This window comes from Sphingomonas sp. GW821-FHT09E03, from assembly GCF_059416225.1.
Genome location: NZ_JBWKOS010000001.1, coordinates 493,508 through 549,696, shown reverse-complemented (window position 1 = coordinate 549,696; position 56,189 = coordinate 493,508). Strand labels below are relative to the sequence as shown.

General features: G+C 67.6%; 53 protein-coding genes and 3 tRNA genes (2 of these 56 running past the window's edge). 19 read left to right on the top strand and 37 right to left on the bottom strand.

The features are described from left to right. Positions 1-1,338, top strand: the 3' portion of a protein-coding gene (locus tag AC07M8_RS02960; RefSeq protein ID WP_495172911.1) for a cation:proton antiporter. 195 nt of this gene lie to the left of the window's left edge; the window shows 1,338 of its 1,533 coding nt (coding positions 196-1,533); its start codon lies off the left edge, out of view; the stop codon is at positions 1,336-1,338. 92 nt (positions 1,339-1,430) lie between these two features. On the opposite strand, the gene AC07M8_RS02955 is transcribed toward AC07M8_RS02960, so the two are convergent. The 3 genes from AC07M8_RS02955 to lon all read right to left on the bottom strand — a co-directional run bounded on the left by AC07M8_RS02955 (position 1,431) and on the right by lon (position 4,378). Next, positions 1,431-1,505: transfer RNA gene (locus AC07M8_RS02955), tRNA-Val, on the bottom strand. A 66-nt stretch (positions 1,506-1,571) separates the two neighbouring features. After that, a complete protein-coding gene (locus tag AC07M8_RS02950; protein ID WP_267396917.1) occupies positions 1,572-1,844 on the bottom strand; it encodes an HU family DNA-binding protein in 273 nt (90 codons plus the stop codon). 137 nt (positions 1,845-1,981) lie between these two features. Continuing rightward, positions 1,982-4,378, bottom strand: a complete 2,397-nt coding sequence (lon, locus tag AC07M8_RS02945) for an endopeptidase La (protein ID WP_495172910.1) — start codon at positions 4,376-4,378, stop codon at positions 1,982-1,984. Between the two features lie 175 nt (positions 4,379-4,553). Between lon and AC07M8_RS02940 the strand changes: the two genes are divergently transcribed. Together AC07M8_RS02940 and AC07M8_RS02935 are read left to right on the top strand one after the other, a co-directional pair. Beyond that, entirely contained in the window at positions 4,554-6,266 is a 1,713-nt protein-coding gene (locus tag AC07M8_RS02940; protein ID WP_495172909.1) for a M1 family metallopeptidase, read from the top strand. Between the two features lie 8 nt (positions 6,267-6,274). Further along, positions 6,275-8,017: a M1 family metallopeptidase gene (locus AC07M8_RS02935; protein WP_495173135.1), complete on the top strand. Its 1,743-nt coding sequence runs from the start codon at positions 6,275-6,277 to the stop codon at positions 8,015-8,017. 185 nt (positions 8,018-8,202) lie between these two features. Here the strand turns inward: AC07M8_RS02935 and AC07M8_RS02930 are convergent, their stop codons facing one another. From AC07M8_RS02930 to AC07M8_RS02905, 6 genes are all read right to left on the bottom strand, one after another. Beyond that, on the bottom strand, positions 8,203-8,709 hold the full coding sequence (locus AC07M8_RS02930) for a hypothetical protein (RefSeq protein ID WP_495172908.1): 507 nt from the start codon (positions 8,707-8,709) through the stop codon (positions 8,203-8,205). A 138-nt stretch (positions 8,710-8,847) separates the two neighbouring features. Continuing rightward, positions 8,848-10,113 (bottom strand): ATP-dependent Clp protease ATP-binding subunit ClpX, encoded by a 1,266-nt coding sequence (gene clpX / locus AC07M8_RS02925; RefSeq protein ID WP_267396912.1) that lies wholly within the window; start codon positions 10,111-10,113, stop codon positions 8,848-8,850. Between the two features lie 121 nt (positions 10,114-10,234). Further along, positions 10,235-10,924 (bottom strand): ATP-dependent Clp protease proteolytic subunit, encoded by a 690-nt coding sequence (locus AC07M8_RS02920; RefSeq protein WP_495172907.1) that lies wholly within the window; start codon positions 10,922-10,924, stop codon positions 10,235-10,237. A 118-nt stretch (positions 10,925-11,042) separates the two neighbouring features. Then, positions 11,043-11,975: a glycosyltransferase family 2 protein gene (locus tag AC07M8_RS02915; RefSeq protein WP_495172906.1), complete on the bottom strand. Its 933-nt coding sequence runs from the start codon at positions 11,973-11,975 to the stop codon at positions 11,043-11,045. 140 nt (positions 11,976-12,115) lie between these two features. Next, positions 12,116-13,783, bottom strand: coding sequence for a trigger factor (tig, locus tag AC07M8_RS02910; RefSeq protein WP_495172905.1), 1,668 nt, complete (start codon positions 13,781-13,783; stop codon positions 12,116-12,118). A gap of 62 nt (positions 13,784-13,845) precedes the next feature. Beyond that, positions 13,846-13,930 (bottom strand) — tRNA-Leu (locus AC07M8_RS02905). 107 nt (positions 13,931-14,037) lie between these two features. Between AC07M8_RS02905 and AC07M8_RS02900 the strand changes: the two genes are divergently transcribed. Together AC07M8_RS02900 and AC07M8_RS02895 are read left to right on the top strand one after the other, a co-directional pair. After that, on the top strand, positions 14,038-14,196 hold the full coding sequence (locus AC07M8_RS02900; RefSeq protein ID WP_267396909.1) for a hypothetical protein: 159 nt from the start codon (positions 14,038-14,040) through the stop codon (positions 14,194-14,196). Between the two features lie 21 nt (positions 14,197-14,217). Next, a complete protein-coding gene (locus tag AC07M8_RS02895; RefSeq protein ID WP_495172904.1) occupies positions 14,218-14,463 on the top strand; it encodes a hypothetical protein in 246 nt (81 codons plus the stop codon). Between the two features lie 82 nt (positions 14,464-14,545). Here the strand turns inward: AC07M8_RS02895 and AC07M8_RS02890 are convergent, their stop codons facing one another. From AC07M8_RS02890 to gatC, 6 genes are read right to left on the bottom strand one after another with little or no spacing between them, the layout of a single operon-like run. Continuing rightward, on the bottom strand, positions 14,546-15,154 hold the full coding sequence (locus tag AC07M8_RS02890) for a peptidylprolyl isomerase (protein ID WP_495172903.1): 609 nt from the start codon (positions 15,152-15,154) through the stop codon (positions 14,546-14,548). A gap of 35 nt (positions 15,155-15,189) precedes the next feature. Then, positions 15,190-16,662, bottom strand: coding sequence for an Asp-tRNA(Asn)/Glu-tRNA(Gln) amidotransferase subunit GatB (gene gatB, locus AC07M8_RS02885; RefSeq protein ID WP_495172902.1), 1,473 nt, complete (start codon positions 16,660-16,662; stop codon positions 15,190-15,192). Continuing rightward, positions 16,659-17,072, bottom strand: a complete 414-nt coding sequence (locus AC07M8_RS02880; protein WP_495172901.1) for a type II toxin-antitoxin system VapC family toxin — start codon at positions 17,070-17,072, stop codon at positions 16,659-16,661. Before AC07M8_RS02880 ends, gatB begins: the two co-directional genes overlap by 4 nt. Beyond that, the gene (locus tag AC07M8_RS02875) at positions 17,069-17,371 is read right to left on the bottom strand and encodes an AbrB/MazE/SpoVT family DNA-binding domain-containing protein (protein ID WP_495172900.1); all 303 of its coding nucleotides are present in this window, start codon (positions 17,369-17,371) and stop codon (positions 17,069-17,071) included. The genes AC07M8_RS02880 and AC07M8_RS02875 overlap by 4 nt, the downstream gene beginning before the upstream one ends. Before the next feature lie 49 nt (positions 17,372-17,420). Further along, positions 17,421-18,905: an Asp-tRNA(Asn)/Glu-tRNA(Gln) amidotransferase subunit GatA gene (gatA, locus tag AC07M8_RS02870; RefSeq protein WP_495172899.1), complete on the bottom strand. Its 1,485-nt coding sequence runs from the start codon at positions 18,903-18,905 to the stop codon at positions 17,421-17,423. Beyond that, positions 18,905-19,192 carry an Asp-tRNA(Asn)/Glu-tRNA(Gln) amidotransferase subunit GatC gene (gene gatC / locus AC07M8_RS02865; protein ID WP_267396902.1) on the bottom strand — a complete coding sequence of 96 codons (288 nt, stop codon included), beginning with the start codon at positions 19,190-19,192 and terminating at the stop codon, positions 18,905-18,907. Before gatC ends, gatA begins: the two co-directional genes overlap by 1 nt. Positions 19,193-19,272: 80 nt before the next feature. Here gatC and AC07M8_RS02860 point away from each other — a divergent pair, with 80 nt between their 5' ends. The 4 genes from AC07M8_RS02860 (at position 19,273) to AC07M8_RS02845 (ending at position 23,163) form a co-directional block, all read left to right on the top strand. Further along, positions 19,273-20,397, top strand: coding sequence for a DUF3089 domain-containing protein (locus AC07M8_RS02860; protein WP_495172898.1), 1,125 nt, complete (start codon positions 19,273-19,275; stop codon positions 20,395-20,397). Next, on the top strand, positions 20,394-20,855 hold the full coding sequence (gene ruvX / locus AC07M8_RS02855; RefSeq protein ID WP_495172897.1) for a Holliday junction resolvase RuvX: 462 nt from the start codon (positions 20,394-20,396) through the stop codon (positions 20,853-20,855). Before AC07M8_RS02860 ends, ruvX begins: the two co-directional genes overlap by 4 nt. 110 nt (positions 20,856-20,965) lie before the next feature. Continuing rightward, complete coding sequence (locus AC07M8_RS02850; RefSeq protein ID WP_495172896.1) at positions 20,966-21,949, top strand: aspartate carbamoyltransferase catalytic subunit; 984 nt, start codon at positions 20,966-20,968, stop codon at positions 21,947-21,949. Then, positions 21,946-23,163, top strand: coding sequence for a dihydroorotase (locus AC07M8_RS02845; protein ID WP_495172895.1), 1,218 nt, complete (start codon positions 21,946-21,948; stop codon positions 23,161-23,163). Before AC07M8_RS02850 ends, AC07M8_RS02845 begins: the two co-directional genes overlap by 4 nt. A gap of 107 nt (positions 23,164-23,270) precedes the next feature. Here the strand turns inward: AC07M8_RS02845 and AC07M8_RS02840 are convergent, their stop codons facing one another. From AC07M8_RS02840 to AC07M8_RS02830, 3 genes are read right to left on the bottom strand one after another with little or no spacing between them, the layout of a single operon-like run. Beyond that, on the bottom strand, positions 23,271-24,584 hold the full coding sequence (locus tag AC07M8_RS02840) for an SPOR domain-containing protein (RefSeq protein WP_495172894.1): 1,314 nt from the start codon (positions 24,582-24,584) through the stop codon (positions 23,271-23,273). 10 nt (positions 24,585-24,594) lie between these two features. Further along, positions 24,595-25,194: a hypothetical protein gene (locus tag AC07M8_RS02835; protein WP_495172893.1), complete on the bottom strand. Its 600-nt coding sequence runs from the start codon at positions 25,192-25,194 to the stop codon at positions 24,595-24,597. A 2-nt stretch (positions 25,195-25,196) separates the two neighbouring features. Further along, a complete protein-coding gene (locus AC07M8_RS02830; RefSeq protein WP_267396895.1) occupies positions 25,197-25,913 on the bottom strand; it encodes an AAA family ATPase in 717 nt (238 codons plus the stop codon). A gap of 172 nt (positions 25,914-26,085) precedes the next feature. On the opposite strand from AC07M8_RS02830, the gene AC07M8_RS02825 reads away from it, so the two are divergent. Further along, entirely contained in the window at positions 26,086-27,132 is a 1,047-nt protein-coding gene (locus AC07M8_RS02825) for an SPOR domain-containing protein (RefSeq protein WP_495172892.1), read from the top strand. Positions 27,133-27,199: 67 nt separating this feature from the next. Here the strand turns inward: AC07M8_RS02825 and serB are convergent, their stop codons facing one another. Next, the gene (gene serB / locus AC07M8_RS02820) at positions 27,200-28,078 is read right to left on the bottom strand and encodes a phosphoserine phosphatase SerB (protein WP_495173134.1); all 879 of its coding nucleotides are present in this window, start codon (positions 28,076-28,078) and stop codon (positions 27,200-27,202) included. Between the two features lie 10 nt (positions 28,079-28,088). Between serB and miaA the strand changes: the two genes are divergently transcribed. The 5 genes from miaA (at position 28,089) to AC07M8_RS02795 (ending at position 33,472) form a co-directional block, all read left to right on the top strand. Continuing rightward, on the top strand, positions 28,089-28,994 hold the full coding sequence (gene miaA, locus AC07M8_RS02815) for a tRNA (adenosine(37)-N6)-dimethylallyltransferase MiaA (protein ID WP_495172891.1): 906 nt from the start codon (positions 28,089-28,091) through the stop codon (positions 28,992-28,994). Positions 28,995-29,074: 80 nt separating this feature from the next. Continuing rightward, positions 29,075-30,820, top strand: a complete 1,746-nt coding sequence (locus AC07M8_RS02810) for an acetolactate synthase 3 large subunit (protein ID WP_495172890.1) — start codon at positions 29,075-29,077, stop codon at positions 30,818-30,820. An 89-nt stretch (positions 30,821-30,909) separates the two neighbouring features. Further along, on the top strand, positions 30,910-31,425 hold the full coding sequence (gene ilvN / locus AC07M8_RS02805; protein ID WP_495172889.1) for an acetolactate synthase small subunit: 516 nt from the start codon (positions 30,910-30,912) through the stop codon (positions 31,423-31,425). Between the two features lie 161 nt (positions 31,426-31,586). After that, positions 31,587-32,606 (top strand): ketol-acid reductoisomerase, encoded by a 1,020-nt coding sequence (gene ilvC / locus AC07M8_RS02800; RefSeq protein ID WP_267396890.1) that lies wholly within the window; start codon positions 31,587-31,589, stop codon positions 32,604-32,606. Between the two features lie 242 nt (positions 32,607-32,848). After that, positions 32,849-33,472, top strand: a complete 624-nt coding sequence (locus AC07M8_RS02795) for a YceI family protein (protein ID WP_495172888.1) — start codon at positions 32,849-32,851, stop codon at positions 33,470-33,472. 49 nt (positions 33,473-33,521) lie between these two features. On the opposite strand, the gene AC07M8_RS02790 is transcribed toward AC07M8_RS02795, so the two are convergent. Next, positions 33,522-33,917, bottom strand: a complete 396-nt coding sequence (locus tag AC07M8_RS02790) for a BLUF domain-containing protein (RefSeq protein ID WP_495172887.1) — start codon at positions 33,915-33,917, stop codon at positions 33,522-33,524. A 282-nt stretch (positions 33,918-34,199) separates the two neighbouring features. Here AC07M8_RS02790 and leuA point away from each other — a divergent pair, with 282 nt between their 5' ends. Then, entirely contained in the window at positions 34,200-35,855 is a 1,656-nt protein-coding gene (gene leuA, locus AC07M8_RS02785; RefSeq protein WP_495172886.1) for a 2-isopropylmalate synthase, read from the top strand. A 602-nt stretch (positions 35,856-36,457) separates the two neighbouring features. On the opposite strand, the gene AC07M8_RS02780 is transcribed toward leuA, so the two are convergent. The 3 genes from AC07M8_RS02780 to folE are packed head-to-tail and all read right to left on the bottom strand — an operon-like array spanning position 36,458 to position 38,173. Continuing rightward, on the bottom strand, positions 36,458-36,811 hold the full coding sequence (locus AC07M8_RS02780) for a dihydroneopterin aldolase (protein ID WP_495172885.1): 354 nt from the start codon (positions 36,809-36,811) through the stop codon (positions 36,458-36,460). Beyond that, a complete protein-coding gene (locus AC07M8_RS02775; protein ID WP_495172884.1) occupies positions 36,804-37,550 on the bottom strand; it encodes an SDR family oxidoreductase in 747 nt (248 codons plus the stop codon). Before AC07M8_RS02775 ends, AC07M8_RS02780 begins: the two co-directional genes overlap by 8 nt. Next, positions 37,547-38,173 (bottom strand): GTP cyclohydrolase I FolE, encoded by a 627-nt coding sequence (gene folE / locus AC07M8_RS02770; protein ID WP_495172883.1) that lies wholly within the window; start codon positions 38,171-38,173, stop codon positions 37,547-37,549. Before folE ends, AC07M8_RS02775 begins: the two co-directional genes overlap by 4 nt. A gap of 167 nt (positions 38,174-38,340) precedes the next feature. Between folE and AC07M8_RS02765 the strand changes: the two genes are divergently transcribed. Together AC07M8_RS02765 and AC07M8_RS02760 are read left to right on the top strand one after the other, a co-directional pair. Continuing rightward, the gene (locus AC07M8_RS02765; RefSeq protein WP_495172882.1) at positions 38,341-38,544 is read left to right on the top strand and encodes a hypervirulence associated TUDOR domain-containing protein; all 204 of its coding nucleotides are present in this window, start codon (positions 38,341-38,343) and stop codon (positions 38,542-38,544) included. A gap of 45 nt (positions 38,545-38,589) precedes the next feature. Beyond that, entirely contained in the window at positions 38,590-38,850 is a 261-nt protein-coding gene (locus tag AC07M8_RS02760) for an SWIB/MDM2 domain-containing protein (RefSeq protein WP_267396882.1), read from the top strand. A gap of 124 nt (positions 38,851-38,974) precedes the next feature. Here AC07M8_RS02760 and AC07M8_RS02755 read toward each other — a convergent pair whose 3' ends face one another. The 7 genes from AC07M8_RS02755 to AC07M8_RS02725 form a co-directional block, all read right to left on the bottom strand. Further along, positions 38,975-39,100, bottom strand: coding sequence for a hypothetical protein (locus AC07M8_RS02755; RefSeq protein WP_495172881.1), 126 nt, complete (start codon positions 39,098-39,100; stop codon positions 38,975-38,977). A gap of 222 nt (positions 39,101-39,322) precedes the next feature. After that, complete coding sequence (locus AC07M8_RS02750) at positions 39,323-39,880, bottom strand: hypothetical protein (RefSeq protein WP_495172880.1); 558 nt, start codon at positions 39,878-39,880, stop codon at positions 39,323-39,325. A gap of 448 nt (positions 39,881-40,328) precedes the next feature. Further along, positions 40,329-40,405: transfer RNA gene (locus AC07M8_RS02745), tRNA-Arg, on the bottom strand. Between the two features lie 64 nt (positions 40,406-40,469). Further along, the gene (locus AC07M8_RS02740) at positions 40,470-40,955 is read right to left on the bottom strand and encodes a DUF1178 family protein (RefSeq protein ID WP_495172879.1); all 486 of its coding nucleotides are present in this window, start codon (positions 40,953-40,955) and stop codon (positions 40,470-40,472) included. Continuing rightward, positions 40,952-41,779: a carbon-nitrogen hydrolase family protein gene (locus AC07M8_RS02735; RefSeq protein WP_495172878.1), complete on the bottom strand. Its 828-nt coding sequence runs from the start codon at positions 41,777-41,779 to the stop codon at positions 40,952-40,954. The genes AC07M8_RS02740 and AC07M8_RS02735 overlap by 4 nt, the downstream gene beginning before the upstream one ends. Continuing rightward, positions 41,776-42,033 (bottom strand): glutaredoxin 3, encoded by a 258-nt coding sequence (gene grxC / locus AC07M8_RS02730; protein ID WP_267396877.1) that lies wholly within the window; start codon positions 42,031-42,033, stop codon positions 41,776-41,778. The genes AC07M8_RS02735 and grxC overlap by 4 nt, the downstream gene beginning before the upstream one ends. Positions 42,034-42,082: 49 nt before the next feature. Next, entirely contained in the window at positions 42,083-42,826 is a 744-nt protein-coding gene (locus AC07M8_RS02725) for a ComF family protein (protein WP_495172877.1), read from the bottom strand. A 42-nt stretch (positions 42,827-42,868) separates the two neighbouring features. On the opposite strand from AC07M8_RS02725, the gene AC07M8_RS02720 reads away from it, so the two are divergent. Next, complete coding sequence (locus AC07M8_RS02720; RefSeq protein WP_495172876.1) at positions 42,869-43,714, top strand: methyltransferase domain-containing protein; 846 nt, start codon at positions 42,869-42,871, stop codon at positions 43,712-43,714. A 39-nt stretch (positions 43,715-43,753) separates the two neighbouring features. Here the strand turns inward: AC07M8_RS02720 and AC07M8_RS02715 are convergent, their stop codons facing one another. The 7 genes from AC07M8_RS02715 to AC07M8_RS02685 form a co-directional block, all read right to left on the bottom strand. Next, positions 43,754-44,140, bottom strand: a complete 387-nt coding sequence (locus AC07M8_RS02715) for a response regulator (RefSeq protein ID WP_495172875.1) — start codon at positions 44,138-44,140, stop codon at positions 43,754-43,756. A 58-nt stretch (positions 44,141-44,198) separates the two neighbouring features. Beyond that, complete coding sequence (locus AC07M8_RS02710; protein ID WP_495172874.1) at positions 44,199-46,643, bottom strand: ATP-binding protein; 2,445 nt, start codon at positions 46,641-46,643, stop codon at positions 44,199-44,201. A gap of 16 nt (positions 46,644-46,659) precedes the next feature. Next, positions 46,660-47,931, bottom strand: a complete 1,272-nt coding sequence (locus AC07M8_RS02705) for an EAL domain-containing protein (RefSeq protein ID WP_495172873.1) — start codon at positions 47,929-47,931, stop codon at positions 46,660-46,662. 813 nt (positions 47,932-48,744) lie between these two features. Then, positions 48,745-53,001: a translocation/assembly module TamB domain-containing protein gene (locus AC07M8_RS02700; RefSeq protein WP_495172872.1), complete on the bottom strand. Its 4,257-nt coding sequence runs from the start codon at positions 52,999-53,001 to the stop codon at positions 48,745-48,747. After that, positions 53,001-55,163 carry an autotransporter assembly complex protein TamA gene (locus tag AC07M8_RS02695; RefSeq protein WP_495172871.1) on the bottom strand — a complete coding sequence of 721 codons (2,163 nt, stop codon included), beginning with the start codon at positions 55,161-55,163 and terminating at the stop codon, positions 53,001-53,003. The genes AC07M8_RS02700 and AC07M8_RS02695 overlap by 1 nt, the downstream gene beginning before the upstream one ends. Before the next feature lie 171 nt (positions 55,164-55,334). After that, positions 55,335-55,793: a hypothetical protein gene (locus AC07M8_RS02690; protein WP_495172870.1), complete on the bottom strand. Its 459-nt coding sequence runs from the start codon at positions 55,791-55,793 to the stop codon at positions 55,335-55,337. Beyond that, positions 55,790-56,189, bottom strand: partial view of a prepilin peptidase gene (locus tag AC07M8_RS02685; protein WP_495172869.1) — the 3' portion only. Its footprint extends 377 nt past the window's final position; only the last 400 of its 777 coding nucleotides appear in the window; the start codon falls outside the window, past its right edge — the gene reads right to left on this strand; its stop codon occupies positions 55,790-55,792. The genes AC07M8_RS02690 and AC07M8_RS02685 overlap by 4 nt, the downstream gene beginning before the upstream one ends.

Genomic DNA, 56,189 nt, shown 5'->3' with positions numbered 1-56,189 from the left:
GATACCGCCTACGACACCTCGCCGCGCGACCTGAAGGCGAACTGGCGGCCGGTGCTGGGGCTGGTGGTGATCGCGGTGGGGCTGACCACCGCGACGGTCGCCGGCATCGTCCACTGGCTGGTGCCGGGGATACCCTGGGCCGCCGCGATCGCGCTCGGCGCCATCGTCGCCCCGCCCGATGCCGCGGCGGCGGCGGCGGTGCTCCGCCAGGTCAATCCGCCGCACCGGATCAACGTGATCCTGCAGGGCGAATCGTTGCTCAACGACGCCTCGTCATTGCTGATCTATCGGCTGGCGCTCGGCGCGGTGGCGTCGGGCGGCACGATCAGCGCCGCGGTGGTGGCGCCGGCGTTCCTGCTGTCGGTGGGCGGCAGCCTGGTCGCCGGGCCGGTGCTGGCGTTGCTCTGGCAGCGGCTCTCCCGCCAGTTCGACGACGCGCCGAGCAGCATCATCCTGCAGTTCGTCGGCACCTTCGGCGTGTGGGTGCTCGCCGAGGCGATCGGTCTGTCGGCGATCCTGACGGTGGTCGCCTATGCGATGACCATCGCCCATTATGCGCCCGCGACCACGCCGGCACGGCTGCGGGTTCCCTCCTATGCGGTATGGGAAACAGTGGTGGTGGTGCTCACCGCGCTCGCCTTCGTGCTGATCGGGCTGCAGCTGGGGCCGGTGATCGCGGGCGCCAGCGCCGGTGAACTCGCGCGCTGGAGCGGGATCGCCGCCGCCGTGCTCGCCGCCGTCATCGCGATCCGGCTGTTGTGGGTGATGGGCTACAATCGCTGGCTGTGGTGGCGCGGCCAGCGCGTGGCCGACGGCACCGCGCCCGACTGGCGCGGCGGGCTGATCATCGGCTGGTCCGGCATGCGCGGGATCGTCACCGTCGCCACTGCGCTGGCGCTGCCGGCGGGTTTTCCCGAGCACGACCTGCTGCTGTTCACCGCCTTTGCGGTGACGCTCGGCACGCTGGTGATCCAGGGGCTCAGCCTCAAGCCGCTAGTGCAATGGCTCGGCGCGCGTGACGACGACCCGGTGGCGCGCGAGGTGCGGCTGGCACGGGTGGCGCTGGCCGAGGCGGGGATCGCCTGCCTCGAGGGTGACGAGGGGCGCGCGGCGGTCGAGTTGCGCGCCGAACTGGAGACCGAGCGCGACGCCGCCGACACCGACGAGGGCGACGGCCGCGCGGAGTTGCCGGCGCTCGAGCTGCGCGCACGGGTGCTGGAGACGCGCCGCAAGCGGCTGCTGGCGCTACGCGAGGATGGCACGATCGGCGACGATGCCTTTCACCAGATCGAGGAGGAACTGGATTTCGCCGATCTGGCGGCGGCGCAGCGGGCGTGAGGGATGGGCCGGCATGACGAATGGCGCCAGACGCTAGGCTCCCCGATCAACCAAAAAAGCCCGCCGGTCGCAAGGACCTGGCGGGCTTATAATGGTGGGCGCGACAGGGATTGAACCTGTGACCCCACCCGTGTGAAGGGTGTGCTCTACCGCTGAGCTACGCGCCCGAAACTGATCGGAAGCGGGCCTTTAGAGGGGCCCGCGGGGCCTGTCCAGCCCCGTTTGGCCGACTATTAGTTGACCGAATCCTTGAGGCCCTTGCCGGCCTTGAACTTGGGCTGGCTGGATGCCTTGATCGTCATCGGCTCGCCGGTGCGCGGGTTGCGGCCGGTGGACGCCTTGCGCTTGGACACGGAGAAGGTGCCGAAGCCGACCAGGCGCACTTCGTCACCCTTCTTGAGGCTGGCCGAGATCGCGTCGAACACCGCTTCGACGGCCTTGATCGCGTCGTTCTTGGCAAGGCCGGAGGTATCGGCAACGGTCGCAATCAGCTCTTGCTTGTTCATGGAAAAGAAGCCCCCTTCGAAGAAAAAATGAGTCGTGGCCTGAGCCGAACCTTCAGTAAGGCGCGGGCCCCGGCCTGAGTCAAACGAAACCGCCGCGCCTGATGACAGGCACGGCGGTTCCAAAACGTTAACGCAGATCAGTGGTGACGCTCGCCCCCGACCGCGGCGACCGCCGCCGGCGGCAGTGCCGCCAGCTCATCGGCATCGGTCCAGTCGATCGCCTCGAGCGGCTCGGTGAGCGCCAGGCGCAGCACCTCGTCGACATGGGCGACCGGCACGATGGTCAGGCCGTCTTTGATATTCTGGGGAATATCAGCGAGATCCTTCTCATTGTCCGCCGGGATCAGCACCGTGGTGATGCCGCCGCGGAGCGCCGCGAGCAGCTTCTCCTTGAGCCCGCCGATCGGCAGCACGCGGCCGCGCAAGGTGACCTCGCCGGTCATTGCGACGTCCTTCTTCACCGACACGCCGGTCAGCGTCGAGACGATCGAGGTGACGAGGCCGATGCCTGCCGACGGCCCATCCTTCGGCACCGCGCCTTCGGGAAGGTGGATGTGGATGTCCTTGCGGTGGAACAGCGAGGGCTTGATGCCGTAGCTCGGGCTGCGCGCCTGGACGAAGCTGAAGGCGGCCTGGACCGATTCCTTCATCACGTCGCCAAGCTTGCCGGTGGTCTTGATCCCGCCCTTGCCGGGCACCGTCACGCTCTCGATGGTCAGCAGCTCGCCGCCCACCTCGGTCCAGGCGAGGCCGGTGACCGCGCCGATCTGATGCTCGGTCTCGCCGAGGCCGTGACGGTACTTCTGCACGCCGGCATACTCATGGAGATTGTCGGGCGTGATCGTGACGCTCTGGGTCTTGCCTTCGAGGATCTGGCGCAGCGCCTTGCGCGCCAGCCTGGCGATCTCGCGCTCCAGAGTGCGCACGCCCGCCTCGCGGGTGTACTTCTGGATCAACGCGCGCAGGCCCTCGTCGGTGAGGGTGAACTCGCCGGCTTTCAGGCCATGCGCCTCGATCTGCTTGTCGAGCAGATGGCCCTTGGCGATCTCGACCTTCTCGTCCTCGGTATAGCCCTCGAGCCGGATGATCTCCATCCGGTCCAGCAGTGGCTGCGGCAGGTTGAGCGTGTTGGCGGTGCAGACGAACATCACGTCGGACAGATCGATGTCGATCTCGAGATAATGGTCGTTGAACTTGCCGTTCTGCTCGGGGTCGAGCACCTCGAGCAGCGCCGACGCCGGATCGCCCCGGAAATCCTGGCCGAGCTTGTCGATCTCGTCGAGCAGGAACAGCGGGTTGCCGGTGCCGGCCTTCTTGAGGTTGGTGACGATCTTGCCCGGCAGCGAGCCGATATAGGTACGGCGATGACCGCGGATCTCGGCCTCGTCGCGCACGCCGCCGAGGCTCTGGCGGATGAATTCGCGCCCGGTCGCCTTGGCGATCGACTTGCCGAGGCTGGTCTTGCCGACGCCGGGCGGGCCGACGAGGCACAGGATCGGACCTTTCAGCTTGTTGGTGCGGGCCTGGACGCCGAGATATTCGACAATCCGGTCCTTGACCTTCTCCAGCGCGTAATGATCCTCGTCCAGCACCGCCTGGGCGGCGGCGATGTCCTTCTTGATCTTGCTCTTCTTGCCCCAGGGCAGCCCCAGCAGCACGTCGAGATAGTTGCGCACGACGGTGGCCTCGGCGCTCATCGGCGCCATGGTCTTGAGCTTCTTGAGCTCGCTCGTCGCCTTGGTGCGCGCTTCCTTGGAAAGCTTCAGCGTGGCGATCTTCTGGGTCAGCTCGGCGATCTCGTCGCCGTCGCTCTCGTCGTCGCTGTTGCCGAGCTCGCGCTGGATCGCCTTCAACTGCTCGTTGAGGTAATATTCGCGCTGCGTCTTCTCCATCTGGCGCTTGACGCGGCTCTTGATCTTCTTCTCCACCTGGAGGACGCCGAGCTCGCCTTCCATCAGCGCGAACGCCATCTCCAGCCGCTTGGCGGGATCGGCTTCGACCAGCAGCGCCTGCTTGTCGGCGACCTTGACCTGGACATTGGCCATGATCGCGTCGCTGAGCTTGCCGGCCTCCTCGATCTCGCCGAGCTGGGTCGCGGTCTCGGCGGGGAGCTTGCGGTTGAGCTTGGCGTAATTCTCGAACTGATCGACCACCGAGCGCATCAGCGCCGGCAGCTCGTCGCTCTCGACGGCGAGGTCCTCGACCGGATCGATCGTCGCGGTGAGGAAGTCGCCATCCTCGGCGAGCTCGTTGAGACGGCCGCGCTCCTTGCCCTCGACAAGGACGCGGACGGTGCCGTCGGGAAGCTTGAGCAATTGCAGCACGGTGGCGGTGACGCCGATCTCGTACAGATCCTCGCGCGCGGGATCGTCCTCGGCGGGATCGAGCTGCGCGACCAGGAAAATCTCCTTGTCGGCGGCCATCGCCGCTTCCAACGCCGCGACCGATTTATCGCGGCCGACGAACAGCGGCACGATCATGTGCGGGAAGACGACGATGTCGCGAAGCGGGAGAACGGGGTAGGTCTGGGTCATGGATACTCCGACGGGGCGCCATACGAGCCGCCCCTATGTGTTCCATATATGGGGAGTGCTGACCATCCATCAATCAGCCTCGTTGCTATCCCCGATCAAGATGCCCTGCATCAATCGCGCTTGTCATTGCCGGGGCGAACGGCAAAACCGGTGCGCTACCAAAGGGACACCATAGATGATGCTTCGCCTGCCGCTTGCCGCCATGCTGCTGCTCTCCACCAGCGCATTCGCCGCCGAGCCGGGCAAGCCGCCGCTCACCGCGCAGACCAGCTCGTCGGGCGGCCCGCTCGATCCGGCGCAGAAGAAGCTGCGGTTCGACACCGCCGACCTCGCGCTGTCGGTGGATCCCGAGCGCGAGGTGATCAACGGCATCGCCACCCTCACCTTCACCGCGCTCGACAAGACCGACCGCGTCGTCGTCGACCTCGACAAGAATTACACGGTAACCGCGGTGACCGTGGATGGCGTCGATGCGCTGAGCTTCGCCAATCCCGAAGGGCGGATGACGATCAAGCTGGTCAAGAAGGCCGCCAAGGATGCCAAACTGGTGGTCAAGATCACCTATGGAGGCCGGCCGCACACCGCGGTGCGCGCGCCGTGGGACGGCGGCTTCGTCTGGTCGAAGACGCCCGCCGGCCAGCCCTGGGTGGCGACCGCGGTGCAGATGGAGGGCTGCGACCTGATCTGGCCGTGCATCGACTATCCGACCTACGAGCCCGACAAGATCGATCTCCACATCACCGTGCCCAAGGGGCTAAAGGCGCCGTCCAACGGCAAGCTGGTCGGCGTCGAGACGCTCGACGACGGCCGCAGCGTGTGGAATTGGGAGGCGGCGCATCCGACGCTCTATGGCGTCGCACTCAACGTCGGGCCGTATGACGAGGTCAGCGGCACCTACAAGAGCCGGTTCGGCAACACGATCCCGATGACCTATTGGTATCTGCCCGGCGAAAAGGCGCAGGCCGACAAATTGTTCGCCGAGTTCGCGCCGACGCTCGATTTCTTCGAGAGCGTGATCGGCCCCTATCCGTTCGCGGACCAGAAGGTCGGCGTGGTCGAGACGCCCCACAAGGGCATGGAGCACCAGACGATCAACGGTTACGGCAACAATTACGCCAAGACCCCCTGGGGGTTCGACGACCTGTTCCAGCACGAATTCGCGCATGAATGGTTCGCCAACCAGCTGACCGCGGCGAACTGGGACGATTTTTGGCTCCACGAGGGCTTCGCCGCTTACATGCAGCCGCTCTACGGCAAGTGGCGGTCGGGCGACGGCGTCTATACCGCGATGATGCTGCAGGCGCGCAACGGCATTCAGAACAAATCGCCGCTGGTCACCGGCAAGCCGCAGAGCGCCGAGGACGTGTACGAGAAGCAGCCGGGACGCGGCGGCGACATCTACACCAAGGGCAGCTGGACGCTGCACACGCTGCGCAATCTGATCGGCGACAAGGCGTTCTTCGATGCGGTTAGGCTCGCCGTCTACGGCCGCCCCGATCCGGCACCGGGCAATTTCCAGCCGCTGTTCCGCACCACGCCCGAGTTCATCGCTTATGTGAAGCAGACCTCGGGGCAGGACCTGCAATGGTTCTTCGACGTCTACCTCTACGAAGCCGCGCTTCCGCAGCTGATCCAGGAGCGCAAGGGCGACCAGCTAATCCTCAAGTGGAAGACGCCGAACAACCGCCCCTTCCCGCTGCCGATCGAGGTGCAGGTCGGCGACACCGTGCAGAAGGTGGCGATGGTGGGTGGCACCGGCACAATCACCGTGCCCGCCGACACGCACGTGATCATCGATCCGATGAGCCGGGTGCTGATGCAGTCCGACACGGTGGACGCCTATCAAACGTGGCGCGCCGAACAGGCCGCCAAGGGCGCCGCCAAGTGATGGACCAAATGATCCGCCTGCTCGCCGCCGCCAGCCTGCTCGCGCTCGCCACCGCCGCGACCGCGGCCGGGCCGCTGCCCAAGAAGGGCGAGCCCGCGATCAGCGAGCAGACCCAGAAATCGGGCGGGCCGCGCCCGGCCGAGCAGCGCGCGCTGCGCTTCGACAGCGCCGATCTCGCCTTCGAGGTGCTGCCCGCTACCGAGACGCTGAACGGCGTCGCCACGCTCGGCTTCACCGCCAAGGCGCCGCTCGCGCGACTGCTGATCGATCTCGACAAGAACCTGCCGGTCACCGCGATCACGATCGACGGGCAGCGCCTTGCGCCCGGTGCCTGGTCCAACCCCGATGGCCAACTCGCGATTACCCTGCCCCACCCACTCGCCGCCGGCGCGTCAGTGTCGGCGCGGATCACCTATGGCGGGACGCCGCATGTCGCGGTGAAGGCACCGTGGGACGACGGCATGGTCTGGTCGAAAACGCCCGATGGCCGCACCTGGTTCGCGACCACCGCGGAAGGCTATGGCTGCGACCTGTTCTGGCCATGCCTCGACTTTCCGACCGGCGAGCCCGGCGTGGTGACGCTGCACATCACCGTGCCCAAGGGCCTGAAGGCGCCGTCCAACGGCAAGCTGCTCGGCGTCGACTCCAACGCCGACGGGCGCACCACCTGGAACTGGCGGATCAAGCACCCCAACACCTACGCAATCGCGCTCAACGTCGGACCCTATGAGGAGGTGTCGGGCAGCTACAAGAGCCGCTTCGGCAACACCATCCCGATGTATTACTGGTACCTGCCCGGCGAGAAGGCCAAGGCCGAGAAACTGTTCGCCGAGTTCGCGCCGACGCTCGACTTCTTCGAGAGCACCATCGGCCCCTATCCGTTCGGCGACGAGAAGGTGGGCGTGGTCGAGACCCCGCACATGGGCATGGAGCACCAGACCATCAACGCCTATGGCAATGCCTATGCCAAGGCGCCCGAGGGGTTCGACTGGCTGTTCCAGCACGAATTCAGCCACGAATGGTTCGGCAACCAGCTCACCGCCGCCAATTGGGATGATTACTGGCTGCACGAGGGCTATGGCAGCTACATGCAGCCGCTCTACGGCCAGTGGCGCGAGGGCGACGCACGCTATGCGGTGATGCTCGACCGCCAGCGCGCCGGGATCGCCAACACCGTGCCAATCGTCCGCGGCCGCGAGATCACCGAGGAAGAGGTGTATGAGGCGAGCAAGGGCGGCCCCGGGCTCGACATCTACAACAAGGGATCGTGGATGCTCCACACCCTGCGCTACCTGATCGGCGACGGCCCGTTCTTCGCGGCGACCAGGCTCGAGGTCTATGGCCGCACCGACCCGAGGCCCGGCAATTTCGCGCCGCGCTACGGCTCGAGCCAGGAGTTCGAAGCGTTTGTGGCCCGGGTGACGGGCAAGGACTATCGCTGGTTCTTCGACGTCTACCTGCGCCGCGCAGCACTGCCCGAGCTGTTGCAGAACCGGCGCGGCGACACGCTGTCGCTGGCGTGGAAGGCGCCGGGCGGGATCATCTTCCCGATGCCGGTGGAGGTGAAGGTGGGCGACCGGATGGTGCGGGTGGCGATGCCCGGCGGCAGGGGCAGCCTCAGCGTGCCGGGCGACGCGCATGTGGTAATCGATCCCGACGCGCGGATCCTCAAGCGCAGCATCGCGCTGGAAGAGGTGCAGGCGTGGCGCGCGGAGCAGGCGAAGAAGCCGGCCGCGAAACAGGCGGGGTAGTCGACCCGGCTTGAATGGCACGCTGCGCGGATCGATCGCCACCGATGTACCCCGTCATGCTGCACTCGTTTCAGCATCCATGACCTGCCGCCGCCCGCAGGACGCGCGGTGAAGATCGGCGATGGACCCTGAAACGAGTTCAGGATGACGACGGGTAGTCGCTCGCGCGGCCGTCGCTTAGCGGATCAGCGGTTGAGCACGATCGCGGTGGCGGGGCCGATATTCTGCGCCATGTGAATCACCGCGACCAGCGCGGCCGCGCGCCAGAAGCCGCTCGGCCGCCAGGTGGCGAACACGGTGGAGAAGATCAGGAACGGCCACCAGATCACCAGCCCCCAAGTGGGCGTCGACAGGCTGTGGAGCACGCCCCACAGCGCGGCGCTGACCAGCACCGCCTGCCATGCCGCGATGAAGCGCATCAGCAGCGCCACCACCGCGCCCATCATGATCGTCTCGACCACCGGGCTGAACAGCACGATCAACGTGAAGACGACGCCCGACGAGGCATGGCCGAAATCCGGCTGCTCGGCATGGGGAACCAGCGCGCCGACCGCGGTGCCGAGCAGGATGCTGCCGCCGAGCGCGAGCGCCCAGGCGACGATCAGTTGCAGCCAGATCCGCTCGGTGCGGAACAGCAGGCCGGGAAGCACGCGCAGCGGGCCGCGGCCGGGGAGCCAGGCGGGGCTGATCATGCGTGGTGCCTGGACGAGATCAGAATGCTGCCCTCACCCTTCACCGGCTCTGCCGTCTTTTCCCTCTCCCACGGGGAGAGAGAGGAAGCGGCAAGGCCGCGGCAGGGTGAGGACAGATCTAGATGACGGCCGCCATTATCAGGCAGCGTCGCCGGCCTTTTTCTTCTCGGCGTAGACGCGGATCGGTTCCTTGCGGCCCTCGATCACGTCCTTGTCGATCATCACCTCGTCGACGCCGTCCATGCCAGGCAGGTCGAACATGGTGTCGAGCAGGATCGCCTCGAGGATCGAACGCAGCCCACGTGCGCCGGTCTTGCGCTCGATCGCCTTCTTGGCGACCGTGACCAGCGCATCGTCGGTAAAGCCGAGCTCGACCTCCTCCATCTCGAACAGCTTCTGATACTGTTTGACCAGCGCGTTCTTGGGCTCGCTGAGGATCTTGACCAGCGCGGGGATGTCGAGGTCCTCGAGCGTCGCGATCACCGGCAGGCGGCCGACGAACTCGGGGATCAGGCCGAACTTGAGCAGATCCTCGGGCTCGGTGGCGCGCAGCATCTCGCCGGTGCGGCGCTCGTCCGGCGCGGCGACATGCGCGCCGAAGCCGATCGACTTGCCCTGAAGGCGATCGCCGATGATCTTCTCGAGGCCCGAGAAGGCGCCGCCGCAGATGAACAGGATGTTGGTCGTGTCCACCTGCAGGAATTCCTGCTGCGGATGCTTGCGGCCGCCCTGCGGGGGCACGCTCGCGGTGGTGCCTTCCATCAGCTTGAGCAGTGCCTGCTGCACGCCCTCTCCGCTCACGTCGCGGGTGATCGACGGGTTCTCGGCCTTGCGGCTGATCTTGTCGATCTCGTCGATATAGACGATCCCGCGCTGCGCCCGCTCGACGTTATAGTCGGAGGCCTGGAGCAGCTTGAGGATGATGTTCTCGACATCCTCGCCGACATAGCCGGCCTCGGTCAGCGTCGTCGCATCGGCCATGGTGAACGGCACGTCGAGGATACGCGCGAGCGTCTGCGCGAGCAGCGTCTTGCCGCAGCCAGTGGGGCCGACCAGCAGGATGTTGCTCTTGGCGAGCTCGACGTCGGCACCCTTGGCGCCGTGGTTCAGGCGCTTGTAATGGTTGTGCACCGCCACCGAGAGCACGCGCTTGGCCTGCTTCTGGCCGATCACATAATCGTCGAGGACGTTGCAGATCTCCAGCGGGGTCGGCACGCCGCCGTCCTTCTTGGAGACGAGCGCGGACTTGGTTTCCTCGCGGATGATGTCGTTGCACAGCTCCACGCACTCGTCGCAGATGAAGACGGTGGGGCCGGCAATGAGCTTGCGGACCTCGTGCTGCGACTTGCCGCAGAACGAGCAATAGAGGGTGCTCTTGGAGTCGCCACCGCTCAGTTTCGTCATTCAAACTTCCTTGTCGCAGGCAATCCTGCGGGGTGAGGCCGGGCATGGTAGCCCGGCCGATACGCAAACTACAACGCCCAAACGTCCCTAACGGAATCGGCGGGGCGCGCACCCACGTCGGTTAAGCCGCCTGGGCGGCATCCTCCGCCGGGGTCGGGCGACGATCGAACACCTCGTCGACGAGGCCGAAGGCCTTGGCCTCGTTCGCCTCGAGGAAGGTGTCGCGATCCATCCGGCGCTCGATCTCGTCGATCGGCTGGCCGGTGTACTGGGCGTAGAGCTCGTTCATCCGGGCACGGATACGCAGGATTTCCTTCGCCTGGATCTCGATGTCCGAGGCCATGCCCTGGGCGCCACCCGACGGCTGGTGGATCATGATCCGGGCGTTGGTCAGCGCGACGCGCATCCCGGGCGCGCCGCTGGCGAGCAGGAACGAGCCCATCGAGGCGGCCTGGCCGATGCACACCGTGCCGACGCGCGGGCGGATGTATTGCATCGTGTCATGGATCGCCATGCCCGCCGTGACGACACCGCCCGGCGAGTTGATGTACATGAAGATGTCCTTCTTCGGGTTCTCGGACTCGAGGAAGAGCAGCTGCGCGGTGATCAGCGAGGCCATGCCATCCTCGACACCACCGGTGACGAAGATGATGCGCTCGCGGAGCAGGCGGCTGAAGATGTCGAACGAGCGCTCGCCGCGATTCGACTGCTCGATGACGATCGGCACCAGACCCGCCTGGGTCTGCTGCAAACCGAGGCCGGCATGCGCGATCGGGCTCATGAAGTCGCCGGTCTCGAACGGATTATGCATGAAAATCTCTCTTATGCCCTGGATGGGAACCAACATCGGCGCTTGGCGTGACGAGTTCAAGCCCGGGTTGCGCGAAGCCGCGGCCGGAACGCGACGGCGCGTGACGAACGCGGCGGCGTCAGCGGGCGCCGCCGGGCGCCGGCAGGCCGAGATAGGCGAGCCGCCTCACCTCGCGGCGGCCGCGCACCACGGTGTCGAGGATCAACCCGGCGAAGAAGCATAGCGCCGCGACGATGCCGAGCCCGGTGATCAGGATCGCGGTCGGGAAGCGCGGCACCAGCCCGGTGCGCGCATAGGTCACCGCGAGCGGGATGCCGAGGATCACGCCGATCAGCGCCAGCACCAGGCCGATGGCGCCGAAGAACAGCAACGGCCGCTCGATCCGGTAGAGCGTGACGATGGTGGTGAGGATGCGCCAGCCGTCGCCATAGGTGCTGAGCTTGGACGCCGAGCCTTCGGGCCGCGCATAATAAGGCGTCTCCACCTCGCCGCACGGCATCTTCAGCTCGAGCGCATGGACGCTGATCTCGGTCTCGATCTCGAACCCCGACGACAGCGACGGGAAGCTCTTGACGAAGCGGCGCGAGAAGACTCGATAGCCCGACAGGATGTCGGTGAAGCTGCGGCCGAACAGCCGCGCGAGCATGCCGGTGAGCATCGCATTGCCCAGCCGATGCCCGCGGCGATAGGCGGCGACCGCCTCGCCGATCCGGCTGCCGACGATCATGTCGGCCTGTTCCTCGAGCAGTCGCGCGACCAGCGCCGGCGCGGAATCCGCATCATAGGTGGCATCGCCATCGGCCATCACATAGATGTCGGCATCGACGTCGGCGAACATCCGGCGGACGACATTGCCCTTGCCCTGGATGCGCTCGCGGCGAACGATCGCGCCGGCGGCGGCGGCGACCTCGCGGGTGCCGTCGGTGGAATTGTTGTCGTAGACGTAGATGGCGGCGCCGGGCAGCGCGGTGCGGAACCCGGCCACGGTCTGCGCAATCGCGGCAGCCTCGTTATAGCAGGGCAGAAGGACGGCGATCGTCGGTTCGGTCACGTCTGATCGGGTCCCGTTGTGGTCGGCAGAGGCTGGTTGTGCGGGATCGGTGCCGGCCCGACAAGCCACCCCGGTCACCCGTAACATGGCCGCGGTGCCGGTGGCAGGGAGGCGAGCCCAAGCCCGCCTCCCCGATCCGCTTATGCCTCGGGAGCGGCGGCCTTCTTGGCGCGCGGCTTCTTGGCGGGGGCGTCGGCAGCCTCGGTGCCCTCGGCGGCTTCAGCGGCGACCGGCGACGATTCGGTCACGGCGGCCTCTGCCTCGACCGGCGCGGCCTTCTTCTTGGCGGCAGGCTTCTTGGCGGGAGCGGTCTCGGCCGGCTCTACCTCGGCGCCGGCATTCTGGTCCTGCGCTACCGGCTTCTTGACCGCGACCTTCTTCGGCTTGGCGGCAGCCTCGTCGCCCTCGGCCGCGGCCTTCTTGGCCTTCTTCGGCTTGTGGTTGTCGTGATCGTGGCTGTGGGTACCCGTCGCGAAACCGTCCTCGCTCTCGATCGCGGCTTCCAGTTCCTCGCGGCTGGTCTCGCGATCGGTCACCTCGGCCTTGTCGAACAGGAAGTCGACGACCTTGTCCTCGTACAGCGGCGCGCGCAGCTGGGCAGCCGCCATCGGCTCCTGCTGGACGTACTGGATGAAGCGCTGCTGGTCCTCGCCGCGATACTGCTGCGCGGCCTGCGCGATCAGGCGGTTCATCTCCTGCTGGCTGACCTCGACGCCATTGGCCTGGCCGATCTCCGAGAGGAGCAGGCCGAGGCGGACGCGGCGCTCGGCGATCTTGCGATAGTCGGCGCGCTCGGACTCCATCTCGGCGAGCGCCGCGGCGGGATCCTCCTCATGGGTCGCTTCATGCTCGAGCTGCTGCCAGATCTGCGCGAACTCGGCTTCCACCATCGACGGCGGCACTTCGAAGTCGTGACCCTCGGCGAGCTGGTCGAGCAGCTTGCGCTTCATGTGGGTGCGGGTGAGGCCGTTATGCTCCTGCTCGATCTGGCCCTTCACCAGGCCGCGGAGCTGCTCGAGGCTCTCGAGGCCGAGGTTCTTGGCGAGATCCTCGTCAATCGCGCTCTCCCCGGCGGTCTGGATCTTCTTCACGGTGATGTCGAAGGTCGCGGCCTGACCGGCGAGCTCCTTGGCGCCGTAATCCTCGGGGAAGGTCACATTGAGCACCTTCTCCTCGCCGAGCGTGACGCCGACCAGCTGATCCTCGAAGCCCGGGATCAGGCGGCCCGAACCGAGCTCGACGCCCATGTCGGTGCCGGTGCCGCCGTCGAAGGCGACGCCATCGCTGGTCTTGCCGACGAAATCGACGGTGACGAGATCGCCCATCTCGGCGGCCTTGTCGTCAGCGTCATTCCACTTCTTGGACTGATCGGCGAACTTCTGGAGCTGCTCGTCGACCAGCTCGTCGGCGACCGGCACGGTCAGGCGCTCGAGCTTGAGCGAGTCGATCGCGGGCGCCGGCACGGTCGGGAGCACTTCCAGCTCGACCTTGACCTCGGCATCCTTGCCGGGCGCGTAATCAGGGCCGAGCTCGACCGAGGGCTGCATCGCCGGGCGCAGCTGCTTGTCGGCGATCAGCTGCTGGACGCCCTGCTGGATCGCGCTGTTGAGCGCATCCTGGGTCAGCGCCTCGCCGTGCATCTTGCGCACCAGGTTGATCGGCACCTTGCCGGGGCGGAAACCGGGCATCTTGATCTGCGGCGCGACGCGCTTCACTTCGGCATCCACCTTGGCATCGATGTCCTTGGCGGTGAAGGTCAGCGTATAGGCCCGCTTCAGGCCCTCGTTCAGCGTCTCGACAGTCTGCATGTTCGGCCTTCAATCTTGAGAAAATCGTTTTGGGCTAGCCGTCCCGCTGGCGGCAGCGGGACTGGTGCGGGCGAAGGGACTCGAACCCCCACATCTTGCGATGGCAGGACCTAAACCTGCTGCGTCTACCAATTCCGCCACGCCCGCACAGGACCGCCGTTCGGCGCGCGTCTATACCAGCGTGTAGCGCGGGAGCAAGCGGCGAGGCAACCGCTGCCGATCCGGAACGTTGATAGGGCGAAGGAGAAGACGCCATGGCTACCCAGCCGCCACCGGAGACCCCGGCCCCGAGCCAGCCCGTGCAGCCCGAGGCGCCGCCGCCCGAGCTCAACCCGCCGGCCCCCGACTTCGACCAGCCCTCGCCCGGCACCTTCCCCGGCGACCCGGGCACCGCGCAGCCCGCCGAAATCTAAGGCCAACGTTTAAGGATGACCATGAGCGCTTCAGACCCCCATCCCGACAGCCTCCCCGACGAGGCGCCCGAGAGCAACCCGGACAGCCCCGCCGCCGAGCGCGCCGATCCGCGCAGCGATATCGAGCAGATCGTCGAGGCGCGTGCCGATGCCGTCGCCCGCGGCGAAGGCGGCCCCGAGCCGTCGGGGATGACCGACACCGGCGAATATGACGGCACCGCCGGCAGCGGCGGCGTGGTCAAGAACCAGGACCTCGACGCCCAGTGACCGTGGCGCGGGGCGGTGTACGGCCGCCCCCGTCTTGGCCGATGCGCCCGGATGGCGACCCTCGTAGGTCGATCGCCTTGAATTACGGCACCCGCCGTGCCGACACCACCTTCACCGCCGTCTCGGGCACCTCGCCCTTGAACGAGCCGCGCACGGTCGCGGTCGGCGACACCTGGCCGTCGAGAATGGCGACGATATGGTCCATCCCCTCCACCACATGGCCGAACGCCGCATAGCCGAGGCTGTCGCCCGGCTTGCTCGGATCGGCATCGAGGGCGGCGCTCTGGTCGCCGACGCTGATGGTAAAATCGCCGCGCGCGCTGCCGGGCTCGAACCGCGCCACCGAGATCGTGCCCTCGGTGTGATGCAGGCCGGTCAGCGTCGTCGGCTCGTGCTTGATCGGCGGCAATACCCGCTTGGAATCGCCGTTGGTGCCGAACTGGACGAAGCCGAACCGGTCCTGCACCTTCACCGTGCGGTAGAAGGTGACGCCGTCGAGCCGCTTGCCGTCGACATATTTGAGGAAATTGCCCGCGGTGATCGGCGCGTGCTGCGTATCGGCCTCGATCACGATGCGGCCCGCAGTAGTGTCGAGCGCGACGCGCGGCAGCGGGCTGGCCACCTGCTGCGCGGCGACGGATGTCCCGCTCAGCGCCAGCGCCGCTAGGAGGGTTCGAACAGCCTGGATCATCGTGCGCCTTCTCTCGTCCGTCATCCCGGCGACCATCACCCCGCCAGCGCCTTCTTGAGCAGCGCGTTGACCACCGCGGGATTGGCCTTGCCGCCCATCGCCTTCATCGTCTGGCCGACGAAGAAGCCGAACAACGCCTCCTTGCCGCCGCGATACTGCTCGAGCTGGTTCGGGCTCTTGGCCATCACCTCGGCAATCACCGCCTCGATCGCGCCGGTGTCGCTGGTCTGCTTGAGCCCGCGATCCTCGACGATCTTGCCCGGTGCGTCGCCGGTCTCGAGCATCACCTCGAACACCTGCTTGGCGAGGCTGCCCGACAGCGTGCCGTCGGCGACCAGCGCCAGCAGCTCGGCTGCCTGTTCAGGCGTTACCGGCGAGTTGGCGATGTCGCGCCCGGTGCGGTTGAGCGCGCCGAACAGCTCCGACGTCGTCCAGTTCGCCGCCGCGACCGGCTTGGCGCCGGCATCGAGCAGCGTGTCGAACCAGCGCGCCGCCTCCACCTCGGCGGTCAACACCTCGGCCTGATAGGGCGAGATGCCGAGACCCTCGTAGCGCTTGCGCTTGGCGTCGGGCAGCTCGGGCAGCGACGCGCGGCAGGCCTCGAGGAAATCGTCCTCGAGCACCAGCGGCAGCAGATCGGGATCGGGGAAATAGCGATAGTCGTGCGCGTCTTCCTTGGAGCGCATCGAGCGGGTGGTGCCGCTCTCGACGTTGAACAGGCGCGTTTCCTGGACGATCTTGCCGCCGGCCTCGATCACCTCGACCTGGCGGTTGGCCTCATAGTCGATCGCCGCCATCACGAAGCGCACCGAATTGACGTTCTTGGTCTCGGTCCGCGTGCCAAGCTCCTCGCCCGCCTTGCGCACGCTGACGTTGACGTCGGCGCGCATCGAGCCTTCTTCCATGTTGCCGTCGCAGCTGCCGACGTAGCGCAGGATCGCGCGGAGCTTGCGCAGATACGCCCCCGCTTCGGCGGGCGAGGCCATGTCCGGGCGGCTGACGATCTCCATCAGCGCGACGCCCGAGCGGTTGAGATCGACATAGGAACGCGTCGGATGCTGATCGTGCATCAGCTTGCCCGCGTCCTGCTCGACATGGATGCGCTCGACGCCGATCACCTTGGTGGCATCGGGGTTCTTGTCGTCGGGGCTGATCTCGATCGCGCCCTCGCCCACCAGCGGATGGTAGAGCTGGCTGATCTGATAGCCCTGCGGCAGATCGGCGTAGAAATAGTTCTTGCGATCGAACCGCGACCATTTGTTGATCTTGGCGTCGATCGCCATGCCGGTGCGCACCGCCTGGCGGATGCACTCGCCGTTGGGCACCGGCAGCATGCCGGGCATCGCCGCATCGACCAGGCTGACCTGGGTGTTGGGCTCGGCACCGAATTCGGTCGCCGCGCCCGAGAACAATTTGGCGTTGGAGGTGACCTGCGCGTGAACCTCGAGGCCGATCACGACCTCCCACTCGCCGGTGGCGCCCTGGATGCGATAGCTGGTCTCGGTCATGGCTGGGTCTCGGGTGTGATAAGGGGAAGGTCGGGGAAATAGCGGCGGTAGAGGCTGGGGTCGCGGGTCAGCAGGGTGGCATCAAGCGTCAGCGCGTGAGCGGCGATGAAGAAGTCGGGCAACGGTCGCTTGGGCGCTTGAGGCTTATCTCGCCGTGCCGCAACAAACCGGTGACCGGCAACGAAGCCGGCGGCATCGGACAGCGGCTCGATCGACAGCGCAAAAGGCGTGATCGCACGATGCAACTCAGCCAGTGTGGCATAGTCGCGGCTGAGCTCGGCCACCACCACCGCGTTGACGATGACTGGCCCTCGTTGCCCTGCCTCGCTTAGCTGATCCACCGACCAATCGGCCCAATGCGGGTCATCCTGCAAGACATCAAGGATCACATTGGTGTCGACGAAGATCACCAATCCTCGAGCCGATGCGGTCGGATGAAGTCCATATATTCGTCCGTCGTGGCGAAACCCGTGTCGAGCGTGCCGCGCACCGATTCAAGCGCCGCGCGGATCCGCGCGCGCCGTTGCTCCGGCGTTTCCGCGGCGGCACGGGGCAGCACCATTATCTCATTCTGCGCGTTGAGGCCTACGGTGATCTCACCCCCGGGTGCGATACCGGCCCGGTCCCGCAATGCCTTGGGAATGAGCACCTGCCCCTTGCTGGTCATCTTGCCGTCGGCGGTCTCGGTGATCGGCGAATGCGCGTTCATGAGTAAAAACTCCCGTGTTACCCAAGGTAACACTTGAGCGACGACCAGTCTACCACCACGCCTGCGGCCGCGCCGTGAACCCGGCGCGTTCCTCGATTGCGAGGCCGGCATTGAGCACGCCCTGCTCGTCGAGCGCCTTGCCGATGATCTGCAGCCCGAGCGGCAGCCCCGCCTTGTCGAGCCCGCCCGGCACGCTCATCGCCGGCAGCCCGGCGAGCGAGCTCGGCACGGTGAACACGTCGTTGAGGTACATCGCCAGCGGATCGGCCGATTTCTCGCCGAGCGCGAACGCCGCCGACGGCGCGGTCGGGGTGAGCAGCAGGTCGCAGCTCGCCCAGGCATTGTCGAAGTCGCGCGCGATCAGCGTCCGCACCTTCTGCGCCTGGGTGTAATAGGCGTCGTAAAAGCCCGCCGAGAGCACATAGGTGCCGATCATGATCCGGCGCTTGACCTCGGCCCCGAAGCCGTCGGCGCGGGTCGCGGCATACATGTCCTGCAGCCCGGCGCCATCGGGGAGGTCGCGCAGGCCATAGCGCACGCCGTCATAGCGCGCGAGGTTGGACGAGGCCTCGGCGGGCGCGATGATGTAATAGGCCGGCAGCGCATATTTGGTGTGAGGGAGCGACACCTCGACGATCTCGGCGCCGGCATCCTTGAGCCAGTCGATCCCGGCCTGCCATAGCGCCTCGATCTCCTCGGGCATGCCGTCGACGCGATATTCCCTGGGGATGCCGACGCGCTTGCCGGCCATGCTGCCCGACAGGCCCCGCTCCCACTGCGGCACGTCGAGCTGCAGCGAGGTCGCATCCTTGGCGTCGAACCCGGCCATCGCCTCGAGCATGATCGCGCAGTCGCGCACGTCGCGCGCCATCGGCCCGGCCTGGTCGAGGCTGGAGGCAAACGCGATCGTGCCCCAGCGCGAGCAGCGGCCGTAGGTCGGCTTGATGCCGCTGATCCCGGTGAACGCGGCGGGCTGGCGGATCGAGCCGCCGGTGTCGGTGCCGGTCGCGCCCGGGCACAGCCGTGCCGCGACTGCCGACGAGCTGCCGCCCGACGATCCGCCCGGGGCGAGCGGCGCGTTGCCGCCGTCGGCCCGGCGCCACGGCGAGATGACGTTGCCGAACGCGGATGTCTCGTTCGACGAGCCCATCGCGAACTGGTCCATGTTGAGCTTGCCGAGCATGCCGGCGCCCGCGTCCCACAGATTCTGCGACACCGTCGATTCGTACGGTGGGGTGAAGCCTTCGAGCATGTGGCTCGCCGCGGTGGTGGCGACGCCCTTGGTGCAGAACAGGTCCTTCATCCCGATCGGCACGCCGGCGAGCGGCTTGAGCGTCTCGCCCGCCGCGCGTGCCGTGTCGGCGGCGCGCGCGGCGGCGAGCGCATGCTCGGGGGTCTCGACCAGGAAGGCGTTGAGCGGCTTGGCCTGGGCGACCTTGACGACGAAGGCGTCGGCGACTTCGACCGCGGAGAATTTGCCGAGGCGCACGCCGTCGCGGATCGCGGCGATGCCCAGATCGGTGAGCTGGTTCATTATTCGATCACCTTGGGCACGGTGAAGAAGCCGTGCTCTGCCTGGGGGGCGTTGATCATCAGCGCGTCGCGGATGCCGCCGTCGGTAACGACGTCGTCGCGCAGGCGCAGATGGTTGGGGATGACGGCGGTCATCGGCTCGACGCCGCTGGTGTCGACCTCGCCCAATTGCTCGATCCAGTCGAGGATGCCATTGAGCTCGGGCACGAGATGGGCCGCGTCCTCATCGGTGATCGCGATGCGCGCGAGCGCGGCGACCTTCTTCACGGTGGTGGTGTCTACGGACATGGCCCGCGGCTAGCACCGCGGCTCGTGACCGCGCAACCTCATGTTGCCTCGCGCAGCGGCCTCGTCCACATGATCGGGCGATGGCCCGGCGTTTTCTCTACGTGATCGCGTTGCTGATCGTGCTCGTGATCGGTGGCGCGCTCGCCTATCGACTGTATGGTCCGCAGCTCATGCGGATGGCACTGGTGCCAAGCGAGGCGTTCCGCCCGCAGCCGGGCGTCGCCTCGGCCGCCTATGACGACCCTAGGATGTGGATCGCCCGTCCCGATATCGCCAACAACCCCGCCCGCTGGACGCCGCCGGGCTACCAGCCGGCGGCCAAGCCGGTCGCGGCGGTGTTCTTCATCCACCCGACCTCGTACATCGGCCGCGACCATTGGAACGCCGCGCTCGACGATGCCGAGACCAACGCACGCGCCGCGATCTTCCTGCGCGGCCAGGCGAGCGCGTTCAACGAGGCCGGCGACATCTGGTCGCCGCGCTACCGGCAGGCGACGTTCGGCGCATTCCTGACCAGCGTCGCCGACGCCAATCGCGCGCTCGATCTCGCTTATGGCGACGTCTCGGCGGCGTTCGACGCCTTCCTGCGCGAGATCGGCCCCACCCGCCCGATCATCCTTGCCGGCCACAGCCAGGGCGCGCTCCACCTCACCCGGCTGCTGCGCGAGAAGGTGGCGGGCACGCCGCTCGCCCGGCGGATCGTCGCCGCTTATGTGGTCGGCTGGCCGGTATCCGCCGCGACTGATCTCGCCGCGCTCGGCCTGCCCGCCTGCACCGCGCCCGACCAGCCGGGCTGCCTGCTGTCATGGGAGAGTTTCGCCGAACCCGCCGATCCGTCGCTGATCGTCGATACCTACAACCAGACCCGCGGCTTCGACGGTCGCCCGCGCAAGCACACGGCGATGGTCTGCACCAACCCGTTGACCGGCAGCGCCGGCGCGGCGGCGCCGGCCACCGCCAATCTCGGCACGCTCTACCCGTCCGCCGATCTCGCCACCGCGACGATCCGGCCGGGCACGGTGCCGGCACGGTGCGATTCCCGCGGGCTGCTGCTGATCGGCGCCGCGCCCGATCTCGGCAATTACGTGCTGCCGGGTAACAACTACCACGTCTACGACTACAGCCTGTTCTGGGCGAACGTGCGCGCCGATGCGGGCCGCCGGCTGGCGGCGTTCACCGCTGCGGCGCCGAGGAAAAGACGATGATCACCACCGACCTTGCCGCCTTTCGCGCGGTGCTGCCCGCCGGCGGCCGCCTGATCGGGCTCGATGTCGGCTCCAAGACGATCGGCACCGCGCTGTGCGACGCCGGCTGGAGCTTCGCCAGCCCTGCCGAGCTTGTCCGTCGCAGCAAGTTCACCAAGGACAAGGCGGCGCTGGTCGCGCTGATCGCCGCGCAGCATGTCAAAGGTCTCGTCATCGGCCTGCCGATCAATCTCGACGGTAGCGAAAGCCCGCGCAGCCAGTCGACCCGCGCCTTCGCGCGCAACCTGCTCGATCTTGGCCTGCCGATGCTGCTGTGGGACGAGCGCTGGTCCACGGTGGCGGTGGAGCGGTTCATGATCGAACAGGACATGAGCCGCGCCAAGCGCGCCGAGCGGATCGACAACCTCGCCGCCGCGCACATCCTGCAAGGGGCGATCGACGGGCTGGTGGCGGCCTAGTCACACCTGCCTGTTCGTCACCCCAGCGTCCGCTGGCGTGACACTTCGGTTGGCCGCCCCGTCACGGCGCAGTTGCGTCGCCGCCCGCCCGGCAGTAGGCGAGCGCTTTAATGACAGCCTCGGACCACCGCCCCGCTTCCCTGATTCAGGGTGGCGCCGTTTTCCCGCACCGGCATCTCACCGGGATCGACGGACTCCAACCGCATGAGATCGCCTTCCTACTCGACGAGGCGGAGGGCTGGATCGGCGCCAACCGGACCCATGCCGCGCCCGACAAGCGGCTCGCGGGCCTCACCCAGATCAACGCCTTCTTCGAGAATTCGACGCGGACGCTGCTGAGCTTCGAGATCGCCGGCAAGCGCCTGGGCGCCGACGTCGTCAACATGCACGCCGCGACCTCGAGCGTGAAGAAGGGCGAGACGCTGATCGATACCGCGCAGACGCTCAACGCGATGCGCGCCGACGTGATCGTGATCCGCCACATGTCGTCGGGCGCGGTGCGGCTGATCGCGGGCAAGGTCGATTGCCCGGTGCTCAACGCCGGTGACGGCCGCCATGAGCATCCCACCCAGGCGCTGCTCGACGCGCTCACCATCCGCCGCCGCAAGGGCAGCATCGCCGGCCAGCGCGTGGTGATCTGCGGCGACGTGCTCCACAGCCGCGTTGCCCGCTCCAACATCCTCGCGCTTACCGCGCTCGCCGCAGAGGTCCGCGTCTGCGCGCCCTCGACGCTGATGCCCGCCGCGATCGAGCGGATGGGGGTGACGCCGTTCACCAACTTCGACGAGGCGCTGGTCGGCGCCGACGTGGTGATGATGCTGCGCGTCCAGAACGAGCGGATGGCCGGTGGCTATATTCCTTCCAGCCGCGAATACCGGCTGCGCTACGGCCTCACGCCCGAGCGGCTCGCCAAGCTTCCCAACGCGCTGGTGATGCACCCCGGGCCGATGAACCGCGGTGTCGAGATCGATTCGTCGGTGGCCGACGGGCCGCAGTCCGCGATCACCGAGCAGGTCGAGATGGGCGTCGCGGTGCGCATGGCGTGCCTCGACGTGCTGACCCGACGAGCCCGCGGCGTGGAGGGCTGGGCATGATCCGCGCCTTCGTCAACGCCACGCTGGTCTGCCCGGTCGCCGGCGTTCGCCCCGGCAGCCTGCTCGTCAAGGACGGCGTCGTCGTCGCGGCGGGAACGATCGACCTGCCGTCGGAAGCCGAGGTGATCGACTGCGGCGGCAAGACGCTGGCGCCGGGGATCATCGATTGCGGCGTGGCGAAGATCGACCGCGCCGCGTTCCGCGCCGGCGGCATCGTCCGTGTCGCGCTGATGCCCGATGGCTCGCCGGTGCTCGACGATCCCGGCATCGTCCAGCGCGCCGCGCTGATCGGCAAGCCCGATCTGTGGATCCACCCGATTGCCGCGGCGACCCGGGGGCTCGAGGGCAAGGACATGGCCGAGATGGCGGTCTGCGCCTCGGCGGGTGCCAAGGCGGTCGGCACCGGCAAGCATTGGATCGCCGATTCGGGGGTGATGGCGCGCGTGCTCGCTTATGCCCGCGATCTCGATATCGCGGTGATCAGCCATGCCGAGGACGGCGGGCTCACCGCCGGCGCGGTCGCGACCGATGGCGAGACCGCGACCCGGCTCGGCCTGCCCTCCGCGCCCGCGATCGCCGAGGCGCTCGCGATCGCGCGCGATGTGATGCTCGCCGAGCAGACCGGCGCCCGCCTGCACCTGCGTCAAGTGACCACCGCGGCCGGTTTTGACCTCGTTCGCGCCGCCAAGCGCCGCGGCATCCGCGTCACCTGCGGCATCACCCCCGCCCACCTCCACCTCTCCGAGATCGCCGTCAGCGATTTCCGCACCTTCGCGCATTTGTCGCCGCCATTGCGTGCCGAGAGCGATCGCCAGGCGGCGGTGGCGGCAATCGCCGACGGCACCATCGACGTGCTCGCCTCCGGCCATGATCCGCGCGGGCCCGAGGAGAAGCGCCTGCCCTTCGCCGATTCGACCGCCGGCATGGCCGGCGCCGAGACGCTGCTGCCGCTCGCGCTGATGCTGGTCCGTGACGGCCGGCTGACGCTCGACCGCCTGTTCGCGCTGCTGGCGGCCAATCCCGCCAGGCTGCTCGGGCTCGATGCGGGCACGCTCGAGCCGGGCAAGCCGGCCGACCTGTTGTTGTTCGATCAGGCGGCACCATGGCAGATCGTCGGCGAGGCGTTCCGCGCCTCGGCAGGGAACACGCCGTTCGATGGTTTGCCGGTGCAGGGCAAGGTGCTCAGGCTGTGGAAGGCCGGGCGGGAGATCTAGCGCGAGGCCTCCAGTACCACATGCTGATGTACTCCCTCCAACGAGACAGCGCCGCCGAGGTCTCCCCCGACGGCGCTTCCATCCCTCTCCACGGTAGATCGTAAACCTTAGCGGGCGGCGACCTGCAGCGGTGCCTTGACCCATTGCGCCATCTGGTCGCCGGCCTGGCGGCGGACGAAGCAGGCGCCGCCGGACGCGCGATAGGCGCGGCACAGGCGGTCGGCGTCGGTGCGGGCGAAGCCGCTCACCGACAGGCGATAGACGGCGCCGTCGCGCGACATGAAGCGGGTGCCGGTGGGCTGATGCCCGGCGAGCTGCCCGAAGCGCTTGGTTGCACGATCCCAACCGTCCTTGGCGACGCCGGCGTTGGCGAAGGCGCCGATCTGGACGACCCAGTCGCCCCGCGCTGCCGCCGTCGCGACGGGTGCGGAAACGGGCGCCATCCGCGGCCGCACGGCGGCCATCACTGCCGGACGCGACGGCCGAACCATCATGGTCGGCAGCGGCTGGACTACGGGGCTGGAGGGCGCGAATACGATCTTGGCGAGCATCGGCGGTGCGGCAGGTGCCGCCTCGGCGAGCTGCGGTGCCGCCACGGCAGCGGGCGCGGTGGACGCGGCCGCTGCCGGCTGATCGACCACCGCCAACACCGCCTTGTCGGCGGCAGCCGGCGCGTTGAGCGCCAGCGCCACCGGCTGGCCGCTGTCGGCCGCCGGGGTAACACCGAGCAGCGTCGCGACCTGGTCCGATGCGCCCTTGGGCTGCGCGAACGCCGCCCATTGCTGCAGCCGCGCGTCGACGTCGGCGGCGGACATGTCGGCGGCGGCGACCACGCGGGCGCCGGTCCAGTTGCCCGCCAGCGCGAGGCTGAGCGCGAGGTTCTGGCGGACCTTGGCGTCCGCACCCGGGCTCCGCGCGGCCTGGTTGAGCAACTGCACCGCGGCGGTGGGATCACCGGCGAGCGCCAGCGCGAGCCCACGGTCACTGACCGGAATGGTCGCGGCATGGGCGTCCAGCGTCTGGCGTGCCTGCGTCCAATCACCGAGCGCGACCTCGGCGAGCGCGAGGTTGAGCGCGGCGCGGCCGTCGTCGGGCGTCAGTTCGAGCACGTCGGTGAACGCGGTCCGCGCCGAGGCGAAACGCCCGGCCTTCAGATAGCCATGAGCGAGCAGCAGGCGATAGCCGACGTCGCGCGGGCTGAGCTCGACGGCCGATTCGGCGTAATGGATCACCGCCTGGTCATCCTGGCGCGCCATCGCCTTGCGCGCCTTGTCGGCCTGGCGCGCGGCCTGCTTGGCGGCGGTGGTGGTGTTGCGATTGCTGGCGGAGGCGATGCCGCTGCCTTGGGCGGTGCAGCCCATCATGGTGCCTCCGAACACCAAAGCTGACAGGCCGAGCGAGAAGATCATGCGCGTCTTCATCGAATATTCCTCACTTCGCCGATTTGCGTGGGGCAGCGGCGCGGGGCAGCTGCGAGACCAGCGCCTCGACCTCGGGGATCGCGCCGAGCAGCGCATCCAGTCCCTGGGTCACCAGATCCTGAGCCGAGCGGTTGGTGATCGCGGTGGCGATCCGCAGCCGCAGGTGGCGATCGGCATCCACGCGCAGGGTGAAGGCAGCCTTGCCGGCATGCTGGGTTTCGCGCCGCAGCCGCGCCGCGGTCGGCAGCGATACTGACTTGACCGCGGCGGGCGCCTCGACCTTCGCTTTCAGCGCCTCGCGCTCGACCAGCACGGTCGGGATCGGTTCGTTGGTGGCGTCCGGCACTGCTGCCAGTACCGGCGCTGCCGGTTCGGCCGCGACCACCGGCGCGAGCGCCTCGGGTGCCGGCGCGTCAGCGGCCACGGGCTGGACGATCGGCTCGCCAGCCGCGTCGCGGCCACCCATGTCGTTCCAGCCGAGATCGTCGAGCCCCTGGGTCACCCCGCCGAAGCCGCCGAACCCCTGGGGGCGCATCGCCGGGCGCGCCTGGCCCTTGCGCGCGAGCAGACCCGACGACAGCGAGCCCATCGGTTTGGACGAACCGAACATGCTCACCCTCCCACCACGCGGCGGCCGAAGCCGCCGGCCTGCGGGCGCTGGCCGAAGCCGGCGCCGACGGTGGGCACGCTGAACACGGTGCGGCGGAAGTTCTTTTCGAGGCGATCGGCGATATAGCCCCACAAGGCTGCGACCTCGGCGGCCGACTTGCCCTTGGGATCGCATTCCATCACGGTGCGGCCGTCGATCATCGAGGCCGCGAAATCGGTGCGCTGGTGGAGCGTGATCGGCGCGACGGTGCCATGTTGCGACAGCGCCACCGCGGCATCGGAGGTGATCCGCGCCTTGGGGGTTGCGGCATTGACGACGAAGATCAGCGGCTTGCCGGCGCGCTCGCACAGGTCGACGGTGGCACCGACGGCGCGCAGGTCGTGCGGGCTAGGGCGGGTCGGCACCACCACCAGCTCGGCGACGTTGATCACGCTCTGGATCGCCATGGTGATCGCCGGCGGCGTATCGATCATCGCCAGCTTGAAGCCCTGCTGGCGCAGCACCTCGAGATCGGCGGCGAGCCGCGCCACGGTGGTCTGGGCGAAGGCGGGATATTCCGCGGTGCGCTCGTTCCACCAGTCCGCCAGGCTGCCCTGCGGATCGATGTCGATCAGCACGACCGGGCCGTGGCCCGCCATCTGTGCCTGCACGGCGAGATGCCCGGACAGGGTCGTCTTGCCCGATCCACCTTTTTGCGATGCCATCGCGAGAACGCGCATAAGGCCCCTTAACCCCCACTATCTGGCACCATGACTGCCATGTCGGGGCTAATTTGGGGTTAACGGCCCCACAGGTGCGGGGCGGTGACGCGAAGGATCGCGTCGCCGCCGGGCTTTGCATCGGGGCCGCGCCGGGGCATGATGACCTGAAGCAGTAAACAGGATGGAAACGATGCGGTTGATCGGGCGGGTCGCGGGCACGGCGATGATGGCGGGCGCGGCGCTGACGATGGCAGGGCTGGCGGCGGTTCCGGCCGGTGCGCAGAACGTCAAGGCCGGGGTGGATGCCTGGGCCAAGGGTGACTTCAAGGCGGCGGTGGACCAGTGGCGCGGCCCCGCGGTGGCGGGCGATGCCGATGCACAGTTCAACCTCGGCCAGGCGTATAAGCTCGGTCGCGGCGTGCCGCTCGATCTCGCGCTCGCCGAAAGCTGGTTCCACAAGGCGGCGCTGCAGGGCCATTACCAGGCCGAGGACAATTACGGCCTGGCGCTGTTCCAGGGCGGCAAGAAGGCTGAGGCGCTGCCGTGGCTGGAGAAATCGGTCGCGCGGGGTGAGCCGCGCGGCGAGCTGGTGCTCGGCACCATGTTGTTCAACGGCGACGGCGTGGCGCGCGATTACCCGCGCGCCTATGCGCTGATGACCCTCGCCCAGCAGGCGGGGCTGAAATCGGCATCGGAGACGCTGGCGCAGATGGACCAATATATCACGCCCGCCGATCGCGAGCGCGGCGTCGCCCTGGCCCAGCAGCTGGCGGCGCGCCCACGCCCAGTGGCGCAGGCCGCTGGCGGCAATGTCGGCGAGGCCCGGGTGCTCCCGGCGCAGCGCCCCGGCGGCCCGGAGCGGCTGCCGCCGAGCCACGGCCCGGCCCGCGTGCCGGCGCCGATCGTCGCCGCCAAGCCGACGCCGAAGCCGACGCCAAAGCCGACCCCGGCACCCGTCGCCGTAACGGCGCATGCTGCACCGGCGCCCAAGCCTGCCGCGCCGGCGCCCGAGCGCGCCGCGGGCGGCGGCTGGAAGATCCAGCTCGGCGCGTTCAGCAGCCAGGCCAATGCGCAGAGCCAATGGGCGCAGGTGCGTGGTCGGCTTGCCGGTGCCCAGCCCTCCTATCCGCATGCCGGCAGCGTCGTTCGGCTCCAGGCCGGCGGTTATCCCAACAAGGCAGCGGCGCAGCGCGCCTGCGCCGCGAGCAAGGTCGCCTGCGTGGTCGTCGCGCCCTGATCCGGGGTTCGGTCATCCCGGACGCAGGGTGGGATGACCACGCCATGGCGGCCGGCGTGACGCGGGCCTAGCTGGCCCATTCGGCGCGGGTGTAGCCCTGCGCATAGAGCAGCGTCGTCAGGTCGCCATGATCCACCCGCGCGGCCGCCGCCGCCGCGACCACCGGCTTGGCGTGGTACGCCACCCCCAGCCCGGCGCGTTCGATCATCGCCAGGTCATTGGCGCCATCCCCCACCGCGAGGCTCAGCAGCGGATCGATGCCCTGCGCTGTGATCGTCGCCAGCAGCGTGTCGAGCTTGGTCGCGGCGCCGACGATCGGCTTGGCGACGGTGCCGGTGAGCTTGCCGTCCTCAATCAGCAGCCGATTGGCGATCGCCCGGTCGAAGCCGATCTCGGCGGCGACCGGCTCGGCGAAGCGGGTGAAGCCGCCCGACACCAGCACCGCGTGGCCGCCGTTCGCGCGCATCGTCCGCACCAGTTCGCGCGCGCCGGGCATGATCGCCACCCGCTCGCGCAGGCATTGTGCGATCACTGCCTCGTCCAGTCCGGCGAGCAGCGCCACCCGCGCATCGAGCGCCCCTTCGAAATCCAGCTCGCCGCGCATCGCGCGCTCGGTGATCGCCGCCACCTCGGGCTTGATCCCGGCGTAATCGGCAAGCTCGTCGATGCATTCCACCGTGATCATCGTCGAATCCATGTCCGCGACCAGCAGTGCCTTGCGGCGACCGAGCGAGGGCTGGACGATCACGTCCATGCCCGCCACCGCGCCCTCCAGCGCCGCCCGCGCGGCGGCGGGATCGAGCGCGAACAACAGGTCGGCCGCCTTGCCCTCGTCGAGCCACGCCGCGCTGCCCGGCGCACAGCCCGCCGCGGTGAGTCGATCGGCGGCGGCGGAAAGATCCCCTGCGGCCAGTGATTCTGCTGCTATCAGCGTTGCCGTGAACAAGGGTCCCTCCATGCCAAGGGTCGCGCTCATCGCAGGGCCGACCGCCAGCGGCAAGTCCGCCGCCGCGCTGCAGCTTGCCGCCGACCATGACGGCGTCGTGATCAACGCCGATGCGAGCCAGGTCTATGCCGACTTGCAGCTGCTCAGCGCCCGCCCCTCGGCCGACGAGGAAGCGCGCGTGCCCCACCGCCTGTTCGGCCATGTCGATGGCGCCGACGGCGGCTATTCCGCCGCGCGCTGGGCGGGCGAGGCGCGCGACGCGATTGATGACGCGCATGCGGCGGGCAAGCTGCCGATCCTGGTCGGCGGCACCGGGCTGTACCTGCGCACGCTGATCGACGGCATCGCGCCGGTGCCCGCGATCGATCCCGCGGTCCGCGCCGACGTCCGCGCATTGCCCGTCGCCGATGCGCATCGCCTGCTTGCCGCCGAGGACCCGGCTGCCGCGGCACGGCTCGCGCCGGCGGATACCACCCGCGTCGCCCGTGCGCTCGAGGTGGTGCGGGCGACCGGCCGGCCGCTCGCTGCCTGGCAGACAGAGCGGCTCGGCGGGATCGGCGCGCGTATACGCCTCGCCGCGGCGATCCTGCTCCCGCCGCGCGACCGGCTGATGGCACGGATCGACGGCCGCTGCGCCACGATGATCGAGGGCGGCGCACTCGACGAGGTCGCCCGGCTGGTGGCGCGGACCGACGTGCCCGTCGATGCGCCGATCCGCCGCGCGATCGGCGTCGCACCGCTCGCCGACCACCTCGCGGGCAACCTGTCTCGCGCCGAGGCGCTCGCCCGGCTGCAGCTCGACACCCGCCGCTATGCCAAGCGGCAATTCACCTGGTTTCGCAATCAACCACCCGAACAATGGATCAGAACGACCGAAAGTTGCGAATTAACATCGGCTATTGAAAGCTTGTTATAGTCAGCTGGGTTGACGCGCACTTTATTAACCGCTAGCCGCCGCTTCCGCAAACAGCGTATACACCATCGGGGACGACGAACGTGGCAGAAAAAAGCGGAGCTGACATCCTGGTCGAGGCGCTGTGCGATCTCGGCGTGGAAGTCGTGTTCGGCTATCCGGGCGGTGCCGTCCTGCCGATCTACGATGCGATGTTCCGGTCGGGGCGGCTGAAGCACATCCTGGTCCGCCACGAGCAGGCGGCGACCCATGCCGCCGAGGGCTATGCCCGCTCCACCGGCAAGCCGGGCGTCGTGCTCGTCACCTCGGGCCCGGGCGCGACCAACGCCGTCACCGGGATCACCGACGCGCTGCTCGATTCGATCCCGATGGTGGTGATCACCGGCCAGGTGCCGACCGCGCTGATCGGCACCGATGCCTTTCAGGAGGCGGACACCGTCGGCATCACCCGCCACTGTTCCAAGCACAATTACCTGGTCAAGGACCCGGCGAAGCTCGGCGACGTCATCCATGAGGCGTTCCACATCGCCACCTCGGGTCGCCCCGGACCGGTGGTGGTCGACATTCCCAAGGACGTCCAGGTCGCCTCGGCGCGCTACGTCAGGCCGGGGCCGATCCAGCACAAGACCTATCGCCCGCAGGTCAAGGCGCCGCAGACCCAGATCGAGCAGCTCGTCGACATGATCGCCGCCGCCGAGCGGCCGATCTTCTACACCGGCGGCGGCATCATCAATGCGGGGCCGGCGGCGAGCCAGCTGCTGCGCGAGATGGTTCGCCTCACCGGCGTGCCCGTCACCTCGACGCTGATGGGCCTCGGCGCCTATCCGGCGAGCGGCGAGCAATGGCTGGGCATGCTCGGCATGCACGGCACCTATGAGGCCAATATGGCGATGAACCAGGCCGATCTGGTGGTCGCGATCGGCAGCCGGTTCGACGATCGCGTCACCGGCCGGCTCGACGCGTTCAGCCCCAACAGCCGCAAGGTCCATATCGATATCGATCGGTCGAGCGTGAACAAGAACGTCCGCGTCGACCTCGCGATCATCGCCGATGCCGGCCACGCGCTCGAAGACATGGTGCGGATCTGGAAGAGCCGCCAGCACCCCAAGCCCGACACCGTCGACTGGCAGCGGCGGATCGCCGGCTGGCGCGCGGTGAAGAGCCTCGACTTCCCGGAATCGGCGACCGAGATCATGCCCCAGCGCGCCGTCCGTGCGCTGTGGGAGGCGATCCATGCCCGCTCGCCGATCATCACCACCGAGGTCGGCCAGCACCAGATGTGGGCCGCCCAGCATTTCGGCTTCGAAGGGCCCAACAAGTGGCTCACCAGCGGCGGGCTCGGCACCATGGGCTATGGCCTGCCCGCCGCGATCGGCGCGCAGCTCGGCAACCCCAAGGCGCTGGTGATCGACATCGCCGGCGAGGCCAGCATCCAGATGAACATCCAGGAGCTCGCCACCGCCACGCAATACCGCCTGCCGGTCAAGGTGTTCATCCTCAACAACGAATATATGGGCATGGTGCGCCAGTGGCAGGAGCTGACCTATTCGTCGCGCTACGCGGAAAGCTACAGCGAGAGCCTGCCGGACTTCGTGCGATTGTCCGAAGCCTATGGCTGGAAGGGCATCCGCATCAAGGCGCCGGGCGATCTGGACAATGGCATCCAGGCGATGCTCGATCATGACGGCCCGGTGATGGTCGATTGCCGGGTGGCGAAGCTCGCCAACTGCTTCCCGATGATCCCGAGCGGCGCGGCGCATACCGACATGATTCTCCAGGCGAACGAGGTGTCGGGCGAGATGGACGACGAGGCCAAGGCGCTGGTGTAGCCGCCACCCCGGCGCCGCCCGGGATCGCAGGCCGCAGGCGCACGCTCATCTAACAGGGAGACCCCGGCTGTCGCCGGGGTGACGATCTAGTGCACATCAAGACCGAAACCACCGAGCGCCACACGCTCGCCGTCGTCGTCGACAACGAGCCGGGCATCCTCGCCCGCATCGCCGGCCTGTTCACCGCCCGTGGCTACAATATCGAGAGCCTGACGGTGTCCGAGATCACCGAGGACAAGGCGGTGAGCCGGATCACCATCGTCACCACGGCCTCGCCGCCGGTGATGGAGCAGATCATCGCCCAGCTCGACCGGCTGGTGCCGGTGCATTCGGTGACCGACCTCACCGCGCAGGGCGCGCATGTCGAGCGCGAGCTGGCGCTGGTCAAGGTGCGCGGCACCGGCGACCACCGGATCGAGGCGCTGCGCCTCGCCGACGTCTACCGCGCCCGCGTCGTCGACGCGACCATCGAGAGCTTCGTGTTCGAGGTGACCGGCGGCCGCGAGAAGATCGACAAGTTCATCGAGCTGATGGCGGAGGTCGGCCTGATCGAGGTCGCCCGCACCGGCATCGTCGCCATCGCCCGCGGGCGCGAAGCGGCGTAAGCTTACAGCATCCGCTCTCCTTCTTCGTCACCCTGAACTTGTTTCAGGGTCCATGGCCCAGCCCTCGCCGCCCGATGCGCGGCACCCAATGGGCCATGGATGCTGAAACGAGTTCAGCATGACGACATGCCATCGAAGATCTCATCGAAAGGACCTTTCCCATGCGTGTCTATTACGATCGCGACGCCGATCTCAACCTGATCACCGACAAGAAGATCGCCATCGTCGGCTATGGCAGCCAGGGCCATGCCCACGCCCAGAACCTGCGCGACAGCGGCGTCAAGGATGTCGCGATCGCGCTGCGCGAGGGATCGGCCACGGCCAAGAAGGCGATCGACGCCGGCTTTGCGGTCAAGTCGAACAAGGAAGCCGCGGCCTGGGCCGACATTGTCATGATCCTCGCACCCGACGAGCATCAGGCCGCGATCTACGCCGCCGACCTCCACGACCATATGAAGCAGGGCGCCGCGCTCGCCTTTGCCCATGGCCTCAACGTCCACTTCGGGCTGATCGAGCCGCGCGCCGATCTAGACGTGATCATGATCGCGCCCAAGGGGCCCGGCCATACCGTCCGCTCCGAATATGTCCGCGGCGGCGGCGTACCCTGCCTGATCGCGATCGACCAGGACAAGAGCGGCAACGCCCATGATGTCGCGCTGGCCTATGCCTCGGGCGTCGGCGGTGGCCGGTCAGGCATCATCGAGACCAACTTCCGCGAGGAATGCGAGACCGATCTGTTCGGCGAGCAGGCGGTGCTGTGCGGCGGCATCACCCACCTCATCCAGGCGGGGTTCGAGACGCTGGTCGAGGCCGGCTATGCGCCCGAGATGGCCTATTTCGAATGCCTGCACGAGACCAAGCTGATCGTCGACCTGCTCTATGAGGGCGGCATCGCCAACATGCGCTATTCGATCTCCAACACCGCCGAATACGGCGACATCACCACCGGCCCGCGGATCATCACCGCCGAGACCAAGGCCGAGATGAAGCGCGTCCTCGCCGACATTCAGGGTGGCCGCTTCGTCAAGAACTTCGTGCTCGACAACCGCGCCGGCCAGCCCGAGCTCAAGGCCGCCCGCAAGGCCGCCGCGGCGCATCCGATCGAGAAGATCGGCAGCGAGCTGCGCGCGATGATGCCGTGGATCGGTGCCAACAAGCTGGTCGACAAGGACAAGAACTAAGGGCTTCTCCCCCTCTCCGTCATCCTGAACTTGTTTCAGCATCCATTACCTCCGCCGTCCAGTCGGCAGGCGCTGGCTATGGCTGCTGAACCGAGTTCAGCATGATGGAGAAGGGCTCGTCGTTCGGCGGCACCCGCTTCGGTCATCACCCCCGAAACGATCCGTTGCCGCGGCGGGGGTTTGACCGCACCCAGGCAACGCTCCACCATGGGCTATCACCACTCCGTCGAAAGACCGACCCTATGCGCTACGCCCTCGCCGCTGCCCTTGCCGCCACCCTCGCGGTGCCCGCCGTCGCCCAGATCATCCCCTCGACCGCAAGCCAGCCCGGCGCCGCGACCGCGTCGCGGATCACCGCGGGCACCTATGCCGTCGATCCGGCGCACACCCAGGTGGCGTGGGAAGTGAACCACATGGGCTTCTCGATCCTCGAAGGCCTGTTCGGCCCGTCGACCGGCACGATCACCATCGATCCCGCCAAGCCCGCCGCGACCAAGGTCGACGTCACCTTCGACATGACCAAGCCCGGCGTCAGCTTCCCGCTGTTCGCCGAGCATCTGCAGTCGACCAACTTCTTTGATGCGGCCAAGTATCCGACCGCGCATTTCGTCTCGACCAGCGTCACGCCCCACGCCGGCAACAAGGCGACGATCGTCGGCAACCTGACGATCAAGGACCAGACCAAGCCGGTGACTCTCGAGGCAACCTTCGTCGGCGCAGGGACCAACCCGATGAACAAGCAGCTGAACTTCGGCTTCAGCGCCACGGGTGCGATCAAGCGCAGCGATTTCGGCGTCGGCGCCTATGCGCCGGTCGTCTCGGACGAGGTGAAGCTGCACATCCACGCCGCCTTCGCCGCCAAGTAACCATCGGGTCGCGCGGCGCCCCCGGGGGCCGCGCGACGTGCCGTGCCGGTCAGGCGGCGCGGCGCACCTTGGCGAAGTTCTCGAAGGTCGCGCGTACCGATGGGCTGGCACCCGCCGCCAGCGTCACCACCCGCTCGAATGCCGCATCGGCGGTATCCGCGGGCGCGTTATAGGCCATCGCCCAGTCGCCGAACTCGCGCTGCTCGACAATGCGGTCCGACAGCACCACCACCGCCCGGTGCCGCCCGTCCTTCATGATCCGCGCGAACGTTGCCTCGACCTGGGCCTCGTCACCCTCCAGTGCCTGGAGGAAGCGCTTGCCATCGAAGAACAACAGTCCGGTCACGCAGGCGCGCGCGTTGTTGCGCCGCGAGGCCGCGAGGATGGCCGCCGGATCGACGCTCACCTGCGGGTGGACGCTGCTGATATAGACGAGTTGCCGCATGGTGCATTTCCGACCTAGGTTAGTGGGACAGCATCGGGTCCCTTCTTCCTCTAGCCGGCACCTGGTTAATCAACGGTAATGCACACGGTCATGAGATGGCTGGACAAGCCCCGAGTGCTGCGTCAGAACCCCCGCCGTGACCCGCACTCTCCGCCTGACGCTTCGACTTACGCGCCCTTAGGGGCTGCCGCGCGGCGAGGCCGCGCCTGCCCCTGAGGGGTTACTCGAACATATCAGCGACCCGTGTGGGGCCTTGCCCCGTGCCGACCCGAGAGTTTTTCCATGTTGCGCGATCCTTCCAGCAAATACCGCCCCTTCCCCCAGATCGACCTGCCGAATCGGCAATGGCCCGGGCGCACGATCACCCAGGCACCGCGCTGGCTTTCCACCGACCTGCGCGACGGCAACCAGGCGCTGATCGATCCGATGGACGCGGAGAAGAAGACGCGCTTCTTCGATCTGCTGCTCAAGGTCGGGCTGAAGGAAATCGAAGTCGGCTTCCCTTCGGCGGGCGCCACCGAGTTCGACTTCATCTCGGGGCTGGTCCGCGACGATCGTATCCCCGATGATGTCTTCATCCAGGTGCTCACTCAGTCGCGCCGCGACCTGATCGAGACCACCTTCGCCTCGCTCGACGGCGCCAAGCAGGCGATCGTTCACGTCTACAACGCCGTCAGCCCGGCGTGGCGCAAGATCGTGTTCAACATGGATCGCGCGCAGGTGAAGCAGATCGCGGTCGATGGCGCCAAGGTACTGCGAGACCAGGCCGCGGCGCACCCCAACACCGACTGGCATTTCGAATACAGCCCCGAGACCTTCTCCACCGCCGAGCTCGAATTCTCGGTGGAGGTCTGCGAGGCGGTGATGGATGTGCTCCAGCCGACCCCCGAGCGCCCGCTGATCCTCAACCTTCCCGCCACCGTCGAATGCGCGACGCCGAACGTCTATGCCGACCAGATCGAATGGTTCGGCCGGCACATCCGCAATCGCGACAGCGTGGTGATCAGCCTCCACCCGCACAACGACCGCGGCACCGGCGTCGCCGCGGCCGAACTCGGGCTGATGGCGGGCGCCGACCGTGTCGAGGGCTGCCTGCTCGGCAATGGCGAGCGGACCGGCAATTGCGATCTGGTGACAGTGGCGCTCAACATGTACACGCAGGGCGTGGCGCCGGGGCTCGACCTGTCGGACATTGACGGCATCGTCAACACCGTCAATTACTGCACCAACATTCCCGTTCACCCGCGCACGCCCTATGCCGGCGACCTCGTGTTCACGGCCTTCTCCGGCAGCCACCAGGATGCGATCAAGAAGGGCTTCGCGGCTCAGGCCGCGCGCAACGACGGGCTGTGGGAAGTGCCCTATCTGCCGATCGATCCCGCCGATCTCGGCCGCAGCTACGAAGCGGTGATCCGCGTCAATTCGCAATCCGGCAAGGGCGGCGTCGCCTGGGTGATCGAGCAGGACAAGGGGCTCAAGCTGCCCAAGCGCCTGCAGGCGGATTTCAGCCGCCACGTTCAGGCGATGGCCGACGAGACCAGCCGCGAGCTCAACGCCGCCGACATCTGGGGCCGGTTCGAGGCGACCTATCTGCCACGCGCCGACGATCGTTTCGTGCTGCGCGATTATGAGGAAAGCGGCGGCGCCGGCAATCGCCTGTTCGTCGGCCGGGTCGCGGTGGATGGGGCCGAGCGCTCGATCTCGGGGCGCGGCAACGGGTTGATCTCGGGCGTGGTCGCCGCACTCGGAGAGACCGGCCCCGCCCTCGACGTGGTCGATTACAACGAGCATGCGATCGGCCATGGTGCCGATGCCCAGGCCGCGGCCTACGTCGAATGCCGCACCGCGAGCGGCGCCACGGTGTTCGGCGTCGGTCTCGACACCGACATCGCCACCGCCAGCGTCCGCGCCGTACTCAGCGCGGCGAATCGCATCTGACTGAGGGGGCCTGCGCGGCAATGCCGTGGCAGGCCGTTCACCGCGACCGGCTCTTCGATGCGGGATGGCATGATGGAACCGGACGACTGATCGATGTCGCAAGCAGACATGCATCGACCAACGAGCCGCCACCCCAGCGAAAGTGGGATATCCTCGTGGCGCGCGTCGTCCGGACCTCGCGACAATCGAGATGACGGTATCTGGAGGATGTGGGAGGATCGGACGCGGCATCAACCGCGGTCTATGCCTCAACCCTGGCGCGCTGCCCGCGCCCTGTCTGCACGTCGAACAACCGCGACGAAGCGCCGGTCATCAATCCGGCCGGCGTTCCCCGCCGGCCGTCGTCATCATCAGAAGATAAGGGCGCCGATCACGGCCCAGAGAGCGAGGCTCATCGGAATGGCGATCAGGACGCCATGGGCGCCGAACGGATGGTTGGTCGACGGCTGATACGGCAACTGACGGTTCACGCTCATCTCTCCTGCATTGTTCCTGCGGCGCTTTTGCTGCCGGCATGTGATCAATGTTTCAAAACGGGACCGGTTGCAAGCGTTCCTTAAATTCTTTTTGGTTTTCGGGTATGGTGCGCGACCGCAGCAGCGTCAGCCGCGGGTGCGCACGATCGCGCAGCCGATCCGCGCATCCGGATAGATATCGGTCTTTGATGTGCGCACGCTCACCTGGGTGACGCGAGGATCGGCTAGGCATAAGGCGGCGATCGCCTCGCACAGCGTTTCCTGCAGTGAAAAGTGGCGGCCTACGGCAAGCGCGAGGATGCCCTCGCGAACGAAATCGTAATCGAGCACCTCGTCGATCGCATCCTCGGCCGGCGCTTGCGGGTAGCGCACCGTCATTTCGACCGAGATGATCACGCGTTGCGGTTCGGCCTCGCGCGGGTGGATGCCGAGGCGGATCATCACCTCCAGCGCGTCGAGGATGATCAGATAGTCAGCCACGCGCGCGCTCGAACATCACGTCGCGTGGCCGCGCCAGGAAACGCTGGCCGGCATCGACGAACACCGTCCCGCCATGAATGCCGCGCGCCCCGATCAGGAACGCCACCGCCGCGGCGACATCGTCGGGGTCGACCGGGCGCTGCAGCATGTTGGTCGAGGCGACGGCCCGGAACTCCTCGTCGCTCTGGTCGCCGCTCGGCAGCGACAGGCCGGGCGCGACCGCATTGACTGCGATCCGTGGGCCCAGCGCCTGCGCCAGCATCGTCGTCGCCCCGGCAAGCGCGATCTTGGTCAGCGTGTAGGAGAAGAAATCGGGGTTCAGGTTTGCGACCTTCTGGTCGAGCAGGTTGACCACGGCGCCTTCCGCGATGTCGCGTTGCGCCGCCAGCGCCGCGGCAAGCTGCACCGGGGCCAGCAGGTTGATCGCGTGCAGCCGCTCGGCAAGCGGGCGATCGATCGCCTGGGGCGCGTCATACTCGAACAGCGAGGCGCTGTTGACCAACCCGTCGATCGCGCTGCCGCTCGCGGCCCGTGCCGCGTCGATCAGCCCGGCGACCGCGGCTGCATCGGCGAGGTCCGCCTGCACCGTCGCGCCGCCGACCTCATCGGCCAGTCGCTCCGCCGCATCCGCCGAACTGCCGTAGTGGATCACCGGCCGATGCCCGTCGGCGGCCAGCCGGCGGACGATGCACGCCCCCAACCGCCTGGCGCCGCCGGTCACCAGCACGGTTCGGTTCACCCGCGCAGCCCCATCAGCGACAACACTTCCTTCCGGCTGCGCTCGTCGTCGCGGAACACGCCCATCATCCGGCTGGTGGCCATCGTCACGCCGGGGGTGCGCACACCGCGCGCGGTCATGCAGGCATGGCTGGCCTCGATCACGACCGCGACACCCTGGGGCTTCAGATTGTCCCAGATGCAATCCGCGACCTCGGCGGTGAGCCGCTCCTGCACCTGCAGCCGCCGCGCGAAGCCGTGCAGCACCCGGGCGAGCTTGGAGATGCCGACGACATGGTCGCGCGGCAGATAGGCGATGTGCGCCTTGCCGATGATCGGCGCCATATGGTGCTCGCAATGCGACTGGAACGGAATGTCCTTGAGCAGGACGATCTCGTCATAGCCGCCCACCTCCTCGAACACCCGCTCGAGGTGATGCGCGGGATCGTCGCCATAGCCGGCGCAATATTCCTTCCACGCCTTGGCGACGCGGCGTGGGGTGTCGATCAACCCTTCGCGGGTCGGGTCGTCGCCGGCCCAGCGGATCAGCGTCCGGATCGCCTCGGCGACATCGGCGGGCACGGCGGGCGTTGCGCCGGCGGCGACCAGATCGCCCTCGTCCGGGGTGGCGCGTTGATCAGCCATGGGCCGGTCGCACGGGTGGTTGCTGCACGTCGTTCATCCTGCTGCCGGTTCCGGCGGGAACCGCGTTGCCCTTGCCGCTACCACGGGCAGGCGGGGGTCGTCACCCCGGGCTCGTGCAACCCTTGGCGGCGTCATGCGCTTCAGGTGGAGCAATAAGGAGAGCGACGATGACGGACCCCAAGGTCGGCGACAAGGTGAGCTGGAAGAGCCACGGCGGCAGCGCGCATGGCACCGTCGAGAAAAAGCAGACCAGCGATACCCAGATCAAGGGTCATCCGGTCCGCGCCTCCAAGGAAGAACCGCAGTTTATCGTAGAGAGTGACAACGGCGGCAAGGCAGCGCACAAGGCGGGCGCGCTGAAAAAGGCGTGATTCACGTGGCCGGGAATGGACCGGGCGCGAACAGGAAGGAATCCGATGGCTACTGCACCAAAGACCGGCGGCATCCACGCCCCCGTCCAGCCCTCTGAAGAGCTCGGCGCCGTGGTCGGCAACGAGAAGCTGCCGCGCAGCGAGGTGATCAGCAAGGTGTGGGCTTATATCAAGTCCAACGACCTGCAGAACCCCGAGAACAAGCGCGAGATTCTCGCCGACGAGAAGCTCAAGAAGGTATTCGGCCGCGACAAGGTGACGATGTTCGAGATGAACAAGTACATCTCGCAGCACGTCAAGGCCTGAAGGCCGGTTCGACCAGGGAACGCCGCCCGCATGGGCCGGCGGCGTTCCCGGAAGACATGGGCGATCGGCGGCGATGCCGTCCACGAATACCGCTCATTGATGCCGCGGCACGCGGCAGCCCGGCTCAGCGCCGTGGCAGCGACAGAAACGGCATGGCGATCGCCGAAGCAATGATCCGAGCGACCCCGGCAGCAACATAGACCCAGAAGGTCAGCGGCTTGGGCCAGTTGCTCGCCGGCTTAATCGACATGACGGGCCACATCGCCGCGGAACAGCGTCACAGCGCTCGGGGTGCATCCAGGATACATCGCATCGGTCCAGGCGCTCCGGGAGGGAGCTCAGCCATGGCCCGTACGGCCCTCATGTTGCAGTGGTTTTACAACCGCGGCGCGTTCGCGCCGACAAAGGGGAATGATTCACCGCCGGATGGCCGGCGCTCGACCGACGGCGCCGAGGGCATCGTCGCCCGCGCTTACGATTGCAGCAGCCGGATCATGCCAAGCACCGCCGCCCAGGCACCAGCCGCCAGGCCCGCTGCCAGCAGCACCCTCACCGCGCCGGCATATTTGCCCACCACCGGCTCCGGATAGGGAGGCACCATCACGGCAAGGCCCGTTGCCGCGTCGTTGTCATGCTGCTGTGGCTCGTCGTCGAGCGCGCCATCAAAGCGCCGCGCCAGTGCGAGTTCCGCAGGGGACAGCGGCGCGACGAACGCCAGGCGGTAACCCGGCTGATCGACCGCGATCACCGTCGCCGCGCGCTCGCCGATCCCGGCAAGATCGACCACCAGCCTCTCGCCAACGCTGAGCGCGCCCCCCGGCCCAGCCCCGTCGGCGACGACGACGTCATGGGTCGACAAGGCCGTGACCACCACATCGGTAATGGCCAGGTCGGTTTTGGCCGCGCGCGCGCCGCGCGACCTTGCCTTGGACTTGGCGGCCACAGATGGATCGGCGCCACGATACAGCGCCACCCCGTGCAACATTAATCCTCTCCCCTGCTGTCCCCTGACCGATCCCTGATCATCCATAGGTGATCATCCCATCGGCCATGATCTTGCCACCGCCAGCCTCGAGCTGGTCACTATATCGGCGATCGGGCGCAATCTATTCTGACTTAACTACAATCTCATCCGTTTTGGTTGTGCTTTCACACGCCAACCGGCCCCAACCGACTCGACTCAGCAGACTTCAAGCCGATCATCTTGCTACCGATAACCCGGTATCGCCGTCACTACACTAACGGTCACGACACCGATCCCCTCGACGTCTATAGCCTCTGGTAGCTAATCACGATGTTCACGTATACGCCGTAGAAGTACGCAATTCTTTCACGCCGATTAACCGAAAGTGGATTTGTCAATCGCGCCAAGTAGCTGCGATACGCCTGAGCTAATTTGACGGGGAGCCAAGCCCGCCGCCGCCGGCGCGGCAGGGCGCCCGACTGACGAACGATGGCGATGGCGATGGCGAGGGAGGTGGTGACCCCGACTGGATTCGAACCAGTGGCCCCCAGATTAGGAATCTGATGCTCTATCCGACTGAGCTACGGAGTCACGCGGGTCTAGATATCCGCCCGGCACCGATCGGTCCAGCCTCCGCGCGAAGCGGCGCGGCGGCTCAGTTGGAGGTTTCCGGCGGTACCACGGGCAATGGCAGGGCCGCGATCGGCACGCCTTCGTCGGCCAGCGCCCGCGCCTCGGCAAGGCTGGCCCGGCCGTGGATCGGGCTGGTCGCCACCTCGCCGAGGTGCATCGCCCGCGCCTGCGTCGCGAAGCTGCCGCCCACCCATTGCGATCCTTCGAGCGCCTTGGCCTGCGCCGCGGCGAGCATCGTCAGCGCTTGCTTGATCACCGCCGGATCGGAAGCAACGGTTGGCGCCGATCCCGGCGTTCCAACATTCTGCGTCTTTTGCGCCACCGGCGCATCACGCCGATTGCCTTTGACGGGGATGTTGGGCGCCATCACCGCCTTGGTGACCCGGGTGTCGGCGCACAGCGGGCACGCGACCTGCCCGGCGGCAGCCTGGGCCTCATAAGCAGCGCTCGAGCCGAACCAGGCCTCGAACACATGGCCGCCGCCGCAGCGCAGATCGAACACGATCACGATCCGCCGCCCTCGACCGGCGCGATCGAGCGTCGATGCGCGATCACCGGAATCCGCGCGCGCACCGCCGCCGCCATCGTCGGATCGATGTCGACGAAGCCCAATCCTGCCGCCTCCGCCATGTCGAGCAGCACCGTCCCCCAGGGATCGACGACCAGCGAATGGCCATAAGTGACCCGGCCATCCTCATGAACTCCCGCCTGGGCAGCGGCGATCACGAAACAGCCATTCTCAATCGCGCGGGCTCGGAGCAGGCAATGCCAATGCGCCTCGCCGGTCGGACGGGTGAAAGCGGCGGGGACTGCCAGCAGCTCGGCGCCGGCCGCACTCAGCGCCTGATAGAGCGCCGGGAACCGCAGGTCGTAGCAGATCGACAGGCCGAGGCTGCCGAGCGGCGTCGCCGCCATCACCGCCGCCGTGCCCCCGGCATAGCTCGCCGACTCGCGCCAGCTTTCGCCACTCGCCAGATCGACGTCGAACAGATGGATCTTGTCATAGCGGGCGCGGATCGAGCCATCGGGATCGATCACGAAGCCGCGATTGGCATAGCGCCCGTCGTCGCGGCGGATCGCCAGCGAGCCGAGATGCACCCAGATGCCAACGCGCGCCGCCGCCGCCCGCACCGCGGCGAGCACCGGGTCCGCGTCCTCGCCGACGATCGATGCCGCCGCCCGGACGCGATCACGATCGATCAGCCCGGACATTTCCGGCGTGAACAGCATCGCCGCCCCGCCTGCGGCCGCGGCCTCGATCGCCCTGGTCAGATCAGCCGCATTGCCGGCGGGATCGATCCCGCTGGTCATCTGCAGCAGCGCAAGCTTCATGCCGCCAGCAGCGGGTCCAGCCCTCCGCGGGCATCGAGCGCGGCGAGATCGTCCGATCCGCCGATATGCCGGCCATCGATGAACACCTGCGGCACGGTAGTGCGGCCGTTGGCACGCTGGATCATCGCCGCGCGCTGCGGGCCGCCCATCGAGATGTCGGTCTCCTCCGGGGTCACGCCCTTGGCGGCGAGCAACCGCATCGCGCGGGTGCAATAAGGGCAGAATGCCTTGGTGTAGATTTCGACTTTGGCCATGGCCCAGAGGTGTGGACTGGGTGCGCGCTTGTCAATCCGCGTCCACCGCTCAGTCGATCGTCGCCTCGTCGAGCACGCGCGCCCAGCAGAGGATCGTCACTGTGGCGGCCCCTGCCGCGAGCAACGTGGCGGTGCATGCCGCCGCCGTCGCGCCGCTGGTATAGACGTCGTCAACGAGACCGATCGTCCGCCCTTTGATCCTGCCGCGATTAGAGATCCGGAACGCCCCCGTCACCGCGGCAGCGCGCGCGCGCCGATCGAGCCCCTGCAACACCGGGGTCCGCTTCGCCCGCGCGAGCACAGTGAGATCCACCGCGCATCCGCTTCGCCGGCCCAGCGCAGTCGCGATCAGCCCCGCCTGATTGTAGCCGCGCGCCCACAGCCGCCAGCGGTGAAGCGGCACCGGCACCAGCAGGTCGAGTTCGGGCGGCACCAGCCGCGCCATTTGCCGCGCCATGGTTTCGGCAACACCGGTGCGACCGCCATATTTCAGTTTCAGCGCGAGGTGCCGCGCGACTTCCCCATAAGCGACCGCGGCGCGCACCCCGGCATGGCGCGGTGGCATCGCCAGGCACTGCCCGCACAGCACGCCGTCGCCACGATCAAAGGCGAACGGCCTGCAGCAGCCGGCGCACCACGGCGGGGCAAGAAAGCGCAGGCTGCTCCAGCAGCCGGCGCAGAAGCGATGATCCGCCGCCACCGGCACGCCGCAGCCGCCACAGCGCGGCGGCAGCGCCAGCGCGACCGCGCCGCCCAGCACGCCTGCCAGCCCTCCCCTGCCCGCGCCGTTCATGCCTTCTTGTCGCGCGCGCCGGGAGCGGGCACAAGCCGGGCCGTGAACGCTCCCGACATCTTCGATCGCGCCGCGCGGCGCCGCCGGCGCGATCGCGCCGCGGCCGGCGACTATCCCCGCCACGCCTTCCTGCGCTCGGTGATGCTCGACGGCATCGCCGAGCGGCTTGCCGCGGTAAAGCGGTCGTTCGCCGACGTGCTCGATCTCGGCAGCTTCGAGGCCGATCTGATGCTGCCGGATGCGCACATCGCCCGGGCCGATCCGGGCTTCGCCTTCGCCGCGCGCAGCGGCGGCGTGCAGGTTGAGGAAGATCATCTGCCCTTTGCCGACGCTGCATTCGATCTGGTGATCAGCGCGGGCGTGCTCGATCAGGTCAACGATCTGCCGGGCGCCTTGTCGCTGATCCGTCGCAGCCTTCGCGCCGACGGACTGTTCCTCGGGGCCTTCGTCGGCGCCGGCAGCCTTGGCGCACTGCGGACCGCGCTGCGCAGCGCCGAGCAGGAGCGCCCGGCGGCGCGGCTCCATCCGCAGATCGATGTCCGCGCGGCGGGTGACCTGCTGATGCGCGCCGGGTTCGCATTGCCGGTCGCCGATGTCGAGACGGTCAACGTCTCCTATCGCAGCATCGGCGGCCTGCTGGACGATCTGCGCGGCATGGCGGCGACCAATTTGCTGACCACCCGATCAGCCCTGACGCGCGCAGCGCTCGCCCGCGCCGCCGCGGCCTTCGCCGACGCCGCCGATGCCGACGGTCGCACCCACGAAACCTTCGAGATTGTCTTCCTCACCGGCTGGTCGCCCGACGACCGCCAGCCCAAGCCCGCGCGCCGCGGCAGCGCCAGCACGTCACTCGCCGCCACGCTCGGCCGCGATCGGCGCCCGGACTGATCGGCAGCACTGCGCCGCCCAGGGGCGTGAAATATGCTGCTAGTTGATCATGCCGCCGGCGTCGCGCGCGAGGATCCGGCCCATCGCCTCGAACAGCGCATCCATCGCCACCGGCTTGAACAGGACTTCGTCGGCGCCGGCCATCAGGCAGCGCTCGCGCAGGTCGAGCGCGGTGTCGGCGGTGATCACGATGATCGGCACGCTGCCCTTGGCATCGCCGCGCGCGCGGATGTGTTTGATCGCGGTGATGCCGTCCATGCCGGGCATTCGCAGGTCCACCAGCAGCATGTCGAAATGCTGTTCGTCGAGCGCCTGCAACCCTTCTTCCGCGCTTTCGGCTTCAGCCATCGTGGCGCCCGCAACATCGAGCATGTCCTTGACAACGCGCCGGTTCATCCGGTCGTCCTCAATGAAGAGCACGTTCATGCGCGTAATCGGCTTCCGCAGGAAGAGAGGGGGCAGGACATTGACCCGCGTCTACGCGTCATGCTGCCTGCGGCACAAGACCCGGCTGCTGAATAGGAGCCGAGTCGGCCGGAAAAAGTACAGAGACCAATTGAGTACCACTGACGGGTTTGGCGATGATTTGGCTGACGCCGGCAGCAACGAGCGATTCGCGCCGTTCCGCCAGCGTTGCCTGAGGCCACAGCATCGTCACGGGCGCGCCTAGCGCGACCAAGGATCGCAGCAGATCCGCCGAGTTCTGCTCGTCCATTACACCAGCGTCGACAAGTACCTGCGCAATACCGCCTGCGGCCAGCCGAGCGTTCGCGTCCACCAGCGAACCGGCTAGCTCTACCCCGGTGGCGTGTGGCGCGGTCAAGGTCTTGAGCATGCTGCGGGTGATCGGATTGCGATCGACGATCAACAGGCAGGTATCTCCGGGCGTGCCCGGCTCGCACGGCGCCGCCGGGACGGGCGCCGGCACGAGCGGCAGCTCGACGGTGAAGGTGGAGCCCTGTCCGGGGACGCTCGAGACGCCGATATCGCCCCCCATCGCCTGCGCCAATTTGCGACAGATGGAGAGGCCGAGCCCGGTGCCGCCATAGTGGCGGGTGGTGCTGGTGTCCGCCTGGCGGAATGATTCGAAGATTTCGTCGACCTTGTCGGCGGGGATGCCGATGCCGGTATCGCTGACGCTGATCCGGTAGCGATCCGCACCGACCGCGCCGATGGTCAGCGTCACCGCGCCCTCGGCGGTGAACTTCAGCGCGTTGGAGAGCAGGTTGAACACGATCTGCCGGGTGCGCGCGGCATCGCCGACGATCATCGTCGGGCAGTCGGCGAGGTTGCGTGCGAAGCTCACGCTCTTGGCGCGCGCCTGATCCTCCCACAGCCGCGTCGACTCCGCGATGGTCGCGTGAAGATCGAACGGCGCCTGCTCGATCGCAAGATTGCCCGTCTCCATCTTGGCGACATCGAGGATGTCGTCGACCAGCGCGCACATCGTGAGCCCGGCGCCATGCACCACCTTCAGCCGGTCGCGCAGGTCATGTTCCAGCGACGCATCGGCGAGCATCACCTGGGTCATGCCGAGGATGCCGTTGAGCGGCGTGCGGATTTCGTGGCTGGTGGTGGCGAGGAACTCGGTCTTGGCCGCCAGCGCCTTGCCGAGCGCGGTGTTGGTGACCTCGAGATCCTCATTGGCCGCCCTCACCTGGTTGCGGCTGCGCCGCAGGGTGACGATGCCGAAGCCGAGCATCGCGATCACGATCGCGGTGCCGAGGACGATGCCGAGGAAAATCTGCTGCTGGGTGCGCGCGCGCGCCTGCTCGAAGGCGACGCTCCGCCGCGCTTCGTCGCGCTGCAGGTTGGCGATCTTGAGCTCCTGATTGGCAAAATCGAACCGCGCCGCCATCAGCGCCGCGTTGGTCGATCGGGCGAGCTTGGTAGCTTCGTCGTCGAGTTTCTTGAGAATTTTGAGATGCTGAAGCGCCGGACCGGGCCGACCGGCCGCTTGGTAGACGTGGTAAGCCGTCTCATGAGCATCGCGATCGACAAGAGTGGTCCTACTGAGATCAACGCCCCTGAAACGCTCATCGATCAGCTTCTCGGCTTGGGCAAGCGCTCCTTCCTGCAACGCGGCTTGGGCGGCGATCGCCACAACCACGGGCCTGAATTCGGCAGCTTCACCTGTTGCTGTGATCCGCATGCCTTCGACGATATCTTGGTTTGCAAGAGCCAATCGCCCGGTTAGGAGCCGAGAACTCGCGACGTTGCATAGCACCGTAGCAATCAGCAACCGGCTGCTCATAGAACGTGCCAATACAAGCGCCTGGCGAAACTGCATTTCAGCGTCGCGAAACCGCCCCAACTCCTTAAGTACGTTGCCCCGATTGTTATATAGTGACACGCTGAGCTGTGGATCGGCGTTATAAGCAGAGATTGCCTGATCGTAATAACGGAGCGCGGTCGGATAGTCGTTGCCACCGGAATAGAGGCTGGCAATTTGGATCAGTGCCCTGGCTTGATTGCGCTTGTTTCCGAGCTTTTGGAAAATATCGTGGGCGGCTTGATAATCGGCTAGAGCCTGCGCCGGATTGGCCCGTTCGGTATCAACCCAGCCGCTAGACAAAAGCGCGTCGCCCTGGAGGGTAGATCCCGGCACGATGCGGGTGGCCGTGCGTAGGGCACTGGCTACCAGAGGCGCACCTGCCGCCATGTTGCCCAACCTGATATTAGCTTCGCCGCGCAACCACTCGGCCGTGGCGACCATCAATGCCTGTTGCCGCAAGTCGCGTATATTTGCTGCATAGCGCTGGAGACCCGCAGCCTTGATGATTGCTCCCTTCGGATTGGCCAGCATCGTCGCTCGTGTGTCGGCTACCATATATTCGAAACGCCGATCCAGCGTGATCGAGGGGCGTGTAGGGTTGCCGTCCGCATGACACACTGCTCCGCAGCTGATCGCTACCAGCACAATCAGCATTCGAAGTGCTGTCACATCAAAGCTTTCGTGCAGCTGCCAAGGTAGCGAAGGTTTGCCGTGCGTTCGGTACTGGCGGTGCCTTTTTGCCATCGTTCAAGTAAACGGTCAGTGCATCGAGAGTGACGGGCTTGCTGATCAAGAAACCCTGCACCATGTCGCAACCCATCACCGTCAGCAGCGCCAGCGCAGCGTGCGTTTCCACCCCCTCGGCCACCACTTCCATTTCCAGCGCGTGCGCCAGATCGATGGTCGATCGCACGATCAGCGGATCGCGGTTGGAGCTGGTCAGCTGGGTGACGAACATTTTGTCGATCTTGAGCTCGCGGGCGGGGAGCTGCTTCAGATAAGCGAGCGACGACAAGCCCGCGCCGTAATCGTCGATCGCGATGGTGATGCCGTAGTCGGCGAACACCTGGAGGTTGGCGATGGCGCTGCCGGGATCGCGAATGACGGACGTCTCGGTGATTTCGAATCCGAGCTTGGCATCGCTCCCCGCAACCAGATCGCAGGCCGCCCGGACAAACGCGGCATCTGCCAGCAGCTGCCCGGAAATGTTGATGAACAGTCGTAGATCATGGCCGTCGGCCGCGAGGATACGCTGATCGGCAATCGCCTGGCGGATCGTCCACAGCGTCATCTTGCCGATCAGATGGCACTCTTCGGCAATCATGATGAAGTCGTTGGGCAGGATGATTCCGCGCTCTGGGTGATGCCAGCGCACCAGCGCCTCGGCGCTGCCGATCTCCTGTCGCCGGACGTGGATCTTGGGCTGGTAGAGCAGCAACAATTGGTCGTTGTCGATCGCATGCTCCAACTCGCGCGCAATCTGCCGGATGTCGGCAGGAAGGTGCGCCTCCACCGCATGGGTCACCGCGCGGTAGGCGGCGCGCGCCTCGACCAAGGCCGCCTCGGCCTCCTCCGCCATCCGCACCTCGTCGACGATGTGCAGCGGTGCGCTGGCAGCGCCGAAGGTCAGTTCGACCGTATGGAGCTCCTCATCGATCACCAGCGGCGCCGTAAAAGCCTGCTCTACCGCAGCGATGCAGCTGTCCAGTTCAGCAGCCTCGCGGCCACGCAGACAGCAGACAATCAGCGTCCGGCTCACGATCGAGATGATCGCCTCGGGCAGCAGCGTCTGTAGCCGCTCCACCACCTCGCCCACCAGCAGCTCCGCGCGCGCGCATCCGAGCAGCCGACGCAACTCGCGGAAGTTTGCCAGCTCGATCAGCAGGTGAAATTGCAAGGTGCCGACGACCGACATCCCCGGACGAGGATCCACGGCGGCCACGGCCTGCCCTGCTTTGGCAACCTGCAGGCGTTCACGGCTTGGGCGTGGGGCGACAGTCATGGCCGCGACGCTACCCGCCACCCCTTGAAATACCCTTAAGATAGCAACCGATTCAGTGGGCGTTAACCGTCGAGCGACGCGCAGGACGCGGTTGAGAGATGCTTAATTTGTTGTTAAGTATGTTAACCACCTTCGGGTGGATAATAAGGGAGCATAAGCATGCTGGCATTCATCATCGCACTTATCTACGGCCACGACATCAAGCCCTGGTAAGCTGATTACCGCCGGCTCGGCGGCGCGGCGGTGGGTGAAATATCCCCGTTTGTCCGTGATTTCCGAGCCGGCAACTGACCGCGGTCAGCCGCCGCTAATCTTCTTCGCCAACCCCATAGCAGCCGGCCACCACGCCCATCCATCAAGGTGCGAATCACCCGCTCAACCAGGCCAGCTCCAGCGGCACGCATCAGGCGCCTGCCCAAATAAACCAAACTGCAGCATGATCGATCGGCACGCCGCACGGCTACCCGACCCCGCCCCATGCGCGTGCTATGCCCTGCCGCAGGCCTCACCCGTCCGCGATACGCTCGCCACCCTTACGCTGCTGCTTGCCTCAAGGCCTGCGTCACGGCGCAACGCCGTCGCTTGAGGCCTGTACCGAGACGCCGGGCTTGGAATCAAACGGCAGGCATCTACCTTGCCGCTTGTCGCGCGCCCTAGCCCTCCCACTCATCACCAAAAACGCGGCCATCGATCCTCCCGTTCCGGTGTATCCCGGATACGGCGATGGCCTCTCGCCCCGCGGCGGCGCGTTCCTCAATAATCCTTGGAATATTTGAGGCGCGCGTCCGAGCCGCCGAACGATCCGGTCGAGGTGAGCAGGCTCAGCGCCTTGGTCAGCGCGATCTGCAGCTGGGTCGCAGTCTGGCCCTTGGCGTCGGTGACGATCTCCACATAGATGTTGTCGGTCAGGTACTTGCCGGCCGCGAGGCTGGTGCCGCGCCCGGTCGCCTCGTCGGCGCCGAGAATCCGCAGCCGGTCGAACCCGGTCGCCGAACGCAGCTTGCCGAGCGGGTTGAGCCCGCCGCCGCCCGAGCCACGCAGCGAATTGAGCGCGGAAGCCAGCTGGATCGCCTCGGTCGCCGACAAATTCTCCGGATTGGTGCCGAACAGCAGCCGGCTCAGCACCTCGTCCTGCGGCAGCGTCGGGGTGGAGGTGAAAGCGATCTGCGGGCGCTGGCCGGTACCGGTGATATCGAGCACCGCGGTGATGCCATCCGTGGTGGTGGTCGCCTCGATGTTGATGTCCGGATCGGTCAGCGCGCCACCGCGGAAGCGGATCGTGCCGCGGTTCACCTCGAAGCGCTTGCCCGCGAACGAATAGGTGCCGCGCACCAGGTCGAGCCCGCCCGAGATCACCGGCGCCGCCGAGGTGCCGCCGATCCTGAGGTCCATCTCCCATTCGGATTCGAGTCCCATGCCCGAGACGAACAGCTGGTTCTCCGCGCGGACGCGCAGGTCGAGCTTGATCGTGCTCACCGGCGCGGGCTTGGGCCGATCGGTCGGCCGCGGCGTCACGATCTGGCTCTTGCGGCGGACACCGGTCAGCTCGGGCACTTCGGCGGCGCCCTGACGGATGATCTCGTAGCGCGCGTTCGGGATCACCAGATCGCCCTGCACCAGCCCGCCGTCACGGCCGTTGGTGAAGTGGATGGTGCCCGAGGTGGTGGCGCTCAGCGCATCGCTCTTGGCGAGTTGCGCGTCCTTCAGCGTCGCCCGCATGTCGATCGGGAAGCCGCTGTCCGCCGCCAGCCCGACGCTGCCCTGCGCCTGGAAGGTGCCCTCGCCCGCACGCGCGCTGAGGTTGGTCAGTTCGAGCCGGTCGTTGGTGAAGCGCGCGCCGATCTTCATCTGCGACAGGCGAGTGCCATAAGCCTCATTGTCATAGGTCAGGTTGTCGGCGCGGATCAGCCCGTTGAGCTGCGGTGCCGAGACCTTGCCGGCAAAGTCCGCCGCCACCGCGATCGGCCCGGAAAGCTGCTGCTCGGGGAGCGCGGCGAGACTGAACAGCACCGCCGAGGGGCCGTTGTAGCGGATCCCACCGGACAGCGGCGCCTGCATCAGCCGCGTCGTCCACGAGCCGGCACCAGGCGGGAGCGGTCGCAGCCCCGCGACCAGCCGGCCGATCGTGGTCGGCCCGCGCTTGATCAGCGCCCGCGCCTCACCGCCGTCCGGCAGCAGCTTGCCGACGAACTGGACGTCGACCGCCTCGGAGACGGCGGCCAGCCCGGTGCGCTGGAAGCCCGCAATCGTCAGCCGCGCATCGGCCTGCGGGATCGCCGCCCCCTGCTGGCGATAGTCGAGGCTGCCGGTCACCGCGCCCGACAGGCCGAGGTTGGGCATGAACGCCGAGAGCATCGACAGGTTGAGCCGGTCGAGCCGCGCCTGCGCCGCGGTGACACCGCCGCCGAACGAGCCGGCGACCCGCGCCGAGCCCGCCGTCGGCCCCTGGCCGAAATCGATCCGCGTCGGTGCCAGGGCATAGCCCTTGGCGGCGCCGGTAATCCGCGCCGGATTGACGGTGCGGAAGGCGATGCCATTGGCCTGTCCCTGCGCGGCAACCAGATAATTGTTGGGTGAGAGCTGGGCGTTCACCGCCACCCGCAGCGGCACGCCAGTCGACCCGGTGAGCAGCGCCTGTGCGCTGCCCTTGCCGTTCTGGTAGTTCACCTTGGCGCGCATCGCCTGGATGACGACGCTGTTGTAGCGGGTGTCGGCGACCTGGACGTCGGCGACGACCGACGGTGCCTTGGGGTACATCACCACGGTGGCGTTCACGATCGCGCGGCCGACGGTGAAATCGGCGAGCCCCGGGATGGTCGCGTTATACGCCCGCGCGGCAACGTCGGCGCGCTGATAGCCGCCCTGGTTGCCGAGGTTGACCGCCCCGGTGATGCCGCGGCCGGCAAACTGCAGCCGGCCCGCGAACGGCCCCGCCTTGGTCGCGGCGACCCGGCCGTTGGCGACGATCCCGGCGAACACCACGCGGCGCACGTCGACCGTCAGCTGCGGGCTGGGGTTGACCAGCACGTCGGCGGTGAACGGCCCATAGTTGGTGCCGCCGCTCGCGGTCACCGCATAGGCGCCGCCGCGCCCGACGACGCGCACATCGAGGTTGACCAGGCCGACGCCCACGCCGGGACGCGCGGCATGCAGCACCACCACAGGCGCGGTCGCGCTGCCGGTCACCCGCGCATTGAGCGGGCCATATTGCGTCGAATAGGCATCGGCGCTGACCAGCACCGCGCCATTGGCGGGATTGAAACGGCCGTCGCCCCGCGTGATGCGGAACTGTGGCGCGTTCATCCTGAGGTTGCGGAAGGTGACGATGCCTTCCGGGCTGTAGCCGATGTCCGCGCGGACGACGGCGTTGCCGCCGAGGAAGTTGCGCACGCCGCTGTTGAACAGCTGGGTGGTGCGCGCGGCGACACGGCCGGTGATGCCGAAGCCGCCGTTCGGCCCCGGCACCAATTTGGCGTCGGTGTCGAGATTGATGATGCCGATGCTCTCGACGCGGTAGCCGTTCACCCGCCCCTTGAGCGCGCCGGTGTAGCGGCCGGTCTTCATGTTGGCGACGACGATCGCGGTGGCATCAATCTTGTCGGAACGGATCTTGAGATTGTCCGACAGGATGTTGGGCATCGAGATGGCGAAATCGCCGTTGATGCGCACGTTGGTCGCCAGCCCGCCGATCGCGGCGTTGAGCCCGGTCACCCGCTTGGCGCGCGCGTTCACCGGCACCAGGATTCGGTCGCTGTTCACGCGGGCGAGGCCCTCGGCGTAGACATTCTCCACCGTGGTGGTGCCAAAGCCGAGGGCCGCGGCGCTGACCTTGTAATCCACCGTCGGCGTCGCGAACGCGCCGTCGAGCACCACGCGCGCGGTGACATCGCGGCCGCGCAGGTTGGGCATGATCGAGCCGGGGGTGAGCAATTTGGCGTCGACCGCGAAATTGCCGAACTTGCTCGCGGCCAAATCGATCAGGCCGCCGGCGTCCACCGCCAGCGCGTCGGACGTCAGCTTGATCCGCGTATCCGCCTTGCGGTCGTTGAGCGTCGTATCGATCGCGACCGCGAGCTGCGGCGCGGTCAGCCGCTCAACCGGCCCTTCAAGATAGAGGCCGGGCTTGGTGAAGCCGCGCACCTCGATGTGGCCGCTCTTGGCGGTGACATCGAGATTGGCGAGCTGGCCGCCGCCCAGGGTGGCAAGCGCCTTGCCCTGCCACGAGGCCCAGCTGCCGCGGCCATCGACATTGGCGGTCAGCGGCGCCTTGAGCGCGCCCATGGTCGCGACCACGCCGCCGACCGGCGCGTTGAGCTTCAGCTTGACGTCGAGCTTGTTCTGCTCGGGCACGGCATCGAGCCGCAGCGACAGCGTGTCGCCGCCGGCGATCCCGGCGCCTTTCAGCGCCGCGGCATCGGTGACGAGCTGCGCGCGCTTGTCGGCGATGTGCACCGCACCATCGATGCGGACGATATGCGTTTCGCCGGTCACCGGCTTGCCGATCACGAAGCGGCCGATGTGCAGCTTGTTGACGTCGATATCGAGGTCGGGAAGCAGCGGCGCGTTGGGATCGCTCGGTGTCGCCTTGAGCTCAGGTCGCCGCGCCAGCGTGACGAGATCGGTCGAGAGCGCGCGGACGTCGACGTGGTTCTTGGCGAAGGCGAACGGCCGCCAGTCGACCGCGAGCTTGGGGCTGGTGAGGAACACGCCCTTGGGATCGGACACGCGCACGTCGCTCAGCACCATCTGGCCGTAGAGCGAGCCGTCGATCCGCCCGACCTTGATGTTGAGCCCCGAGGCGGTGTTGTAGCCGCCGATCTGGTTGGCGACGAAGCGGTGGCCGGGATCGGTGTTGATCCCGAACACAACGATGCCGATCAGCACGACGAGGCCGAGCACCAGCCACAGGAGCCATTTGAGGATCCGCTGCCACAAGGGGGGCTTGGTCACGATCACCGTCTCGTGCACGGTGGTGTCGGCGGGCTGCGTCACGGCGCTGTCCTCGGCCATCAGAAGGCCTGCCCGATGGAGATGTAGAGTGCGATCTTGCCGTCGCCTTTGCGCGGGTTGAGCGGGGTCGCCACGTCGAAGCGCAGCGGGCCGAAGTTGGTGTAGAAGCGCCCACCGATTCCGGCACCGAACTTCAGGTCGGACGCCGTCGGCAGGCTCGATTCATAGCTGTTGCCGGCATCGAGGAACGGCACCACGCCGAAATTGCCGAACCGGTAACGCGCCTCGATCGAGAACTCGTTGAGCGAGCGCCCGCCGACCGGATCGCCCTTCGGATCGAACGGCCCGAGCCGCTGATAGCCATAGCCGCGCACCGAGCCGCCGCCGCCGCCGTAATAGCGCCGCGACGGCGCCAGGTCGTCGCGCGAGATCCCATCGATCGAGCCGGCGCGGGCGCGGCCGGCGATCACCAGGCTCGGCGACACCGGATAATAGAAGGTGCCTTCCACCATCGTGCGCACATAGGGGCTGACGCTGCCCTGCACCGACGTCTCGGGGCTGACGTTGAGCTTGAGCCGATAGCCCTTGGTCGGGTTGAGGAGATTGTCCGATGTGTCCCACATCACCTGGGTGGGCAGCGCGGCGATGCCATAGGTGCGACGGACATCCTCGGCGCGGTCGAAATCATAGACGCTCTCGTTGGTGCCCACGAGTTCGCCGCCGTAATAATAGGTGAAGCGCTTCTGCCAGATCGGCGTCGAATCGTAGCTCCACCGCGCCGATACCGTGGTGGTGAAGGCGTTATAGGCGTCGTAATTGCTGTGATCGGCCGAGAGCACCGCGGTAAAGGTACGGTCGCGCTTGCCGGCATTCGAGCGGCGGAAGGTGCCCGAGAGGCCCTGCTCCTGCGTGCCGCCGATCACCGAGCCGATCAGTGCGCCCTCGTAGGGGAACAGATTGCGATGGGTCCAGCTCGCCTCGGCGCGGAAACCCTGGCCGGTCGAATAGCCGGCGCTGCCCGCCAGGCTGCGCTGCGGGCCCTTGGTCTGGTTGACCAGCAGGTCGACCTGCTCGGTGCCGTCGGGATTGGTCTTGCCGGTCTGCTGCGGCACCACCGAGATGCCGCGGAACATCCCGGTCGCGACCAGCGCGTCGCGCAAGTCATCAGTCAGCCTCGCGTCATACAGCTCGCCCTGCTTGAAGCGCGGGAAGACGTTGAGATGCTCGAGGTTGAACACCGGATCGCCGGTGGTGACGAGCTGGCCGAAGCTGCTGCGTGGGCCGGTGTCGACGGGAAGCGTATAGGCGCCGGTCGCGGTCGGCGCCTGATCGTCGAGCAGGATGTCGCGGTCGCCGACCTTGACGAACGGATAGCCCTGCTGCGGCAGCACCAGGCTGACATTGGCTTCGGCGCCCTGGATGCGCGCCGCCTCGATCGGGTCGCCGACCTTGAGCGGCAGATTGTGCGTGACGAGATCGGCCGGGATCACCGGCTGGGTGTTCACCGTCACCGACGACAGCGTGTAGAGCCGCCCGGGGTTCGCGGTCACGGTTGCGCGCAACGTACCCGGCTTGCCGTCCTCGCCCGGCACCTGCTCCACCGTCGAGATCGCGGTGCCGTCATAATAGCCGAGCGACTTCATCAGCCGCACCGCCAGCGATTCGTCTTCCTTGGCGCGCGCCGCGACCTGGGTCGCATTGGCCGCCTTGCCGCCGCCCTTCTTGAGCGCGGACAGCGACTTGAACGCCGCATCGAGCTTGAGCTTGTCGAGCCCCTTCAGCTCGGTCGCATAACGGATCTGCGGCGCGTCCTTGTCCTTGATATCGGCCGCGGTCTCGAGCGGCGCGGTATCGTAGCTGGCGAGCGCCGGCAGCGGCTGGGCGAGCTCGGGGCTTTCCACCGGCACCGGGCCGAGATTGTCGCCGGTGGTGGTCACCACCGTCGGCTGCGTCGCCGGCGCGGGTACCGGCGTCGTCCCCTGCGCGATCGGCGCGGCGGGCATCGGCTCCAGCGGTGCGTTGATGTCGCCGCTCAGCGGCGGCATCGCCGCATCGAACTCGGCCTCCGGAACGATCGGCGCATTGCCGTTGGGATCGGTCTGGCCGGTGCCGTCCGGCGACGCCTGGGCGGCATCGGGCTTGGGCGCGTCAGGACCTTTCGCGGGGGCAACTCCGGGCTGGGACAGCTGTGCGACGGCGGGAGAAGCGGCGGCCAGAGCCACGGCAAGCCAATAATGACGTCGAGTCGAAACAGCCACGCGCAACAAAATCCCCTTTGCAGGGATGTCCGTATTCGACCCACCCCCAAGCCCCTCGCCAACGATCCGGTAGCAATACGGTTCCGTCGGAAATCACCCGTCAGCCAAACTTTGCGGTAGCCTGGCAGGCCATGCTCAGCCGCGGCAGCCGATCAGCCCGGCGACCGGGATCACCAGCGTGTCCTGGCCGGTACGATCGATCCGCAGCGTCCCCGCCGGCACTTGCGCACCATTGGTTAAATTGGCGTTGGTGACGATCTGCAGATCGAGGGTCGCGACCACATCGCCGCCGCGATATTCGTTGCTGCCGCCAAAGCCGAACCCGCCCTGCTCGGCCATCGCGCTGCGCTGATAGTCGCCGGTCTTGCCGCCGATCGCGAGCCGGATCGTCCCCGGATCGGCCACCGCCATCGCTACCAGCTGACGGTCGCCGCCGGCGCTCCACAGAAAGGCGGCACAACCTTTGGCGGGCAGCGCCTGCGGGCCAATCGGCCCGAGCGGCAGCGCGGCCGTAGGTGGGATGGCGGCGGGGGGAGTCACCGACGGAGAAATGGGGGCCGCCGCCTGGACGAGAGCGAGAAGCAACGCGATCATGGCGCCCAGCCTATCATCGCCAGCCACGCCGGGTAAGCCGCCACCGCGATCAGCGTGCCGAGCGGCAGTTGCGTGTCACGCGTCATCGCCCGCCCGCGCAGCGCCGCGACCAGCACCACGCCGAGCCCGACCAGCCCTGCGACCACCAGCACCGCCGGCAGCAGCCGCCAGCCGAGCCACAGCCCTATCGCGCCGAGCAGCTTGGGATCGCCGCCGCCCATCCCCTCGCGCCCGCGCAGCCGCCGATAGCCGGTCGCGACCAGCCACAGCGCGGCAAAGCCGGCGACGCCGCCGACCAGCCGCTCGGCCGGCGCCGGCGCCACCCCCAGCCACGCCGCCGCCACGCCGCCGATCGCGAGCAGCCCTGTGAGGCGGTCGGGCAGCCACAAGGCGATC

Excerpts from the sequence above, each read along its gene's own strand:
- AC07M8_RS02950 (WP_267396917.1), bottom strand. The coding sequence starts at position 1,844 with ATGAACAAGCAAGAGCTGATTGCGACCGTTGCCGATACCTCCGGCCTT.
- lon (WP_495172910.1), bottom strand. The coding sequence starts at position 4,378 with ATGACCCAGACCTACCCCGTTCTCCCGCTTCGCGACATCGTCGTCTTC.
- AC07M8_RS02940 (WP_495172909.1), top strand. The coding sequence starts at position 4,554 with ATGATGCTTCGCCTGCCGCTTGCCGCCATGCTGCTGCTCTCCACCAGC.
- AC07M8_RS02935 (WP_495173135.1), top strand. The coding sequence starts at position 6,275 with ATGATCCGCCTGCTCGCCGCCGCCAGCCTGCTCGCGCTCGCCACCGCC.
- AC07M8_RS02930 (WP_495172908.1), bottom strand. The coding sequence starts at position 8,709 with ATGATCAGCCCCGCCTGGCTCCCCGGCCGCGGCCCGCTGCGCGTGCTT.
- clpX (WP_267396912.1), bottom strand. The coding sequence starts at position 10,113 with ATGACGAAACTGAGCGGTGGCGACTCCAAGAGCACCCTCTATTGCTCG.
- AC07M8_RS02920 (WP_495172907.1), bottom strand. The coding sequence starts at position 10,924 with ATGCATAATCCGTTCGAGACCGGCGACTTCATGAGCCCGATCGCGCAT.
- tig (WP_495172905.1), bottom strand. The coding sequence starts at position 13,783 with ATGCAGACTGTCGAGACGCTGAACGAGGGCCTGAAGCGGGCCTATACG.
- AC07M8_RS02900 (WP_267396909.1), top strand. The coding sequence starts at position 14,038 with ATGGCTACCCAGCCGCCACCGGAGACCCCGGCCCCGAGCCAGCCCGTG.
- AC07M8_RS02895 (WP_495172904.1), top strand. The coding sequence starts at position 14,218 with ATGAGCGCTTCAGACCCCCATCCCGACAGCCTCCCCGACGAGGCGCCC.
- AC07M8_RS02890 (WP_495172903.1), bottom strand. The coding sequence starts at position 15,154 with ATGATCCAGGCTGTTCGAACCCTCCTAGCGGCGCTGGCGCTGAGCGGG.
- gatB (WP_495172902.1), bottom strand. The coding sequence starts at position 16,662 with ATGACCGAGACCAGCTATCGCATCCAGGGCGCCACCGGCGAGTGGGAG.
- AC07M8_RS02875 (WP_495172900.1), bottom strand. The coding sequence starts at position 17,371 with ATGAACGCGCATTCGCCGATCACCGAGACCGCCGACGGCAAGATGACC.
- gatA (WP_495172899.1), bottom strand. The coding sequence starts at position 18,905 with ATGAACCAGCTCACCGATCTGGGCATCGCCGCGATCCGCGACGGCGTG.
- gatC (WP_267396902.1), bottom strand. The coding sequence starts at position 19,192 with ATGTCCGTAGACACCACCACCGTGAAGAAGGTCGCCGCGCTCGCGCGC.
- AC07M8_RS02860 (WP_495172898.1), top strand. The coding sequence starts at position 19,273 with ATGGCCCGGCGTTTTCTCTACGTGATCGCGTTGCTGATCGTGCTCGTG.
- ruvX (WP_495172897.1), top strand. The coding sequence starts at position 20,394 with ATGATCACCACCGACCTTGCCGCCTTTCGCGCGGTGCTGCCCGCCGGC.
- AC07M8_RS02850 (WP_495172896.1), top strand. The coding sequence starts at position 20,966 with ATGACAGCCTCGGACCACCGCCCCGCTTCCCTGATTCAGGGTGGCGCC.
- AC07M8_RS02845 (WP_495172895.1), top strand. The coding sequence starts at position 21,946 with ATGATCCGCGCCTTCGTCAACGCCACGCTGGTCTGCCCGGTCGCCGGC.
- AC07M8_RS02840 (WP_495172894.1), bottom strand. The coding sequence starts at position 24,584 with ATGAAGACGCGCATGATCTTCTCGCTCGGCCTGTCAGCTTTGGTGTTC.
- AC07M8_RS02835 (WP_495172893.1), bottom strand. The coding sequence starts at position 25,194 with ATGTTCGGTTCGTCCAAACCGATGGGCTCGCTGTCGTCGGGTCTGCTC.
- AC07M8_RS02830 (WP_267396895.1), bottom strand. The coding sequence starts at position 25,913 with ATGCGCGTTCTCGCGATGGCATCGCAAAAAGGTGGATCGGGCAAGACG.
- AC07M8_RS02825 (WP_495172892.1), top strand. The coding sequence starts at position 26,086 with ATGCGGTTGATCGGGCGGGTCGCGGGCACGGCGATGATGGCGGGCGCG.
- miaA (WP_495172891.1), top strand. The coding sequence starts at position 28,089 with ATGCCAAGGGTCGCGCTCATCGCAGGGCCGACCGCCAGCGGCAAGTCC.
- ilvC (WP_267396890.1), top strand. The coding sequence starts at position 31,587 with ATGCGTGTCTATTACGATCGCGACGCCGATCTCAACCTGATCACCGAC.
- AC07M8_RS02795 (WP_495172888.1), top strand. The coding sequence starts at position 32,849 with ATGCGCTACGCCCTCGCCGCTGCCCTTGCCGCCACCCTCGCGGTGCCC.
- AC07M8_RS02790 (WP_495172887.1), bottom strand. The coding sequence starts at position 33,917 with ATGCGGCAACTCGTCTATATCAGCAGCGTCCACCCGCAGGTGAGCGTC.
- leuA (WP_495172886.1), top strand. The coding sequence starts at position 34,200 with ATGTTGCGCGATCCTTCCAGCAAATACCGCCCCTTCCCCCAGATCGAC.
- folE (WP_495172883.1), bottom strand. The coding sequence starts at position 38,173 with ATGGCTGATCAACGCGCCACCCCGGACGAGGGCGATCTGGTCGCCGCC.
- AC07M8_RS02765 (WP_495172882.1), top strand. The coding sequence starts at position 38,341 with ATGACGGACCCCAAGGTCGGCGACAAGGTGAGCTGGAAGAGCCACGGC.
- AC07M8_RS02760 (WP_267396882.1), top strand. The coding sequence starts at position 38,590 with ATGGCTACTGCACCAAAGACCGGCGGCATCCACGCCCCCGTCCAGCCC.
- AC07M8_RS02755 (WP_495172881.1), bottom strand. The coding sequence starts at position 39,100 with ATGTCGATTAAGCCGGCGAGCAACTGGCCCAAGCCGCTGACCTTCTGG.
- AC07M8_RS02750 (WP_495172880.1), bottom strand. The coding sequence starts at position 39,880 with ATGGATGATCAGGGATCGGTCAGGGGACAGCAGGGGAGAGGATTAATG.
- AC07M8_RS02735 (WP_495172878.1), bottom strand. The coding sequence starts at position 41,779 with ATGAAGCTTGCGCTGCTGCAGATGACCAGCGGGATCGATCCCGCCGGC.
- grxC (WP_267396877.1), bottom strand. The coding sequence starts at position 42,033 with ATGGCCAAAGTCGAAATCTACACCAAGGCATTCTGCCCTTATTGCACC.
- AC07M8_RS02725 (WP_495172877.1), bottom strand. The coding sequence starts at position 42,826 with ATGAACGGCGCGGGCAGGGGAGGGCTGGCAGGCGTGCTGGGCGGCGCG.
- AC07M8_RS02715 (WP_495172875.1), bottom strand. The coding sequence starts at position 44,140 with ATGAACGTGCTCTTCATTGAGGACGACCGGATGAACCGGCGCGTTGTC.
- AC07M8_RS02710 (WP_495172874.1), bottom strand. The coding sequence starts at position 46,643 with ATGCTGATTGTGCTGGTAGCGATCAGCTGCGGAGCAGTGTGTCATGCG.
- AC07M8_RS02700 (WP_495172872.1), bottom strand. The coding sequence starts at position 53,001 with ATGGCCGAGGACAGCGCCGTGACGCAGCCCGCCGACACCACCGTGCAC.
- AC07M8_RS02690 (WP_495172870.1), bottom strand. The coding sequence starts at position 55,793 with ATGATCGCGTTGCTTCTCGCTCTCGTCCAGGCGGCGGCCCCCATTTCT.